Source organism: Kitasatospora sp. NPDC051164 (genome assembly GCF_044455625.1).
Classification (GTDB): Bacteria; Actinomycetota; Actinomycetes; order Streptomycetales; family Streptomycetaceae; genus Kitasatospora.
This window is the reverse complement of sequence record NZ_JBITFB010000038.1, coordinates 1-57,023: the sequence shown is the minus strand read 5'-3', so window position 1 is coordinate 57,023 and position 57,023 is coordinate 1. Positions and strand designations below refer to the sequence as shown.

The window sequence follows — 57,023 nt, the reverse complement described above, 5'->3', positions numbered from 1 at the left end:
CGGTAGGGCCGGATGGCCCTAGTTTCCCCGGGTCGGCGCGGTGCGGAGTGTGGGTCACCGTGCGGTGGCCGCCTGCAGGTCGCGTTGTCCGAGCAGGGAGGCGGTGTGGCGGCGTGGGGTGGGGTAACCGGCCGGGCCGTAGCCGATGCGCAGGAGCGTCTGGGGAGCGCAGCGGTCCGGGGAGGTGTCGGTCATCCGGGTGCGTAGGTCGGGCCATTCCAGGGCCTGGTGCAGGATCGAGGCGCGCAGGCCGTGGAGGGTGAGCAGGACCGAGAGGTGTAACGCCCGGGTGTCGGGGTCGGTGGCTCGCAGGGCGTATCGGGACGCGGCGTGCACGTGGATGGTGCGGGCGGGTGGGTCGAGGCGGAACCGCCAGGGCTGGGTGTTGTGGATGGAGGGCGCGGCGGCTGCTGCGGCGACGAGGGAATGGGCGGTGGCATCGTCGAGGGGCTGTTCCGGCATGGTGAGCTGGTGTCCTTCCGAAGGCGGACAACGTCCGGTCGCTGTGTCGGCTGACGGTGGTTCAGCCGCGCTGGGTGTCGTCGGTTCGGGGCTTGTGGGAGGTGCGGCCGGTCCAGACGGGCTCGGCTCGTTCCCAGGCGTGCTGCCAGGCCTGGTCGGCCTGGCGGCCAAGGGTGTTCAGCCGCCTGCCGAGGCCGGTGGCGATGACGAGGGACAGGCCGCCCAGGGTGAACAGGCCGACGCAGACCGCGTCGGCGGTGAGGTCCGCCGTGCTGGGCGGCGCGGACGCGAGTTGGCCGCCGTCGCCGACCCAGATCCTGTTGCTGGAGCCCGGGGTGCGAGCCCCTGAGACGTCGATGGTGCCGGTGTTGCGCTGACCGGGCGGGTAGGTCCAGGTCGCCTCGGCCTGGTAGCTGTTGGCCCCGACTGAGAGGGAGGTGACCGTCCTGCGGGCGGGGGTGAGCAGGACGGCTTCGATGTGGTGCAGGTGAGCGGCCGTCACTATCGCGTGCCGTTGGGTGGAGGCGAGGTCGGCGTATGACGCGCCGGCGCCCAACAGGCCGGCCAGGGCGATGCCGAGCACGGCGAGGAGCAGGGCCCGGCTGTGGGCTCGGTCCAGGGGCCGTGCCAGCTCGTTGATCTCCTCGCCGAGGGCTCGGCGCAGGTGGCGGCGCCACGGGCGCACGGCAAGGGCGGACCGCGCCGGGTGGGAAGTGCTGGACATGTCCGTGAACTCCTTCGGGGTGGCTTGCTGGTCGATGCGCAGGTGCGGGGCGGTCGGGATCAGGGGTGGGGAACAACCGCCACCGGGGCAGCGGCGTGGTGGAGCACGGCGTGGGCTACGGGCCCCAGACGCATGCCGGCGTCGTGACGCCGCACGCGGCGGCCGACGACGATAAGGCCGGCAGCATCGGAGGACTCCAGCAGGGTCTGGGCGCCGCTGCCGAGGTGGACCTCCTCGACCAGCTCGACCTCGGGGTACTTCTCCCGCCAGGGGGCGAGCGCCTGGACCAGTAGGGCCTTCTCGCTCGACTTCTGCGCGGCGATGTCCGTCTGCGGCGGCACCCAGCCTGCGAAGGACCAGGCGGGCAGCGGGTTCCAACCGTGCACGGCAAGCAGGCGCGCCCCGCGTAGCGCGGCCTCGGCGAAGGCGAACTCGATGACCGGGTCGGCGGGGTGGCGTGCGTCGAGGCCGAGCACGACCTCGCGGACGGCCGGGTGAGTTGCCACCTCGTGTGCGACGGAGGGCTGCTCGGAGCGGACCAGGACGACCGGGGTGTCGGCCCGTGCGGCCACGCCGAGGCTGACGGAGCCCACGAGCAGGGTGGCGAATCCGCCGAGCCCACGCGAGCCGAGTACGAGCAGCTCCCGTCCTGCGGCCGCGGCCACCAGTCCATCGGTCGGGGTGTCGCCGATCAGCGTGGTCTCGACGGTCAGGTCGGGCCGGGCGTCGCGAATCCGGCTCGCGGTGTCGGTCAGTGCCCGAAGGGCTTGAGTGCGAAGGTCCCCTGGACGGGAGAGATCCGCCTCGGTGGTGGCCAGCCACGGCCGGACGTGGAGCAGGCGCAGTGTCGCGCCCCGGAGTTGGGCTTCCTCGGCGGCCCAGGAGGCAGCGGCCTCGCTCTGGGGTGAGCCGTCGAGGCCGGCCAGGACGTAGCGCGTCATCGTGGGACTCTCTCTCGGGTGTCGGGGTGAAGGGGCGACGTGTGGTTGCCGACCGCCCCGCTACTCTCGCGGCGCCGGGCACCGGCCGGACAGGGACCGACGGGGCTGTGCGGGAGGCCACAGGTCCCTGATCGGCTCCTCGGCCGGCAGCCGTCCTCTGCGGACACACCGTTGGCGGGGCTGCGGCTTGGGTGAACCAGGATGTGACGGTCATTCAGATCGACGACCTGGCGCCTTGTGACCCTTCGCCGGCGCGTGCTGGACCCGGGACCCTCAGGCCGTCGCAGTCGGGACCGGTGGCGACGTGAGGGGGACCGACGGTCCCTGGGGCACACCGCCTCGCCGACCGGAAGATCTCTAGCGGCGGACAGCGAGCCTCGCAGGGCCCCGTCCGCTTCCCCGCTCACCGCACAAGGAGCCAGACTATGTCCGCGCCTCACAAAGGAAGTCCAGCAGCCGCGTCGCCCACGCAGCGGAACAAGATGTTCGGGCTGCCCGCGGCGACCGCTCTGGTCGTCGGCAGCATCATCGGTACCGGAGTGTTCGCGCTGCCCTCCGCGCTCGCTCCGTACGGGCCGATCGCGCTGGTGGCGTTCGTCCTGGTGACGATCGGGGCGTTGGCGCTCGCGATGGTGTTCGGGCGGCTGTCGGAGCGGGTGCCGGGCAGTGGCGGCCCGTACGTCTACGCCCGGGAGGCGTTCGGCGAGTTCGCCGGGTTCCTGACTGCCTGGTCGTACTGGATCACCGCCTGGGCCGGCAATGCGGCCATCGTGGTGGCCTGGGTCGGCTACGTCGAGGTGTTCGTCAACAAGGGCCACCACACTTGGGGTTCGATCGCCATCGCGCTGGCCGGGCTGTGGCTGCCGGCCGCCGTCAACCTGACCGGCGTGCGGAACATCGGCGCGTTCCAGGTGGTCACCACGGTGCTGAAGTTCCTGCCGCTGGCGTTCATGGGCACGGCCGGTCTGCTGTTCATCAAGTCCGGCAACTTCGGCGCCTTCAACGCCAGCGGCGGCTCGGCCCTCGGTGCGATCTCGGCAGCCGGGGCGATCGCCCTGTTCAGCTACATCGGCCTGGAAACCGCCTCCGTTGCTGCCGGACGGGTGCGCGAACCGAAGCGCAACGTGCCGCGGGCGACCGTGTACGGCACGCTGGCCTGCGCCGCGATCTACCTGCTCGGCACGCTCGCCGTGTTCGGCACCGTCCCACATGCCCAACTGGGCAGCTCGGCCGCGCCGTTCACCGACGCCATGAACAACATCGCGGGCGGCCACTGGGCCGGTAACCTGGTTGCCGCCGCGGCGATCGTCTCCGGGCTCGGCGCGCTCAACGGCTGGACCCTGATCTGTGCGGAGATGCCGATGGCGGCGGCCCGTGACGGGCTGTTCCCGCAGGCGTTCGCCAAGGTCCGCGGCCGCAGCGAGGTACCCGCCTTCGGTATCGTTTCCGCCACCGTCCTCGCCTCGGTGCTCACGGTGATCAGCTACACCCGGTTCACGAAGGTGTTCACGGAGATCGTGCTGCTGAGCGTGCTCACCGCCGTCATCCCCTACCTCGTGTCAGCCGCCGCCCAGTTGTACTGGCTGGTGGTGCGCGGCCGCGAGGAGTCGGAGCGCAGGCGCTTCGCCCGGGACGTCACCGTCACCGTCCTGGCACTGGCCTTCTCCTACTGGTCGATCCAGGGCAGCGGCTACCAGACCGTTTACTACGGCCTCTTCACCATCCTGCTCGGCATCCCGGTCTACATCTGGCTCAAGCGCCCGCACGCCGACCACGCCACCGCAGCCCTGACGGAACCCGGCACCACACCCGCCGCGATCGACCCGGCCACCGGCACCACCTCGCTGCCGACGGCAGCCCGCACCGCAGGCCCGGTCGGCCTGCCCGCAATCATCCGCCGCGCACTGACCCCGCGCCACCAGCACTGAAGCACAAGGAGCATTGATCGTGTCCACTCTCCGCGTCGACTCCGAGACCGGCCGCCTGCGCCAGGTGATCCTGCACCGCCCCGGCCTGGAGCTGTCCCGGCTCACCCCCCGCAACGTCGACGAGCTCCTCTTCGACGACATCCTGTGGGCCAAGCGCGCCCGCGAGGAGCACGACGCCTTCGCCCAGGTCCTGCGCGACCACGGCGTGCGCGTCCACCACTACGCCGACCTGCTTTCCGAGACCCTCGCGATACCGGCCGCGCGCGCCTGGCTACTGGGGCAGGTGGTCAACCCCGCCACCGTCGGCCCCGCCCTGGTCGACCCGGTGCGCGCCCTGTGCGAGGACCTGGACGGCGAGACGCTGGCCTCGTACCTGATCGGCGGCGTCCTCAGGGACGACCTGTCGCTGCGCAACCCGCACAGCCTGGTCTGGCACACCGTCGGCGAGCAGGACTTCGCCCTCGCGCCGCTGCCCAACCACCTCTTCCCGCGCGACAATTCCTGCTGGATCGGCGCCCGGTACAGCCTCAACCCGATGGCCAAGGCCGCGCGCCGCCGCGAGACTCTGCACACCGCCGCGATCTACCGCTTCCACCCGTTGTTCGCCGAGACCGCCCCGCCACTGCTGGATGGCACCACTACGGCGCCGGGGCTGAGCCTGGAGGGCGGGGACGTCCACGTCATCGCCCCGGGCGTGGTCATGGTCGGCAGGGGCGAGCGCACCACCGCCCAGGCGGTCGAAACCCTCGCCCAGCAGCTGTTCCTCACCGGCGCCGCACACCGGCTGATCGCCGTTCGCCTGCCCGAGACCCGGGCGTTCATGCACCTCGACACCGTCATGACGATGATCGACCGGGACACCTTCGCCGTCTACCCCGGCCTGGCCGACCGGCTGCGCTCGTGGACGCTGACCCCCGCACCCGAGCGGCCGGCCGGGTTCGACGTCACACCCGACACCGACCTCGCAGCCTCCCTCGCCGAGGCTCTCGACCTGGACAAGGTCCGCTTCCTGTCCGCCGAGCAGGATGCCCGGGCCGCCGAGCGCGAGCAGTGGGACGACGGCAGCAACTTCCTCGCCCTCGCCCCCGGCGTCGTCGTCGGCTACGAGCGCAACACCACTACCAACACCTACCTGCGCAAGCAGGGCATCGAGATCGTCACCATCGCCGGCTCCGAACTCGGCCGCGGCCGCGGCGGGCCGCGCTGCATGAGCTGCCCCATCCAGCGCGACCCCGCCAACTGACCATCCGACGAACCACCGAGGAGAACCTGACATGACCGTCAACCTGCACGGCCGCCACTACCTGCGCGAACTCGACTTCACCGCCGTCGAGATCCACCACCTGCTCGACCTCGCCGCCGAACTGAAGGCCGCCCGCCGCTCCGGCACGGAGCAGCCCGAACTCACCGGCCGCCGCCTCGCCCTGATCTTCGAGAAGAACTCCACCCGCACCCGCTGCGCCTTCGAGGTGGCCGCCGCCGACCAGGGCGCCACCACCACCTACCTCGGCCCGGACAGCTCGCACATCGGCCACAAGGAGTCCGTCGCCGACACCGCCCGGGTGCTGGGCCGGATGTACGACGGCATCGAGTACCGCGGGTTCGACCAGGACACCGTCACCGAACTCGCCCGCCATGCCGGCGTCCCGGTCTACAACGGCCTCACCGACGCCTGCCACCCCACCCAGAGCCTGTGCGACGTGTTCACCATGCGCGAGCACAGCCGCAAGCCGCTGGAGGAGATCTCCTTCTGCTACCTGGGCGACGCCCGCAACAACACCGCCAACTCGCTGATGGTGATGGGCAGCCTGCTCGGCATGGACGTACGGATCGCCGCGCCCCGCGCACTGTGGCCCGATCCGCTGCTGGTCTCCGAGTGCCTGCTGCTCGGCCAGGAGACCGGAGCCCGGTTCACCCTCACCGAGGAGGTCGAGGAGGCGGTCGCCGGCGCGGACTACCTCTACACCGACGTGTGGGTCTCCATGGGCGAGAGCCCGGAGAAGTGGCAGGAGCGCATCGACCTGCTGCTGCCCTACCAGGTCAACGCCAAGACCCTGGCGGCCACCGGCAACCCGGACGCGGCCCTCCTGCACTGCCTGCCCGCGTTGCACGACCGCCGGACCGACCTGGGCGCCGAACTCGCCGAGCAGTACGGCCCGGACGGGTTGGAGGTCACGAACGAGGTCTTCGAGTCGCCGGCCTCGCTGGTCTTCGACCAGGCCGAGAACCGCATGCACACCATCAAGGCGATCCTCGTCGCCACCCTCGGGAGGGACTGACCATGCGCATCGTCGCCGCCCTCGGCGGGAACGCCCTGCTCCAGCGAGGCGAACACCCCGACGCCGCCGTCCAGTTGCACCACGTCCACCAGGCCGCCGCCTCACTGGCCGAACTCGTCCTCGCCGGGCACGAGCTGGTGATCACCCACGGCAACGGCCCGCAGATCGGCCTGCTCGCCGCGGAGAGCGAGACCGACCCAGCCCTGACCGCGCCGTACCCGCTGGACGTACTCGGTGCCCAGACCCAAGGCATGATCGGTACCCTGCTCGCCCGCGAGCTGCTGAACCGCCTGCCCGGGCGGGTGGTGACCGCGCTGGTCACCCACACCGAAGTCGACCCGCACGATGCGGCGTTCAAGCTCCCGACCAAATTCATCGGCCAGCAGCTCACCGCCGAGCAGGCCCGGCGGATGGAGCGCGAACGCGGCTGGACCACCGCACAGGACGGCGCCCACCACCGCCGCGTCGTCCCCTCGCCCCGGCCGCGCGAGGTGCTCGAAGCGCCCGCCATTCGCGGCCTCCTGGCCGGTGGAGCGGTGGTGATCTGCGCGGGCGGCGGAGGCGTACCCGTCACCCGCAACCCCGACACCCGTCGGCTGACCGGTGTGGAGGCGGTCGTCGACAAGGACCTCACCGCCGCCCTTCTGGCCGAACAGTTGGACGCCGACGCCCTGTTGATCCTCACCGATGTCACCCATGTGTTCACCCGGTTCGGCGCCGCCCACCCCGGTCCACTGGTCGCCACGACTCCCGAGCACCTGCGTGCGCTGGACCTCCCGGAGGGCTCGATGCGGCCCAAGGCCGAGGCGGCCGCCTCGTTCACCGAACGCACCGGCCACCTCGCCGCCATCGGCCCGCTGGACGACGCGCTCGGCACGATCCTCGGCACCACAGGCACCACGGTCCGCGCGGCCGTGGAGCGCGGAAAGCCGTGCCCGCAGGGCCTGCCTGCGGGACCTTCGGCCCTCGGCGCGCTGCCCGGGCACGCGACAGTCTGAAACCCGACCGGAAGAAGGACCCGATGAACCCTCTGCAGACTCCTCCCGCAGTCCACATCCAGGTGGAGACCCGGGGTGAGGTGTCGCTGGCCGCGCCCGACTACGCGAAGGCGAAACTGGCGGCCGTGGTCGAGCGGCTGCACGAACCGGTGCCGGCCGCGCGGGTGAAGCTCACCCAGGAGGCCAACCATGCCGTCGTCAAGCCGTCCCTGGCCCAGGCCGTGGTGGACCTGAACGGCCGGCCCGTCCGGGCGCACGTCGCAGCGGCGACCATGCCGGAGGCCATCGACCTGCTCCAGGACCGGCTGACCGCCCGGCTCGCCCGGGTACGCCACCACCGGGACCTCCACCGCCGCCCGGCCACCCAGCCGACCGGGCCCGGCGCCTGGAACGACGTGGCGGGCCACGAGCACCGCCCGCACCGCCGCGGCCGGTCCCCGGAGGAACGGCGGATCGTGCGGCACAAGTCCTACAGCCTGACCCGCCAGACTGCTTGGGCAGCGGTGTTCGAGATGGAGGCAATGGACTACGACTTCCACCTGTTCACCGACGCCGCGACCGCCTGCGACAGCATTGTCTACCGCGATGCGCACACCGGCGCCCACCGGCTGGCCTCGACCGGCCCGGCCGCCGAGCCCGTGCCGGGGCTGAGCGTGAGCACCGCCCCGGCCCCGGAACTGGCGGTTGCCGAGGCGGTGTCGCGCCTCGACCTCACCGGATGGCCGTTCGTCTTCTTCACCGACGCGGCCACCGGACGCGGCAGCGTCCTCTACCACCGCTACGACGGCGACTACGGCCTCATCACTCCCGCGCAGTAGGGCGCGGGTACGCCCCGGCGGCTGTGGGGCCCGGCCGGGCCAGGGCAGGGGCGATGGCCGGGAGCGGGTGGGGCCGCTCCAGACCATCCCTGATGCGGACCCAGACGAATCCATGAACGGCCCGCCACCGCAACCGCGGTGGCGGGCCAGGCGTTTGGCGCTGGTGATGGCTCGACAGGGCCACGCGGAAATCGAGCTGCTGCTCCCGGTTTCAACGCCAGCGGGTGACGGACCCAAGGCCGGATGCCGCGTCCAGCTGTAGGACGCGGCATCCGGCCTTGGGTCCGCGCCAGCGCGGGGACGTGCGCCCGGTGCCGGGATGGCACCGGTGCCGTTTCAGTCGTGCGGGACGACGGCGACCGGGGCCTGCGCGTGGTGGATCACCGCGTAGGCGACCGGGCCGAGACGCAGGCCGAGGTGGTGGCGGCGCCGGCGGCGGCCGACCACCACGAGCGCGGCGTTGCGCGATGCGTCCACCACCGCGCCGGCGCCGCTGCCGATCCGGCTGTCCTCGACCACCTCGACCTCGGGGTACTTGTCCCGCCATGCGCTCAGCGTCTGGCTGAGCAACTCGGTCTCGATGGTGCGGAACTGCTCGGTCTCGATCTGCGGTGCCACCCAGCCGGCGTAACCCCAGGCCGCCGGCGGAGTCCAGCCGTGCACGGCATGCAGCACGGCGCCGCGTGCCGCGGCCTCCTGGAAGGCGAAGTCGACGACGTCGTCCGCCAGGACGCGGGTGTCGACACCGACGACCACTTCGGCGGCGTCGCGGGCGTCGGCCTGCTGCGTCTGCGCGGCCCGGACCAGGACGACAGGCACGTCGCATCGCGCCGCGGCGTCCAGACCGACCGATCCCACCAGCAGACCCTCGAAGCCGCCAAGGCCCAGCGAACCGACGGCGAGCAGCTCGGATTCGGCCGCGGCGGTGAGCAGGGCCGCGGCCGGCTCGTGGCCGGCCAGGAGGCCCGTGTGTATCTCCAACCCTGGGTGGGTCGAGCGCACCTGCTGCGCGGCGTCGGTGAGCATGCGCTCGGTCAGGGCGCGCACGTCCGCCGGCTGGCCGGGATCGGCGTGGAGGTCGTCCTGCCAGGTCCAGGCGTGGACGAGTCGCAGGGCGAGGCCGCGGCGCACCGCTTCGTCGGCGGCCCACTGCGCTGCGGCGGTACTCTCGGGCGAACCGTCTATACCGGCCAGCACGAACCTGCTCATGGGAGTGACCTTTCCACTGCACGGGGATTGTCTCGGGCACAGCCGCCCGAGGTCGGGGACCAGCCTCGCCGAGGGCGACCCCGCGTCCCCAGGGCCTGCCGGTCCGCGGGTGGGGCCCAAGGTCCCGAATGGGCGAGGCGCGCACCCCGACGACCTGTGGGGTGCGCGCCTTCGGCTTGGTTGCGCTTGCCGTGTTGGGCTCAGCCGAACGCGGTCTTCAGGGCCTGGAAGGCGGTCTTCGGGTCCGAGAGGGCGTGATAGACGGGCGGGATCGGCCTGTCGAGACCGAGCAGCCGGTAGACGGCGTGCATGGCGCCGCGGACCGAGTATTCGACGGTAAAGACCACATCCTCCGGGATCTCCACGAACTGGCCGAGGAGGGCGAAGTTCCTGGCGCCGTGCGGGATCACCAGCGGCCGGTCGTGGACGCCGCGGCGGGCGAACTGGCTGGTGATGTAGGGCATCATCACGGTGGTGACCGTGGTGGTGGCGCGGACCTCCTCGGCGATGTCGTCGAAGCCGAGCTGGCCGAGGAGTTCGTCCAGGATCTCCCGCCCGGTGGACTCGGCCATCACCTTGCCGGTGTGCTCGCCGGGGGTGTCGATGAACAGGCCGTAGCCCCAGAGCGTGAAGACGTCCTCGGGCTGGCCGTCGAAGTGCGGCGGGCGCGGCACGACGATGGACATCAGCCAGGGCGAGTCCTTGAACGTCATCAGCGCGCCGGTGCCGGCGGCGCTGCCGCTGTACTCCTCGATCCGCTTGAGCAGGACCGGGCTGCGCATGGTCAACGTGAAGGACTGCCAGGCGGCATCGGCGATGTTGCCGTTGAAGACGGCGGGACGGCCGAAGTCGGGGGCCTTGCGCGAGAGCGTCTCCCACAGCGTCCAGCCGCCGTCGCGCTTGTCGCGGACCAGCTCGGCAACCGTATCGTCCGTGCCGTAGGCGGCGTCGGCGGTCATCGAGCCCAGGGTGATGAACGCCAGGTCCAGATCGGCGAGTTCGACGGTCTCCGGGTGGCCGTCCCGGTCGAGGTGGAGGCGCTTGGCGCGGCGGATGCCCGCCTCCTCGGTGAAGTCGACGTCCGTCACCGTGACGCCGTGCTCGAACCGCACCCCGTGCCCGGTCAGCCACCGGATGAGTGGCCGCACGATCGAGTCGTACTGGTTCAGCGGGGTGCGGCGGACCCCGGAGAGGGTGTGGAGGCGCGGGAACTCCTGTACGAAGCGCAGGAAGTACCGCTTGAGCTCGATCGCGCTGTGCCAGTTCTGGAAGGCGAAGGTGGTGCGCCACATCGCCCAGAAGTTGGTGGCGAAGAAGTGCTCGGAGAAGAACTCGTCGATCCGCCGGGAGCCGATCACCGACTCGGGCAGGGCCAGCAGGCGGGCGAGTTCGATCCGGTCACGGGTGTCCAGGCCGAGCTGCGAGGCGTCCAGGATCCGGTGGTCCCGGTCGATCAGGCGGGCCTTCGCCTCGGTGGGCCACTGCTGGTTGAAGGCCAGGATCTCCTGGCGGACTGTCACGTTCTCGTCGTCGAGGGTAGGGATCGTCTCCAGGAGGTTCCACAGGCAGGTGTACGCCTCCTCTTCCAGCATCCGCCCGCCGCGCGTGACGTAGCCCTGCTCGGCGGCTCCCCGGCCGTCCAGTGAGCCGCCGGCCAGGGGGAGTTCCTCCAGGATGTGGATGTTCTCGCCCGGGAACTCGCCGTCCCGGATCAGGAAGGCTGCCGCGGCGAGGGAGGCGATGCCGCCGCCGACCAGATGGGCCTTCGTTTCCCGCGAACTGTTGATCATGATCTCTTCCGGCTGTGCGGGCTGACGCCTGTGGCGCCCCTGCGCTGGTCGGCAGGCTGTTTCCAGCCTTCGGTCACCGGGCTGGTGCTCGCGAGGGCCGGGCGGCCCGTGGCACTGGACCGGTGGTCCCGGACAGGTGTGCCGTATGGGCCTCCGCTGCCGGGGCCCGAGAGGAGATGGCGATCATGTACCTTCCCGTCACCGTCGGAGTCGACGGTTCTCCCGAGAGTCTGGCGGCGGCCGACCTGGCCGCCGAGGAGGCGGCGCTGCGGCAGCGTCCGCTGCGGGTCCTGCACGCCCTTCCGCTCATGCCGCACCTGCTGCCGCGGCTGGCGCGCGCCCGCGGTTCTCCGGACGTGGCGTGCTCGCAGAGGCGCAGCACGTGCTGGCGGTTCGGCACCCGGAGCTGTGCGTGCACGCGGACGAGGTGTACGACGTCGCAACGGCGGCACTGGTGGCGGCGGCCGAGGATGCCGAGCTACTGGTTCTCGCCGCCCGGGGGGACGACGGTTTCCCGGGGCTCCGCGTCGGGGCGACAGCTCTCCACGTGGCGGGCCGGGCGGGATGTCCCGTCGTCGTGGTCCCCGCCGAAGCGGCGGACCCGGTGCCACGCGAACAGGTCGTGGTCGGGGTGGACACCCGACGGCCGGCCGAGGCCGCGCTCGACTTCGCCTTCGACGCCGCGCGGCGCTACGGGCTGCCGGTGCGGGCCCTGCACGCGTGGGCGCCGGTGGATCCGTCGGCGCGTGCGAAGTTCCAGCTCGCCGAGCACGACCTGCTCGACCTCGCGATCGCGCCGTGGCGGGCCGGCCACCCGGATGTGCAGGTGGTCGCGGACGCCGAGCCGGGCGGCGCCGGACAGGTGCTCGTCGATGCCTCGGCCAAGGCGCGGCTCGTGGTCCTGGGACGGGGCCACGCTGCCTCGCTCGGCCGCCTCGGGCCGGTCGCACATGCCGTACTGCACCACGCCGCCTGCCCCGTGGTGCTGGTACCGGAGTCGTGAACCCAACCGGCCAGGCCATGCCCCAGCCCGAGGGACCTTCGGTACCGGCCAGGGGCTGACCGGCCCATGTCCCAGGGGCTGGGATCGGGACGACTCTGCTGGACAACGAGCCGGGCACACGGGTGCCCAGGCCGGCCAGATCCCGTGGAGGTTGTAACCATGTCTGTTTCCGTCGTGGTTGGTGTCGACGGATCGGTGGAAAGCACCGCGGCGGCGCAGTGGGCGGCGTACGACGCCTACCGGCGCCGCGCCGCCCTTCGCCTGGTTTGGGTGGCACCGCCGCAGGACGGTGACCTCCCGTACGGCGGGGCGGCCGGGTGCGGGCTGCCGGACTTCGCGACGGCGCTCCAGGCGCGGATCGCGCAGGCGCTGCCGCAACTGGACATCTCCTGCGAGCTGATTCCCGGGACCCCGTGGTCCGCCCTGGCCGCCGCCGGCGAGCGGGACGGCCTGGTGGTCCTCGGCTCGCGTGGACCGGGCGGGGTCACCGGGCGGCTCCTCGGGTCCGTCGCGTTGCGCGTGGCGACCGAGGCACGGTGCCCCGTCGTCCTGGTACCGGCGGGCGCCGACGGCCCGGCCAAGGGCCCGGGCCAGGTCGTGGTCGGCGTAGAGGGCAGCCGGCCGTCGGACGCCGTCCTCGGGTTCGCCTTCGAGGAAACCGCCCGGCGCGGGGCCGTGCTGCGGGCACTGGAAGGCCGGGTCGAACCGCACGGCCCCTACCGGACAGAGGCCCCGGTCGGACAGGACGACATCAGGCGGTCGCTGGTGGAGTCGGAGACGCTGCGTCTCCAGGACGCGCTGGCCCGCTGGCGGGAGAAGTTCCCCGAGGTGCGCACCGTGGCGGAGGTGTCCGGCTGGGGTGCGGCCAGGACGCTGGTGGAGGCCTCGCGCAGCGCGGCCGTGGTGGTCCTGGGCCGGCGCGCGGCCGCGCACCCGACGGCCGCGCCGAGGTTGGGGCCGGTGGCGCACGCGGTCATCCACCGCGCGCACGGCCCGGTGGCCATCGTGCCGCACGACTGAACCACGGCGCGCGGTGGCCGGGGCCGATGAGGTCCCGGCCACTCGCGCGTCCGGAACTGTGGCCGGACAGGGGGGCGGAACCTCGTGAAGAGGGGACCTTCGGCCCGCAGGCATGCCCCATCGGCATGGCCGGTTCACCGCTTCCAGCGCAACCGGGGACACGGGCGCCGGGTGATCCTGCGGACGGGTCCAGCCGAAACGAGATGACGTCCTGTCATCCGAGCCGAGTGGGCGGGGCCGTCCTCGGCATGACCGCTGGCGGCACCCGCCGCTTCCCGCACGCTGGCTACGTGTCCTGGGACGCGGTGGCGACCGCCCTGGCGAGGACGACCGCGCCGAGGCACGGTGATCTGGCAACGGCTCAGCACGTCCTGCGCTTCTGGTCGGCGATCTGCTGGAGAAAGGGCCATCCGGCCCTATGAGGAGGTCGGCACATTCGCCAGACTCCCAGAGGCTTCATCCCCCCGCTGTGGCAGCGGTCCCACGAGTTCGGAGATCTTCATGGCGGACAGTGCAACACCGCAGGGGAGCGCCCCGGTCAAGGTGTTCCTCCTCGACGACCACGAGGGCGTCCGCCGCGGCGTGCACGACCTGCTGGACGCCGAGCCCGACCTGAGGGTTGTCGGCGAGGCCGGCACCGTCGAGCAGGCACTGGCCCGGGTCCCCGCGCTGCGCCCGGACGTCGCAGTGCCGGACATGCGCCTGCCCGACGGCGAGGGCGTGACGGTCTGCAGGGAGCTGCGGTCGCGGATGCCCGAGCCGGCCTGTCTGATGCTCACCTCCTTCGACGACGAGGAGGCGTTGGTGGACTCCATCATGGCCGGCGCCGCCGGCTACGTCTTGAAGCAGATCAGCGGCACCGATCTGGTCTCCGCGGTGCGCATGGTGGCCTCCGGGCAATCCATGCTCGACCCCGGCGCGACCACCCGGCTGATGGCCCGGCTGCGCGGCGACGCCACTACGCAGGCTCCGGCACTCCCGCAGCTCACCGCGCGGGAACAGGAGATCCTCGCGCTGATCGGCGAAGGCCTGACCAACCGCCAGATCGGCCAGCGACTCCATCTCGCCGAGAAGACCGTCAAGAACCGCATCTCCCGGCTGATCGCCAAACTTGGCGTCGAGCGACGGGTCCAGGCCGCCGTCATCGCCACCCAGACCCTCGCCGCCCACGAGTTCGCCGCGAGCCGCCACACCCGCTAGCCCCGCGCTTTCGGGCGACCGGTCGCTCGTCCGGCGACGGGACCGAGACTGCTGCCGAGGGGCCACTCGGCCCGGGCGCGAGGACCATGAGCCCCTCCCGCTGGGACGGGCCGGGGATGAGGATCGATGCCATGACACCTGACCACACCCCGCTGGACGAGCGGCAGTGCCGGCGGCTGCTGGCCGCGCGGTCGGTGGGCCGCGTCGTTTACACCGTCGGTGCTCTGCCGGCCGTCCTGCCGGTCCCCTACCGCCTCGCCGGCGACGGCAGCGTGCTGCTTCGCGTCACCGCGGGCTCCGAGTTGGTGCGCGCGCTCTGCGGGGCGCTGGTCGCCTTCGAGGTGAGCGAGGTCGATGAGACGGACGGCAGCGGCTGGACCGTGACCGTCCTGGGCCGGGCCGACGTGGTCGAGGACCACGCCCGCCCCAGCCCCGCTGAACCTACGGACCTGGTGTCCGTCCGCATCCGGAACGAACTGGTGGCCGGCCGAACGCTGCCCGCCGCCGACGCCCGCGTGGAGTGACACCGCCCTCTCGGTCAACGACCAAGCGGTACGGACCACACCAGCCTGGTGCCGCCATCCGCCGGTCCCGTCAACTCCATCGCACCGCCCAGGCCTTCGGCCCGCTCGGCGATGTTGCGCAACCCGCTGCGCCGTCCCTGCTCCGGCACTCCGACGCCGTCGTCCCGCACCGTCAGCACGACCTCCTTGCCGGTCGCCTGCAGCACCACCTCGACCCGTGCGGCCTGAGCGTGCCGGGCCGAGTTGCTCAGCGCCTCGCTCAGGACTGCGAGCACGTGGTCGGCGACCTCGCCCGGTACGTCGGTGTCCAGCAGCCCCTCCATGCTCAGCCTGGGCGCGAAGCCGAGGGCTGTCTGTGCCGCCTCCACCACCCGCACCACGCGCGCCCGCAGCCCCTGCGAGGCGCCCTCGTCCCGGGCTCGCAGGCCGAAGATCGTTGAGCGGATGATCTTGATGGTCTCGTCGAGGTCGCCCACTGCGCGCAGTACCCGGTCCGAGGCGCCGGAGTGGTCGATGAACCGGGCCGCGCTCTGCAGCGTCATCCCGGTGGCGAAGAGCCGCTGGATCGCCAGGTCGTGCAGGTCGCGCGCGATCCGGTCGCGGTCCTCCAGCATTGCCAGCTGCTCAGCGTCATGTCGGCGTGCCGCCAGTTCCAGCCCCAGGGCGGCCTGGTCGGCGAACCCGAGCAGCGGACTGATCTCCCGCGCGGTGAACTCCGCCGCTCCTGCCGGCCGGGCCAGGAGCAGTACTGCGTCGATGTGTCCCGCTGCCCGCCCGAGCGGGACCGCCACGGCGGGGCCAAGGCCCTCGGAGCGCCGAGGGTCGGTCGGCAGCCGGGGATCGTCGGCCAGGTCGGGGGTGGTCACCGGGGTGCCCTGCGCGTACGCGGCCCCCGACAGGGTGCCCTGCGTCGGCACGACCATGTTCTGCCGGGCGTGAGCTTTGCCGCCGAGTGCCAGTTCCAGGCGCAGCCTCTCGCCGCCGTCCTCTGGCACCACGACATCGGCCAGCTCCGCGCCGGTGATCTCCCGAGCCCGCTGCGCGATCAGCTCCACCACCTGCTCGCGCGAGCTGCCCGAGAGGAGGCTGCGGGTGATCTCCGCGCTCGCACTCAGCCACCGCTGCTGACGCTGCGCCTCCTCGTACAGGCGGGCGTTGTCGATCGCGACGCCGGCGGCGACCGCGAGGGTGGCGATCACCGACTCGTCGTCGGCGTCGAAGTCCTCGCCGCCGCGCTTGTCGGTCAGGTAGAGGTTGCCGAACACCTCCTCGCGTACCCGCACGGGCACCCCGAGGAAGGTCCGCATCGGCGGGTGGTTGGCGGGGAACCCGTAGGAGGCGGTGTGCGAGGAGAGGTCGCCGAGCCGCAGCGGCTCCGGATGGTGGATCAGCTCGCCCAGCAGGCCCTTGCCGGTCGGGTAGGGCCCGATCGCGGTGACTTCCTGCTCGGACATGCCCACGGTAAGGAACTGCGAGAGGGTCTCCCCATCCTGGCCGATCACTCCGAGCGCCGCGTAGCGGGCGTCCACCAGCACGGCGGCCGCCTCGACGATCCGACGCAGCGCCTGGGTCAGGTCCAGTTCCCGCCCGACCGACAGCACCGCCTCCAGCAGGCTGTGCACCCGGTCCCGCGTCCCACGGGCAGCGTCGATCCGGGCCTGCAGTTCCTCCAGCAGCTCGTCCAGTCTGAGCTGCGGAACCCGTGACCGTGTCACGTGCCCACCCATGCGTGTCCTCCTCGTTCCGACACCCGGCCGGTCGATTCTCGCAGACGGCACAAGCAACCGACCGGTCCCGGTACAGGCACGGACTTGTTTCGGCCTGGGCAGGCCGTGCAATCCCACGGGGGAGGTCCGCGACGCCGCAGCGGGCGGTCCACACCGGTCCAGACCTGCTCGGCGGTTCGAAGCGAGCTGAGGAGTCCCACAAGCGGGGCCCTATCCGGTCCGGCTGCCGACGATGATAATCAGCGCCGATTGCCGTCGCCGACTTCCAGGACCGAAGCCGCAGGCCTGCGGGGTGTGGCGGGACCGGCGAGACCGTAGCCCATCCGGATCAGCATCGCCGATCACTTCGGTCTCGACCGCCAGCCCGGGATGTGCGCGGCGGATTCGGTCCGCGATGTCGGCCAGTGCGTGTAGCGCGGCCGTCCGCAGGTCGCCCGGGTGGGAGGTCGCCGGGTCGGCGGCGTTCGTGCCGGTGAGCCACGGCCAGGCGTGCAGCAGGCGCAGCGGTGCACCGCTGCGCTGCGCCTCGGCGGCCGCCCAGTCGGCCGCGGCCTGGCTCTGCGGTGATCCGTCGATTCCGACAAGAACCTGTCGCGTCATCGTGAATGCCTTTCCGGGAAGCGGGTGGATGTGACCGGGGCTCGGGCCCCGACCACTCTGGGGGTGGCCCGCCTGGCGCGCCCAGGGACCGACAGGACCCCGATGGCCCGCCCGGCCCGGCGTCGGGAGACCCTGCACACCGCGGCGATCTACCGCTTCCACCCGCTGTTCGCCGAGACCGCACCGCCGCTGCTCGACGGCACCACGGCGGCTCCCGGCATGACGATGGAGGGCGGGGACGTCCATGTGGTGGGACCCGGCGTGGTCATGGTCGGCATGGGGGAGCGGACCACTGCGCAAGCCGTCGAGCAGCTCGCCCAGCAGCTCTTTCTCACCGGCACGGCCCACCGGCTGATCGCCGTGCGGCTGCCGCGCAGCCGGGCGTTCATGCACCTGGACACCGTGCTCACCATGATCGACCGCGACACCTTCGCCCTCTACCCGGGCCTGGCCGACCAGTTGCGCTCCTGGACGCTCACCCCCGCCCCCGAGCGGCCGGCCGGCTTCGAGGTCACCCCCGACACCGACCTCGCGACCTCGCTCGCCGAGGCGCTCGGCCTGGACACGGTCCGCTTCCTCTCCGCCCCGCAGGACGCCCGCGCCGCCGAGCGCGAACAGTGGGACGACGGCAGCAACTTCCTCGCCCTCGAACCCGGTGTGGTCGTCGGGTACGAGCGCAACACCACCACCAACACCTACCTACGCAAGCAGGGCATCGAGATTGTCACCATCGCCGGCTCCGAGCTCGGCCGCGGCCGCGGCGGACCGCGGTGCATGAGCTGCCCGATCCAGCGCGACGCCGCCAACTAGACATCCGGGAGCAGAAGATGACCACCAGCCATGTCACGGCCGGTACCCCCGCGACCCGGATCGAGGCCGCCCGCCTGCGCGGCCGCGACTACCTGAGCGAGCTCGACTTCACCGCCGCCGAGATCCACCACCTCCTCGACCTGGCAGCCGAGTTGAAGCAGGCCCGGCGAGCAGGCACCGAGACGCCCCGGCTCACCGGCCGCCGCCTCGCGCGAGCTGATGAGCCGGTTGCCGGGGCGGTCGGTTGCCGCGCTGGTCACTCACACCGAGGTCGACCCGCACGACCCTGCCTTCCGGCAGCCCGACAAGTTCATCGGCCGGCAGCTCACCGCCGAGCAGGCCCGGCGTCTGGAGCTGGACCGGGGCTGGACCTGCGCCCAGGACGGCCCGCACTACCGTCGTGTCGTCCCCTCGCCCCGGCCGCGGGCCGTGGTCGAAGTGCCTGTCATCCGGGAGCTTCTGAACCACGGAACTGTCGTGATCTGTGCGGGCGGTGGGGGCGTGCCCGTCACTCGCAATCCGTACAGCAGTGAGTTGCGCGGCGTGGAGGCCGTGGTCGACAAGGACTTCGCCGCCGCCCTGCTGGCCGAACAGCTCGACGCCGATGCCCTGTTGATCCTCACTGACGTCACCCACGTGTTCACCCACTTCGGTGCCGCCCACCCCGGCCCGCTGGTGCGGGTCACCCCCGGGCAGCTGCGCGCCCTTGACCTGCCGGAGGGCTCGATGCGGCCCATCGACCTCACCGGCCTGCCGTTCGTCTTCTTCACCGACACCGCGACCAGCCGGGGCAATGTCCTGTACCACCGCTACGACGGCCACTACGGCCTCATCACTCCCGCGCAGTAGGAGGCGCGGGTCGCGAGCCTGGTCCGCTGTGGGGGTGGGCCGGAGCTGCACCGGAGCCGGGAGTGGCGTGGGGCCGCTCCCGGCTCCGCCTGTCCGCACCGCCAGGGGACGGGCCGGCGAGGGGCTCTGCCCAGGCCGCGACGGCACCAGCTGAGCTCGACCGCTTCGCCCTCGGCGACCTGGACCCGCTGACCTACAACGCAGACGGCTCCATCGACATCCCCGTCGCGCACAGAAAACCCGGCCCGGACCGACGGGCGAACTGGCTGCCGGCACTGCTGGGATCGTTGGGGATCACGATGCGCCTGGACGCACCGAAGCCCGAGGTGCTCGACGGCCGCTGGAACCGCCGCCGGTCCGTAAGGCCTGAGAGAAGTCGCGGCGCGGGGGTCGGAGAACGGCCGATGCCGCTGCCCGTCCGGAGTGCTCCTCCGGGCGGGCAGCGGCATCCTGTGGGGTGGTTGGTGTCGCGTCCGGGACCGGTGCCGACCCGACCGGGAGCCTCAGTCGTGTGGGACGACGGCGACCGGTGCGTGCGCGTGGTGGACCACGGCGTGGGCAACCGGTCCGAGGCGCGCGCCGAGGGGGAGCGGGCGCCGGCGGCGTCCCACGACGACGAGTGCGGCGTCGGCGGAGGCGTCCACCACGGCCCCCGAACCGGTGTCGACGCGGCTGTCCTCGATCACCTCGACCTCGGGGAACTTCTCCCGCCAGCTGGCGACGGCTGCATGCAGGAGCTCGGCTTCCAGGGCCTGGAACCGGGTACTCTCGGTCGGGCCGAGCAGCCCGTACACGGCGTGCATGGCGCCGCGCAACGAGTCCAGGTAGGCCTTGGTCTCGCGCTGACTGTCGATCATGGTTCGTCCAGCTGTCGGAGCGGGCGCCGGATAGCGCGCCTGCGCTGGTCGCAGGCGCTTCCAGCCTGCGCCGGGCCGCCGAGCGGGAGCAGGGCCACGCGGTCCCGGTGCCTTCGCCGTAGGTCCCGGGCGAGTGGTGGGGGGCGTGACCCGATCGGCCCTGTGCGTCGGGCGACCGCGGTGTGACGCTGGGTGGCAAGCGCAAGTCCCACGCCCCTGAGGAGCCCGCTGCCATGCCCGCCACCGCGCGTCAGACCCCCGCCGTCCTGTCCGAGCCCGAGCTGCGGGCCCTGGACGCCCACTGGCGGGCCGCCAACTACCTGGCGGTCGGCCAGGTCTACCTGCTGGACAACCCGCTGCTACGTGATCCGCTTCGCCCCGAGAACATCAAGCCGCGCCTGCTCGGCCACTGGGGCACCTCGCCGGGCCTGAACCTGGTGCACACCCACCTGAACCGGGTGATCGGGCAGCGCGACCTGGACGCGATCTGCGTCTGGGGCCCGGGCCACGGCGGCCCGGCGGTTCTGGCCAACTCCTGGCTGGAGGGCAGCTACACCGAGACCTATCCGGACGTCACCCGCGACGGCGAGGGCATGGCCCGACTGTTCCGGCAGTTCTCCTTCCCCGGCGGCGTTCCCAGCCACGTCGCACCCGAGACCCCCGGCTCAATCCACGAGGGCGGCGAGCTGGGCTACGGCCTCTCCCACGCGTACGGCGCGGCGCTGGACAACCCGGGCCTGCTGGTCGCCTGCGTGATCGGCGACGGCGAGGCCGAGACCGGCCCGCTGGCCGCCTCGTGGCACGGCAACAAGTTCCTCGACCCGGTGCACGACGGCGCCGTGCTGCCGATCCTGCACCTCAACGGCTACAAGATCGCCAACCCGGCGGTGCTCGCCCGCCTCCCCGAGGAGGAGCTCGACGCCCTCCTGCGCGGCTACGGCCACGACCCGCTGTACGTCACCGGGGACGACCCACTGACGGTTCATCGGGCAATGGCCGCGGCGATGGATACCGCGCTCGACCGGATCGCCGCCGTCCAGCACGCCGCCCGCACCCAGGGCGACACCGCACGCCCCGCCTGGCCCGTGATTGTGCTGCGCACCCCCAAGGGCTGGACCGGGCCCGCCGAGGTGGACGGCGTGCCGGTGGAGGGCACCTGGCGCGCCCACCAGGTCCCGCTGAACCAGGTCCGCGACAACCCCGAACACCTCGCGCAACTGGAGGCCTGGCTGCGCTCCTACCGCCCCGAGGAGCTCTTCGACGACCACGGCCGGCCGACCGCCCAGGTGCTGGCGGCCGTTCCGTCGGGCAAGCGCAGGCTGGGCGCCAACCCGCATGCCAACGGCGGCCTGCTGCTGCGCGAACTCCCGATGCCCGCGCTGGAGCGCTACGCCGTCCCGGTCGACAAGCCCGGCAGCACCTTGCACGAACCCACCCGCGTGCTCGGCGAGCTGCTGGAGCAGGTGATGATCGATACCGCGCAGCGCCGTGACTTCCGCCTGGTCGGGCCCGACGAGACCGCCTCCAACCGCCTCCAGGCCGTCTACGGCGCCACTGGCAAGGCATGGGAGGCCGAGGTGCTCGACACCGACGAGCACCTGGAACGCGGCGGTCGGGTGATGGAGATCCTCTCCGAACACACCTGCCAGGGCTGGCTGGAGGGCTACCTGCTGACCGGCCGGCACGGACTGTTCTCCTGCTACGAGGCCTTCGTGCACATCGTCGACTCGATGGTCAACCAGCACATCAAGTGGCTGCGCACCACCCGGCAGATCCCCTGGCGCGCCCCGATCGCCTCGCTGAACTACCTGCTCACCTCACACGTCTGGCGCCAGGACCACAACGGCTTCTCGCACCAGGACCCCGGTTTCGTCGACCACGTCATGAACAAGAGCCCCGAGGCGGTGCGGGTCTACTTCCCGCCGGACGCCAACACCCTGCTTGCCGTCGCCGACCATGTGCTGCGCAGCCGCGACTACGTGAATGTGGTGGTCGCGGGAAAGCAGCCCTGCTTCGACTGGCTGACCCTGGAGCAGGCCCGCGAGCACTGCGCCCGCGGTGCCGGGATCTGGCCCTGGGCGGGCACCGGGGACGGCAGTCGCGAGCCGGACGTCGTGCTGGCCTGCGCGGGCGACGTGCCCACCCAGGAAGTGCTGGCCGCCGCCGGTCTGCTCCGACGCCACCTGCCCGACCTCGCCGTCCGGGTGGTCAACGTGGTCGACCTGGCCCGGCTGATGCCCGCCGAGGAGCACCCGCACGGCATGCCCGACGCCGAGTTCGACGCCCTCTTCACGCGCGACCGGCCGGTGGTCTTCGCCTATCACGGCTATCCCTGGCTGATCCACCGCCTGGCCTACCGCAGGGCGGTCCACCCGCAGCTGCACGTGCGTGGCTACAAGGAGTCGGGCACCACCACCACACCCTTCGACATGGTCGTCCGCAACGACCTCGACCGCTACCGGCTGGTCATGGACGTCATCGACAGGGTGCCTGGCCTCGCCGCCCGCGCCGCCAGTGTGCGGCAGGAGATGGTCGACGCCCGCTTCCGCCACCAGGCCTGGATCCGCGAGCACGGCACCGACCTGCCGGAGGTCACCGACTGGACCTGGCAGGGATGAACCGACAACCACTCTCGTCCCGTGGTGGTGGGCGTCGACGGCCCCGCGCGAAGCGAGGCGGCGACCGACTGGGCGGCCTACGAGGCCGACCGACTCGGCTGCGGGCTGGGTGCGGCCGGCGCTGGCGCAGGCTTCCCGCACCGCCGCGCTGGTCGTCGTCGGCCGGCGGGCACCCGCGCATCCGCTGGCGGCACCGAAGCTGGGACAGGTGGCGCACAGCGTCCTGCACTCCGCGCAGTGCCCGGTCGCGGTCGTGCCCCACGACTGAGCCGGCCTGCCGGCGGACGGCCGTGGCCAGGACCGAGAGCGGCCCGGTCACGGCCGTCGGCGGCGGCGGCCTCGGGCCTGCGGCGGGACCAACCGCCCGACGGCACCCGGGACCTTGGGCCCGCGACGGTGCCCCAACAGCCGCTCCCCTGGGATCAGCTGACGGGGAATGCTTCGAGACGTGCCGGACCGCGCGACAGCCGCAGGCGGCCGACCCACGACGACAACCCGAAAGGTGATCCCCGATGCCCCGCCGCCAGCAGTCCCACGACCAGACCCCAGCCCCGCAGGCAGCGCAGACCGACCAGCCGGACAGCACCGTGAGCGCCGTCGACGTCCTGGTGGCCGGTGCCCTGAGGGCCCTCGCGGATTACGCCTCCTTCACCCAGGAGCAGGTCGACCACATCGTCAGGAAGGCCTCGCTGGCCGCACTCGCCCAGCACACCGGCCTCGCGGCACTGGCGGTCGAGGAGACCGGCCGCGGGGTCTTCGAGGACAAGGCCGTCAAGAACGTCTTCGCCTGCGAGAATGTCACCCACGTGATGGGCCGGACGAAGACGGTCGGGGTGGTCCACCGTGACGAGATCGACGGCATCGTGGAGATCGCCGAGCCGGTCGGCGTGGTCGCCGGCATCACGCCGGTGACCAACCCCACCTCCACCACCATCTTCAAGTGCCTGCTGGCCCTGAAGACCCGCAACCCGATCGTCCTCGCCTTCCACCCCGCCGCCCAGCGCTGCTCGGCCGAGGCGGCCAGGATCGTGCGGGACGCGGCGGTCGCGGCCGGGGCCCCGGTCCACTGCATCCAGTGGATCGACCAGCCATCCATGGCGGCCACCGGCACGCTGATGAACCACCCGGACGTGGCGACCATCCTGGCCACCGGCGGCAACGCGATGGTCAAGGCCGCATACTCCTGCGGCAAGCCCGCGCTCGGCGTCGGCGCGGGCAACGTGCCCGCCTACGTCGAGCGGAGCGCGGACCTGCGCCGCGCCGTCAACGACATCGTGCTGTCCAAGTCCTTCGACAACGGCATGATCTGCGCCTCCGAGCAGGCCGTCATCCTCGACGCGGAGATCCACGAGGCGGCGATCGCCGAGTTCCGCCGGCTGAAGGCGCACTTGGCCACGGCGCAGGAGAAGGCGCTGCTGGCGCGTCACCTGTTCGGCACGGGTGACGCCGACTCGTGCGCCGGTGACCGGCTGAACGCGGCGGTGGTCGGCCAGTCCGCCGCGCAGATTGCCGAGGCGGCCGGCTTCACTGTGCCCGCCGACACCTCGATCATCCTGGTGGAGGCCGAGCGGGTCGGCCCGGCCGAGCCGCTGACCCGGGAGAAGCTCTGCCCGGTGTTGGCCGTGCTCCGCGCCGCCGACCGCGCGCAGGGAATCCAACTCGCACAGCAGATGGTCGAGTTCAACGGGCTCGGCCACTCGGCCGCGGTACACACCGAGGACGCGGCGTTCGTCGAGGCGTTCGGCCACGCGGTCAAGGCCTGCCGGATCATCTGGAACGCGCCCAGCTCGCAGGGCGGCATCGGCGACGTCTACAACGCCTTCACTCCCTCGCTCACCCTCGGCTGCGGCAGTTACGGCCACAACTCGGTCGCCGGGAACGTCTCGGCGCTCAACCTGCTCAACATCAAGCGGATCGGGCGGCGCAACACCAACATGCAGTGGTTCAAGGTCCCGCCGAAGATCTACTTCGAGCGCAACTCCGTCAAGTACCTGGCCAGCATGCCGAACGCGCACCGGATCGTCATCGTCACGGACAAGACCATGGTGGAGATCGGCCACCTGGAACGGATTCGCAATATCCTGGACCGCCGCCGCGAGCCCGTCGAGGTGCGGGTGGTCGACTTCGTCGAGCCCAACCCGAGCATCGACACCGTCCGCAGGGGCGCCGAGCTGATGCGCGGCTTCCAGCCCGACACCATCATCGCGCTCGGCGGCGGCTCACCGATGGACGCGGCCAAGGTGATGTGGCTGATGTACGAGCACCCGGAGGTCGACTTCGCCGACCTGAAGGAGAAGTTCTTCGACATCCGCAAGCGCGCCTTCACCTTCCCCGACCTCGGCGAGAAGGCGAAGCTCGTGTGCATCCCCACCACCTCGGGCACCGGCAGCGAGGTCACCCCCTTCGCGGTGATCACCGACACCGCCACCGGTCAGAAGTACCCGCTGGCCGACTACGCGCTCACCCCGAGCGTCGCCATCTGCGACCCCGCACTCACCACCCACTTGCCGAGGGCCGTCACCGCCGACACCGGCTTCGACGCGCTCACCCACTGCATCGAGACATACACCTCGGTCTACGCCAACGACTTCACCGACGGCCTCGCCCTCCAGGGTGTCAGGCTGATCTTCGAGTACCTGGAGCGGGCCGTCACCGCCGGCGCCGACGACCCGCTCGCACGGGAGAAGATGCACAACGCCGGCACCATCGCCGGCATGGCCTTCGGCTCCGCCTTCCTCGGTGTGGTGCACGCGATGGCACACACCCTGGGCGCCACCTTCCACGTCTCCCACGGCCGCACCAACGCGCTGCTGCTGCCGCACGCGATCCGCTACAACGGATCGGTCCCGGCGAAGGTCACCGGCTGGCCCAAGTACGGCAGTTACGTGGCGCCGCAGCGCTACCAGGAGATCGCGAAGATGCTCGGCCTGGCGGCCGACACCCCCGAGCAGGGCGTCGAGTCGCTGGCCCGCGCGGTCGAGGAACTGCGCGACCGGGTCGGCATCCCGCGCTCCTTCAAGGACGCGGGAGTCGACGAGTCCGCCTTCCTGGCGGCCCTGCCGCAGCAGGCGATGAACGCCTACGAGGACCAGTGCGCCCCTGCCAACCCGCGCATGCCGATGCTCGACGACATGCAGCAGCTGATGCGCCAGGCCTACTCCGGCGACCAGGCCTGACTCCACCCCCAGCACGACGGGAGCACACGACATGACCACGCAACAGCATGAACGGATCCTGAATGCCTCGGACGGATTCCACGGCGGCCGGTGGCGCGACACCATCGACGTGCGGGACTTCATCCAGCACAACTACACCCCGTACGAGGGCGACGGCTCCTTCCTCGCCGGCCCGACCGTGCGCACCACCGCAGTGTGGCGGCAGATCACCGACCTCTTCCCCGAGGAGCGCCGCAAGGGCGTGTACGACGTCGCCCACGACATCCCCTCGTCGATCACCGCGCACGCGCCCGGGTACATCGACCGGGACCGGGAACTGATCGTCGGCCTGCAGACCGATGCCCCGCTGAAGCGCGCGATCATGCCCAACGGGGGCTGGCGGATGGTCGAGGGCGCGCTGAAGACCTACGGGTACCCGGTCGACCCCGAGCTGGCCAAGGTCTTCACCGAGTACCGCAAGACCCACAACGCCGCCGTCTTCGACGCCTACACGCCCGAGATTCTCGCCGCCCGCAAGGCCGGCATCGTCACCGGTCTCCCGGACGCCTACGGCCGGGGCCGCATCATCGGCGACTACCGGCGGGTCGCCCTCTACGGCGTGGACCGGCTGATCGAGGCCAAGCGGGCGCAGAAGGCCGAGCTGAACCGACTGCCCAGGGATCCCGAGCGCCTGGAGGAGGTGATCCGCGAGCGCGAGGAACTCGCCGAGCAGATCCGGGCGCTGGGCGAGCTGAAGGAGATGGCCGCGAGCTACGGCCAGGACATCTCCGCTCCGGCGGGGAACGCGCGGGAGGCGATCCAGTGGCTGTACTTCGCCTACCTGGCGGCGGTGAAGGAGCAGAACGGTGCGGCGATGTCGCTCGGCCGCACCTCCACCTTCCTCGACGTCTACCTCCAGCGCGATCTGCTCGCAGGAAAGTTGACGGAAAGTCAGGCGCAGGAACTGGTCGACGACTTCGTGATCAAGCTGCGGATCGTGCGGTTCCTGCGCACGCCGGAGTACGACGAGTTGTTCTCCGGGGATCCGACCTGGGTCACCGAGTCGATCGGCGGCATCGGGCAGGACGGGCGGCCGCTGGTCACCCGCAGCTCGTTCCGCTTCCTGCAGACGCTCTACAACCTGGGGCCCGCGCCGGAGCCGAACCTGACCGTCTTCTGGTCTCCGCAACTGCCACAGAGATTCAAGGAGTTCTGCGCCAAGGTGTCGATGGACACCTCCAGCATCCAGTACGAGTCGGACGAGCTGATGCGGCCGCGCTTCGGTGACGACACCGCGATCGCCTGCTGCGTGTCGGCGATGACGGTCGGCAAGCAGATGCAGTTCTTCGGCGCCCGGGTCAACCTCGCCAAAACCCTGCTCTACGCGGTCAACGGCGGGCGGGACGAGAAGTCCGGCGCCCAGGTCGGCCCCGAAACCGGTCCGATCACCGGTGACGTCCTCGACTACGACGAGCTGCTCGCCAAGCTCGACCAGCAGATGGACTGGCTGGCCGAGACCTACGTGCACGCCCTCGACGTCATCCACTACATGCACGACAAGTACGCCTACGAGCGCATCGAGATGGCCCTGCACGACCGCGAAATCCGGCGCACCATGGCCTGCGGCATCGCGGGTCTCGCGGTGGCCGCCGACTCGCTGTCGGCCGTCAAGTACGCGACGGTCAAGCCGATCCGGGACGAGACCGGGCTGGTGACCGACTACGAGATCGACGGCGAGTACCCGGTCTACGGCAACAACGACGACCGGGCCGACGCGATCGCGGTGCGGCTGGTCGAGGAGTTCATGGCGAAGGTGCGCAAGTACCCGACCTACCGCGGTGCCGAGCACACCCAGTCGGTGCTGACCATCACCTCCAACGTGGTCTACGGCAAGAGGACCGGCAACACCCCGGACGGCCGCCGGGCGGGCGAGCCGTTCTCCCCGGGCGCCAACCCGATGAACGGCCGGGACCGCCACGGCTACGTCGCGAGCGCCCTGTCGGTCGCCAAACTCCCGTACCAGGAGGCCGAGGACGGCATCTCGCTGACCAACACCCTCACCCCGGACGCGCTCGGTCGCAGCCCCGAGGAGCGGGTGAAGAACCTGGCCGGCGTGCTGGACGGCTACACGGCGGTAGGCGGCTTCCACATGAACGTCAACGTGCTCGACCGCGAGACGCTGCTCGACGCCATGGAACACCCCGAGAAGTACCCGCAGCTGACCATCCGGGTCAGCGGCTACGCGGTCAACTTCGTCCGCCTCACCCGTGAGCAGCAGCTCGACGTGGTGAACCGGACCTTCCACGAAGCTCTGTAATCCTCCCACCGCCCCGACCAGGTGCCGGCGCCGTCCTCGACCAGAGGCGCCGGCACCTCACTCTTTTGGAGCCCGAAATGAGCACACCCGCCCCGTCCGAGGTTCCGTCGCTTCGCTCGCTTGCAGCCACCCCGGCGGGGGCCGCCACCGGTCGGCCGGTCACCGGGATGCTGCACTCTTGGGATCTGTCCACCGGCGTCGACGGCCCCGGCACCCGCTTCGTCACCTTCCTGTCCGGCTGCCCGCTGCGCTGCCTCTACTGCCACAACCCGGACACCTGGCGCCTGCGCGACGGCCGCCGCGCCAGCGCCGACGAGATCGTCCGGGAAGCCGCCAAATACGGGCAGTTCATCCACACCAGTGGTGGCGGCGCCACCATCAGCGGCGGCGAGCCGCTGCTCCAACCCGTGTTCAGCGGCGAACTGTTCCACCGCTTCAAGCACGAACTGGGCCTGCACACCGCCCTGGACACCTCCGGCTACCTCGGCGCCCGAGCCACCGACGCGCTGCTCGCCGACGTCGACCTCGTACTGCTTGACATCAAGTCCTGGGACCCGTGGCTGTACCGGCAGGTGACCGGCCGGGACTTGGCCCCCACCCTCGACTTCGCGCGCCGACTGGCCGACCTCGGCAAAGAGGTCTGGGTCCGGTTCGTCCTGGTGCCCGGACTGACCGACCCAGCTGAGAACGTCGAGGGCATCGCCGCCTTCGCCGCCTCGCTCGGCAACGTCACCAGAGTCGATGTGCTGCCCTTCCACAAGCTCGGCGCTGCCAAGTGGCAGGCGTTGGGCCTGGAGTTCACCCTCGCCGACACACCCGGGCCGACCGCCGAACAGGCCGCCACTGCCCGTGCCACCTTCACCGCGCACGGCCTGCTCGTGTTCTGAGCGGCCCTGGCAGGGGCCGACGGTACGTGTCCGAATTCTCGCGGTCCTTGCCCGGTTCAAATCCGCGCCGTCCGGCAGGCATGGTCCGCAGCCAGCCTTGCCGCCGCCGCGTGATCAACCAGACCTGTCAGAACGTCGAAAGTCGAGCTCCTCACGCGACGTGAGAAAAGCGCGCGGGACTGCTTTGTCGCGTTCCCATATGCCCCGAACCGCACCGAGCGGCGCCGACCGCGAACTGGCGGAGAAGGAATTTCAGACCCGGAATTCGGCGCAACATCACCTGCCTTGATCGCCTTGACAGGTTCCGCGGGCTGCTGGCGGTCTGATTCAGCGCTCGGCGCCGAACCACTGCGCCAACTCCCGCTTGAGCACCTTGCCGCTGGGGCCGAGCGGGAACGCGTCGACGAACTCCACCAGGCGCGGGTACTTGTACGCGGCCATCCGCTCCCGGCTCCAGGCGACGATCTCCGCGCCGAGCGCCTCGTCCGGCGTCCGGTCCGCGCGTAGGATCACCACCGCGCACACCTCTTCGCCGTGCCGCTCGTGCGGGACGCCGATGACCGCGACCTGCGCGATCGCCGGGTGGTGCACCAGCATCTCCTCGAGCTCGCGCGGGTACACGTTGTACCCGCCGCGAAGCACCAGGTCCTTCTTGCGGTCGATGATCGACAGATAGCCGTCCGCGTCCTTCACCCCGAGGTCGCCCGAGCGGAACCAGCCGTCCACCAGCACCTCGGAGGTCGCCTCGGGCCGGCCCAGGTAGCCGGCCATCACATTGTGGCCCCGGATGACGATCTCGCCGACCTCGCCCGTCCGCAGCAGCTCGATCCGGCCCTCCAGGTTGGCCCTGGCGATCTCCACCTCGACGCCCCAGATCGGGCGGCCCACGGTGCCCGGCTTGCACGGCCAGGCCCGCTGGTTGTACGCGACCACCGGTGAGGTCTCGGTCAGCCCGTACCCCTCGTAGATCGTGCAGCCGAAGGTGGCCTGGAACTCCTCCAGCACCTTGACCGGCAGCGCCGAGCCGCCGGAGAACGCGCGGTCCAGGGGCGGGCGGAGCGGGGTGGCGGCGGCCGCTTCGAGCAGCGCCAGGTACATCGTCGGGACGCCCATGAACACCGTGCACCTGTGCGCGACCATGAGGTCGAGCGCGCCCGCGGCGTCGAAGCGGTCCGTCAGCACCATGGTGGCGCCCGCCCGGAAGCAGGTCAGCATGCCGCAGATCTGCCCGAAGGTGTGGAACAGCGGCAGGCAACCGAACAGCACGTCCTCGGCCCGGAAGTCGAACGGGGAGAGCACCCCGACGGTGACGTTCATGGTGATGCTCAGCTGGGTCAGCATCGCGCCCTTGGGCCGACCCGTGGTGCCGGAGGTGTAGAGGATCACCGCGAGGTCGTCGGGCGCGCACGGCCGGTAGGCGGCGATCGGTTCGGCGTGCTCGGCGAGCACGTCCAGCCGCGGCGCTTCGCACTCCGCGTCGGCCCGCACCGCGAGCAGCGGCACCTCGGCGATCTCCGCGCCCTTGCGCCCCTCGGTGAGCAACGACCCGGCGCAGATCAGCACGTGGGCCCCGCTGTCGCGCAGCACGTACTCGATCTCGGTCGCCTTGAGCAGCGCGTGCATCGGCACCACGACCGCGCCGAGCGCCAGCACGGCGAAGTAGGCCGCCGGGAACTCCAGGCCGTTCGGCAACAGCAGCGCCACCCGGTCGCCGGGGCGAGTACCCCGTTCGTCCAACACCGTGGCGTACTGCCGGGCACGGAACCATAGTTCACGGTACGTCAGGCGAGCTCCGGCGAACTCGATCGCCGGGTGGTCCGGACGTCGTACCGCCGACTCGGCGAGAACGGCTGCTACCGAGAGAGTCACCAAACCTCCGCTGATCGATTGCGGTCGAAAGCAGCGACGACGGCGGCCGGGCGCGCCAGGCCCCCCGACCGCCGTCCCCGCCTCACGCCTGTGTGCGCGGGATGTCGAGCTCCTGCCAGATGGCGTCCAGCGCCTCCGCGAACTTCTCGACATCGGCCGTGGTGTGCGTCGCGGACGGCGCGACGCGCAGAATCTCCTCGCCCTCCCGCACGCTGGGGGCGTTGATGGATTGCACATAGATGCCGTACCGGTCCAGCAGCAGCGCCGACGCCTGACGGCAGGTGGCGTCCTCGCCGACGAACGCCGAGACGATGTGCGACATCGGCGAGACGAACGGGATGCGCTGCTCGTCGAGCAGCCGGTGCAGCAGCTGCGCGTTGTTCCGCAGCCGCTCGCGCTCCTCGTCGGAGGCGACGAGGTGGCGGACCGCCGCGAGCGCGCCGGCGGCGATGGCCGGCGGCAGCGAGGTGGTGAAGATGAAGCCGCGGGCGAAGCTGCGCACCGCGTCCACCATCGCGGCGGGCCCGGCGATGTAGCCGCCGGCGGTGCCGAAGCCCTTCGCCAGGGTGCCCATCACGACGGTGAATTCGTCGGCGATGCCGTCCCGGGCGGCGATCCCGGCACCGCGCGGGCCGTACATGCCGACCGCGTGCACCTCGTCGATGTACGTGGTGGCGCCGTACTTCTCGGCGACGGCGGCTATCTCGGCGAGCGGCGCGATGTCACCGGACATCGAGTACACCGACTCCAGGACGATCAGCTTCGGGCGGTCGCCGTCGGCGCGGATCAGCTCCTCGAGGTGCGCGACATCGTTGTGCCGGAAGATCCGCTTCTCGCAACCGCTGTGCCGCAGCCCGTCGATGATCGATGCGTGGTTCAGCTGGTCTGAGTAGACCACGGTGCCGGGCATCCGGCCCGCCAGCACTGACAGCGCGGCGTCGTTGGCGGTGTAGCCCGAACTGAACAGCAGCGCCGCCTCCTTGCCGTGCAGCGCGGCGAGCTCCTGCTCCAGCAGGACGTGGTAGTAGTTGGTGCCACCGATGTTGCGGGAGCCACCGGAGCCGGCGCCGAACGCGTCGACGGCCTCCTTCATGGCGGTCAGCACGGCCGGGTTCTGCCCCATGCCGAGGTAGTCGTTGCTGCACCAGACGCTGATCTCCAGCTCGGCGCCTGCCTGCCCCTCCCGGGCAGTGGCACTCGGGAACCGTCCGGCACGCCGACCGACCTCCAGGAACTGACGGCTGTGGTCGGCGAATTCCTTCATCTCATGAGTGAAGAAATCCAGGTGTGCGGTCATTATGCCACTCGCTCTCTAAAGAAGCCGCTGTCATATCGATCATGAGGCTGTCGATCGAACGGAATTTGGGAAGGTGGATCCGGCGTGGGACTCGATCCCCAGTAGCACCGGTGCGTTTGGGGCTGGTTGGCCGCCAACAGAGCGCCTGTAACGAGAGTCAGCCAGTCATCGGTCTCAGGCCGGTCAGGCCAGGATTTTCGACAGCATCCCCGCCAGGAGGACTGCCGAGATTGACAGAAACCTGGCCCCGGTCCAAGCGGGAACCTGTCTCGCCGGATGGACCAACCCTGTCGCGCGGTCGCCGAGCCTAAGCCTGACCTACGGAAACCTACCGATCACATCCGATAAGACAACGGCTTATCAGCGAGAGCGCTAGCCAGTGCGACCAGCGTCTGCTTGTCCGGCTTGCCGGCACCGGTGAGGGGCAGTGCGTCGTAGAACGTCACCACGGCCGGTACGTGATTCGGGGACAGCTCGGCAGCGACGTGACCGATCAGCGTCCCGGAGTCGGCGGTGCTGCCCGGCCGCACCACGATGGCGGCGTGGATGTGCTCCACGCGGTCGTCGTCGACCACGCAGTACACCGCGGCCTGGGCGACCTCCTGATGGGTTAGCAGCGCATTCTCCACATCTGTGGGACGGACCTTGATGCCGTTGGTCTTCATCACCTCGCCCATCCGGCCGTGCAGGCGCAGAAAGCCGTTCTCGTCGAGGGAACCGAGGTCGCCGGTGTGCACCCAGCCGTCGCGGATGGTCACGGCGGTCAGCTCCGGTTCGCCCCAGTAGCCGAGCATGGTGGACGGGCTCCGCACGCACACCTCGCCGATCTCGCCGGGTGGGACGTCACGGTCGTCGTCCAGGCCGCGGATGCGTACCTCCGCGGTCGGACGCCCGACGGTCCGGCAGAGTGCCGGGTCGGAGTGGTCCGGCGGGGTCAGGATGCTGATGGGGCTGGTCTCCGTGGTCCCGTAGATCTGGGTCAGCACCGGGCCGAACACCTCGACCGCCTCGGCCAGGCGGGCGGGAGCTGCGGGGGAGCCGACGTAGGTGATGTTCCTGATGCTCGACCGGTCGGTGGTGGCGATGTCGGGGTGGTCGACCAGCATGTACAGCTGCGGCGGGGTGATCGCCAGCGTGGAGATGCGATGCTGTTCCACGGCCCGCAGCACTTCGCCCGCCTCAAACCCGTCGTGCAGGACGACCGTTCCGCCGGAGGCGAGCGCGAGGTCGACGACGGTACCGCTGGAGTTGCTCACCGGAAGGGTCGACAGGTACACGATGGGTTCCGGGGACTGGAAGCCCACCCGGGGGCCCACCTGCAGGTAGAGGCTGCGGACGCGGTACGGCATTGTGACAGCCTTGGGGCTGCCGCTGGTACCGCTGGTGCAGATCACCACGGCCGGTTGTTCGGGGTCGACGTCGACGGCGTCGAGGTCGAAGGCGTACGAGTCGCCCGACGAGAGGTCTAGGACATCGGGACCGAGGGGGCCGAGAGCGGCGAGACGCGGTGGCTCAGGCAGCCGGTCGCACAGCTCGCGGGCCGCGTCGACGTTCTCCTTGTCGATGGCGAGGAAGGTCGCCCCGGTCCTGCTGAGCATCTCCTGCCGGGCGGCGGCGGCCAGCTGATCGGTGGGATCCACCGCGTTCGTGGAGTGCAGGTGGACCAGGGTGGCCCCGGCGAGGTTGGCCGCGTAGCGGAAGATGATGGTCGCCGGGGTGTTGGTGACGGTTAACACCGCCACAACCGGATCCTTGCCTTCCGCAATCGGAGCTCGGTGTTCCGTGAAGTGCCGACGCAAGATTTCCGCCGCGGTGAGAACGGCCTTGGAGAACTGGCCTGCGGTGAACTCTTCGCCTTCCCGCCACAGGGCAATCCGGTCAGGATCGGACGCCAGCGCCTCAAGCACCCGGCGGGCGTAATTCTCCTTGGAAGGCATCGGAACTCCATTCCGCCGACCCGTTTATTGATCGGTGTAGGATTACATGATCGCGAGAGCGTGGGCACTCGAAAATGTTGCTGGTTTCACGCGGCGAACTAGGCGGGAGAGTTGCTGTGACTTGAGCCCTGGGCCGCGGCGTTCACCCCTGCCGCCGGTGCCACGACGCCGGTTGCTCCCGGGTTGAACATCTCGGCTACCAGGAAGGCCAGGTCAAGCGCCTGGCCTCCGTTGAGGCGCGGGTCGCACGCCGACTCGTACCTGCGGTGCAGGTCGTCGAAACCCAGATCGGCGCCGCCGCCGACGCACTCGGTCACGTCCTCGCCGGTCAGCTCCACGTGCAGTCCGCCGGCGTGGGTGCCGAGCGCCTGGTGCACCTCGAAGAAGCCGGCGACCTCGGCGAGGATGTCGTCGAACCGCCTGGTCTTGTGCCCGCTGGGCGCCTTGAAGGTGTTGCCGTGCATCGGATCGCACACCCACACCACCGGCGCGCCGGAAGCCGTGACCTTCTCCACGAGTTCCGGCAGCAGGTGCCGCACGCGGTGTGCGCCCATGCGCACGATGAACGTCAGCCGGCCCGGCCGCCGGTCGGGGTCGAGGCGGTCGATCAGGGCCAGCGCCTGCTCGGGCGTGGTGGCAGGGCCCAGCTTCACCGCGATCGGGTTGTCGATGGTCGCGAAGTAGGCGACGTGGGCGCCGTCGAGCTGTCTGGTGCGGTCGCCGATCCACAGCATGTGGCCGCTGCCCGCGTACCTTCGGCCGGAACGCGGCTCGTAACGGGTCAGCGCGGCCTCGTAGTCGAGCAGCAGTCCCTCGTGGCTGGCGAACAACTCCGTGGTGCGCGACGGATCGCCGCCGCGCGTGCCCTTGGAGGACAGTGCCCGGCCGATTCGACCGGCGAGTTCGCCGTAGCGTTCACCGGCAGCCGAGCGTGAGACGAAGTCCTGGTTCTCCTCGTGCAGTTGGCGTAGATCGGTGCCGACACGGGCGAATGCGTGCATGGCGTCCAGGGTGTAGCGCGAAGCGTCGTACATCCGAAGCAGCCGGGACGGGTCCGGCCGTCGTTCGGCCTGGCTGAAGCCGACGCCGTTCACCGCGTCGCCCCGGTAGACCGGCAGCGTGCGCCCGTCGACGGTCTCGGTCGGCCGGGATCGGGGCTTCGCGTACTGCCCGGCCATCCGGCCCACCGTGACCACCGGCACCGCCGACGCGTACGCCAGGATCACGGCCATCTGCTGCAGGAGGCGTAGTTTGCTGTGAATCGCCTGCGTCGAGAGGCGGCCGAAGCGTTCGGCGCAGTCGCCACCCTGCAGCAGGAACGCTTTGCCCTCTGCCGCCTGGGCGAGTCGTGCGGTGAGCGTGTCGCACTCCTGCGGCGTGACCAACGGGAGCACGGCTGCCAGCTGATCCATCACGTCGCCGAGCTCAGCCAGGCTAGGCCACTCCGGCCGCTGATGGGCGACAAGTGTGCGCCAGTGCGCGGCGGCTTCGCCGGTGGGGGTCAACATGATCTCCGTCCGCTTCTCACGGCTCAACGGTGCGGGGCGGTCATGGGTGGACCATCTCGACGAGATCGTGGCTGATGCCCAGGTCGTCGAGCAGCAGCTGCAACGGTCCGGTGTCCCGCGCGGGCACGGGACGGGAGGCGGCCCACTCGCTCAGCTGATCGGTGTCGATCTCGAAGCCGCCCTGGGCCGCCACGGTCACCCAGGGGTCCAGGTCCGCGGAGCGGAACGCGGTCAGCCCGGCGACGAGCGCTTCGCGGAACGTCCGCTGCAGTGCGCCGTCCAGGTTCCGGTAGAGCGAGCCGCACAACTCACGGAACACCACCGCGTGTCCGCTCTCGTCCCGCCGGTGCAGATCGGTGGTGATCCGGTTCATCGGCTGGATCTCCTGGGCGGTGGCGAGTGTGGAGAGGAACCCGTTGATCGTCGTCTCGGCGGCCAGGGAGAACGCGATGTCGACGATGTCGCGGTCGAACCCGGACAGCCCGGCGCGGGTGGCTTCCAGCTCCCGGACGACCGACCAGACGCCCGGCGCGAACCGCAGGTCCGTCAGGTCGCGCCGCCTGCGGGTCACGCCGACGGCGTTGTGGCACATCAGGATGTGGTAGTGCTCATCGACGATCGTCTGGTGCAGCGCGTCGACGGCGACGTCGTCGTGGCGGACGGGGATCCGTTCCTGGAGCATCAACCGGCAGGCCGGCAAGATGATCTCGTCCTCGATGGCCGCGGTCTTGGCGTTGTAGGAGATCCACGCCGCGGACAGGATGCGCTCGCGAGCGTCCTGGTCGAGCCGGTCGGCACCCGGCAGTCCCAGCACCGGGACGAGGCGTTCGGGGAAGTCCGGCATCGCCGTGTCGAAGTGACCGTCGAGGTCGAGCTCGTCCTTCTTGACGGCCACTCGCTTCCCCCAGCGGCGCGTCAGCTGCACCAGCAAGTCGCGCTCGTACGTGGGCTCTTCACGTGCCGAGGTCATCGGGAAACCTCCTTCATGGGTTCACCACAGGAATCAGCGAGGCGCCGGCCGCAACGGCGAGCGCGGCCAGGCGCGACTGCCACCGCTCGGCCGCTGCGGCGTCCGTGTCCTGGAACCGGCCCAGCCCCTCGGTGACCGGCCGGATGCCGTGCAGGGCGTTCAGCGTCCAGACGGGGACGCCGGCGAGATCCGACGCGGTGGCCTGCTCGGTGACGACCTGACGCCCTGCCGTGGCGGCGAGCTCGCCGAGCAGGGCGCGGGTGATCCCGGGGAGCAGGCCGGGGCCGGGGGGCGGCCCGCACAGCGTGTCGCCCCGCCACCAGACGATGCTCGTGGACGCCCCTTCGACCACATGCCCTTCCGTCGAGACCAGCAGCGGCTCGTCAGCTCCCGCCGCAGCCGCGGCAGCGCGCAGGGAGGCCAGGTGATCCAGGTCGGCGCCCTTGACGGCCGGCAGTCGACGGCGGTCGGGTCCCGCCGCGGTCCACAACCGGACGGTCGCGGTGCGCGGTGGCGCGGGGCGCAGCCACATCCGCAGCCGCGTTCCCGACCCGGTCTCCACGAGTTCGACGCGAGGAAACCATCGGCCTTGCGCGGGCAGCGACTCGGCGACCGCCCGCAGGAACCGGTTCGTCCGTTCGGCTCCCGGTCCGCCGAACCGGTCGCAGGCCGAACCGAAGCGTTCGGCGTGCCGGTCGAGTCCCCGCACCCGCCCCTCGTCCACGAGCCAGGAGTCGATGACCAGCACCGTCCCGGCGGCGTCGGCCGTCGACCATCCGCCATCGGGGTCCCACCACCGGCGGACGCCCTGGTCGGTGGCCGTGCTCTTTGCCGTGTTCATCGTCGGGAGCCGCCCACGTCCGACACCGCCGGCACACGCCAGGCGCGGAGCGACGCCGCCGCCTTGAGCAGCATCTCCTCGTACTCTTCGTGCGGGTCGGAGTCGAGCACTATCGCCCCGCCGGCTCCGATGGTCAACCGGTCACCGACACGGACCGCGGTGCGGATCACGATGTTCAGTTCTGTGCCGCCGGAGAGGCCGAAGTAGCCGAGGGCGCCGGAGTAGACACCCCGGGCCTCCGTCTCCAAGCGGTCGATGATCTCCATGGTGCGCAGCTTCGGCGCTCCGGTCATCGACCCGCCCGGGAAGCACTGCCGGGCGCAGTCCATCGCGCTGACCCCGTCACTGAGCCGTCCGCGAACGGTGGAGACCAGTTGGTGCACGGTCTCGTAGCTCTCGACGGCCAGGTACGGGTCGACCTCGATGCTGCCCACCTCGCACACCCGGCCCAGGTCGTTGCGCAACAGGTCGACGATCATCAGATTCTCGGCCTGAGTCTTGGCGCTGGAGGCGAGGACGGCGGCCAGTTCGGCGTCGCGCACCGGGTCGGCGTCGCGCGGGGCCGTGCCCTTGATCGGCTTGCTGGTGACCGTGCGGTCCCTCTCGATGCGCAGGAACCGCTCCGGCGAGGAGCTGAAGACCGTGACGTCGCCCAGGCGTAGGAGCGCGGCGTACGGTGCCGGGTTCGCCCGGCGCAGCCGCAGGTAGAAGGACGTGTCGTCGTCATGGAACGGCATGTGCAACTTGTTGGTCAGGCAGATCTCGTAGCTCTCGCCCCGGTTCAGCTGCCGCTGGCACTCCGTGATGTCCGCCAGGTACTGGCTCCGGCCGTGGCCGAGGTACTCCTCGGCATTCGGGGGCGGGCCGGCGGCGGGTTCGCGCGGCGGCTCGACATCGGCCGGGTTCAGACCCGTCAGGAGCGCGGACGTCCGTTCCACCCACTCCTGCGCGTCACGCCGGGTCTTCTCGTCGTGGACGGCCACCAGGTAGGTCAGTCCCTCCTGGTGGTCGACCGCGATGACGCGATCGGCGAACATCCAGATGGCGTCCGGCGTTTCGGCGGTGTGGCTGGCCGTGGCCCCGCATTCGGCCTTGAGTTCGTAGCCGAAGTAGCCGACGTAGCCGCCGGTCAGGTCGAACGGCAGGTCCGAGTCGGGGATGCGCCGGTCGCGCAGCCGCTGTTCGAGGACGTCGAACACGCTGCCGGTGACGATGCCGACGCCGTTCGCGTCGCGCACTTCCACTGTCCCGCTGCCGGTGCGGTAGGTCAGGACCTCGCTGAGCGGACCTGACGTGTCGCCGAGGAACGAGAACCGGGACAGGCCCTCCTCCACCCGGCTGCTGTCCAGCCAGAAGCAGTACGGGGTGTTGTCGAAGAGCTTCAGAAAGATGGCCTCGGCATCGGCAGCGGTCGGCACGGCCGTGCTGATGATTCCCAGTTCCTCGACCGCGCCGGGCGTCTCGCCGGCCAGTGCGGTGCCGGTGCCGGTGTCCGTGTCCGTTCCGGTGTCGGTGACGGAGGGCCGTTGTTTGTGCTGCGTCCGGCGGGTCAGATCGGCGAAGTTCCGCAGGATCTCACGCCCGTACTGGGAAGCTATCGACTCGGGGTGGAACTGCACGCCCCACTGCGGCAGATCGCGGTGACGCAGCGCCATGAGTACACCGTCGTCTGCCCACGCGGTGGCGATGAGCTCCTCGGGCAGGGGCTCCTGCACGCACAGTGAGTGGTAGCGAACCGCGACGAATTCCCGCGGAATGCCGGCGAACAGCGGATCTCCCTCGTGGGAGACCTTGGCGAGGTGCCCGTGTCTCGGTTCGGGCGCGGCGACCACCGACGCTCCGGCCAGGTGCGCGATCGTCTGATGGCCGAGGCAGACGCCCAGCACGGGCAGCGTGGTGCGACGCAGCAGGTCGCCGAGGAGGCCGACGTCGCGCGGGTTCTGCGGCCGTCCAGGGCCGGGCGAGACGACGATGTTGTCGAAGTCCTCCAGCCGCAGGCTGGACAACATCGGATCGTCGTTGACCATGACGACGGGCTCCTGGCCGTTGATCTCGGCGATCAACTGGTACAGGTTGAAGGTGTACGAGTCGTAGTTGTCCAGCAGCAAGGTACGCATCACGGGCCGTCCAAGATCTTCCGGAGCGTTCGGACGTCGCCCGGTTCCAAGGTGATCCCGAAGATCTCCTCGGGAGCGGAAAGCGTCTCGTCCTTGTCGAGTTCCCGGAAGGTCGCCGGCTCTGCGGGACGTATCTCCGTGAGAGTGCTGCCGACGAGGAGGTGCCTCACGTCGGGCTGAGTGCGCTGGAGGACCATGCGGTGGTTGAACGGCGAGCGCGGGTGAGTCAGGCAGAAATGGTTGAGGAGCTCGAAGTCCGACGGATAGCGCGCGTCGGTGGTGAAACCGTAGAGCTCTGCGGGACCCTCAGGTCGAAGGAACCGCAGCACGTGTTCACCACTCGGTTCCCGCACCACGTCGAAGGGCCAATCGCCGTCCAGCCGCGAGTTCTCGGCGAGGCGGATGGGGACGTGCGGCCCGTATGCACCGAAACCCACGTCGAAGATCCAGCGTTCGTCGTCGAGCTGCACGCACAGGGCTACGTGGAGTGCCGGACCGTACTTGTTCCCGGTGCGGATCCGTGTCCTGCCCGCGAACGCCGAGAACGTGAAGCCGATCCGGTCCAGCACCGCCGCCATCAGGACGACCTGTTCCAGGCACCAGCCGCCGCGGCCCTGTCGCACGATCTTCTCCTGGACGCTGTCCAGGTCCAACGGCACCGTCGGCCGCCCGAGCACCGCGTCGAGGTTGTCGAAGGCGATCGCGTCGACGTGGGCGGCGTGCAGACCCCGCAGCGTGGAGAGGTCCGCAGCCACGTCGCCCTGGTAGCCCACGCGGGTCAGGTAGGCGTCCAGGTCGACGCCACTGCCCTGCCACATCGAATCCGTCATACGTAGCTCATCCTTCATGTGAACTGCCCGGCGACCGCGGCCGCGAGAACGATCCAGCCGAAGTACGTGTTGGCGACGAAGGTGTCCCAGCACGATTGCGGATCATCCAGGTCCACACGTACGACCAGATAGGACAAGAAGATTCCCGCGAGCACGACGACCAGGTAGAACGCCCACCCCATCGGCGTCTGGGAACCGGCCCACAGCACCCCGCCGACGCTGAGCACGACGAACATCGCCAGCCACGCCTTGGTGGCCTTGCCGAACAGCAGGGCGGAAGACCTGACACCGATGTTCCGGTCGTACTCCTTGTCCTGATGGGAGTAGATCGTGTCGTGAATCAGGGTCCAGAAGGCCCCGCCGGCGTACAGGCCGTACACCGCGAGCGGGTAGTCGGCGCTCCCGGTCACCGCCGTCCAGCCGATCAGCACGTAGACGCTCATCACCAGCGCCAGGAACGCCGAGGGCCAGAAGAAGATGCGCTTCATGAAGGGGTACGCGACGATCAACGGGTACGAGGCCCCGACGACCAGGGCTGTCCCCACGTTCGCCACCGCCAGGACCAGCAGTGCGACCACGGCCTGTGCGGCGGCGAACAGGAGTGCGTTCCCGACGCTGATCGTCCCCGACGCGACAGGACGCGACACGGTGCGGGCGACCCGGGCGTCGACGTCCCTGTCGACCACGTCGTTGACCGCGCAGGCCGCGCCGCGCACCAGCACCGCCGCGACAGCGACGACCACCACCGCCAGCAGGTCCGGTCGTCGCCCGGAGGCGAGGACGACGGCCCACAGCCCTGGAAGCAGGTACAGCACGTACCCCGTAGGCCGGTCCAGTCGCATCAACAGGAGATATGCGCGGACTGAATCCGGGCTCTTCGTGACGACGCCGGTAGATATCTTGTGCAGCATCAGGATCCAATCACCAGGTCACCGGAAGCTGGACCAACCCGCCGATCAGCGTGTTGTGGCGCAGCCCCAGCTCCTCTCCACCGACAGCCAGACGCATGGTGGGGAATCGCGCGACGAGCTGGGTGAGCAACACCTGCAGCTGCATCCGGGCCAGCATCGCGCCGACGCAGGAGTAGGCGCCGCGCCCGAACACGAGGCTGTCCGCGGTGTTGCGAGCGATATCGATCCGGCCGGGGTCGGCGAAGGCCGTCTCGTCGTGGTTGGCCGCGATGATGTTCAGCAGCACGAAGTCGCCGGCCCGGATGGTGACTCCGTCGATCTCGAAGTCCGTCAGCGCATAACGGGGCATGCCGCCGTTGTGCGGGTTCGGCATCGACATCCGCAGGGTTTCCTCGACCGCGCCGGGGACGAGGCCCGGGTCGTCCAGCAACGCCTGCCACTGCTCGGGGTTGGCCAGCAGCAGCGACACGCAGGTGCCGATCCGGGCCACCGTGGTCTCATAGCCACCGAACAGCAACAACGCCGTCAGCCCGAGGACCTCGTTGTCGCTGATCCCCTCGGTCGCGCAGATCCGGGAGATCACGTCATCGCCGGGATTCTGCCGTTTGTCCGCGACGAGTTGCCTGCAGTAGCCGAACAACTCGCCCAGTCCCTGCTTGGACCTGACCGGGTCCCCGACGTTGGCGGCGTCCTGGATCCAGCTGCCGAACCGGTCCTTGTCCTCCCGGGGTACGCCCAACCACTGGCACATCACCTGAAGCGGCAGCGGCAGCGCCACCATCTGGCGCAGGTCCACCGGTGACTTCTGCCCGGCCAGTTCGTCCAGGAGCCGCCCGGTCAGTTCTTCGACGTGGGGCCGCAGCGCCAGCATCCGCTCGGGTGAGAAGTGCGGCTCCAGTAGCGCACGCAACCGAGCGTGGTCGGTGGCGAAGTCGCCCAGCAGGCCGGCGAGGAACGCCGACCCGCTGTCCTTCGCCGCGGCCTCCGGATCGGGATTGGAGCGGCTGAGCCGGTCATCGTCGAGCAGCTGCGCCACCTGGGCATGACCGGTGACCAGCCACGCCTCGACGCCCTCGGCAGTACGAACCCGATGGACCGCGCCCTGGGATTGGAGCGTGCGCAGCCCTGGCGCGAGTTGCAGCACATTCGTCTGCTCGAAAGGCAATTGAGCTGGGGTACTCACTGACGGCCTCCGCCGGAATCGAGGTTCAGACCACCTTGTCGAGGATGATCACGATGTACGTCATGGCGTGCGATTGACGATGCGGTCGAACAAGGCGGTCAGTTCGGCGGACGCGGCCGGGGACAACTCGGCTCGTCCGAGGTGCTCCAGAGCCGAGTCCAGATGGCTGCGGGACAGCCGCTCGGCCGTGTGCCGGCTGCCGGATTCCTCGACGAGGTCGGCCATCTCCTGGAGGTCCGCTGCCGTGCTGCCGTCGGCGTGCCACAGCTGGCGCAGTCGTTCGCCGGCCGGGCTGTCGGTGGACAAGGCCGCCAGCACCGGAAGAGAAGGGTTGCGCCGCAGGATGTCGCTCCGGACGGGCTTGCCGGTCACTGCGGGGTCGCCCCAGATGTCCTCGACGTCGTTGAAGATCTGAAAAGCCAGGCCCAGATGCCGGCCTGCGCTGCGCAGGGCAGTCAGGACGTGCTCCGGTCTGCCCGCCCGCAATGCGGGCGTCACCAGCGCGCACTCCAGCAGCGCGGACGTCTTCTCCTCCACGATCCGGTCGTACTCCGCGATGCCGGTGCCCGGACCCAGCCGGACGGTGAGCTCGCGAGCCTGGCCCGCGAGAACCAGACCGAGGGCTTCGGCGAACAGGCTGGAGATTTCCGCACGGCCGGGGCCGGGGTCGGCGACGACCATCTGCAGCCCAAGAGCCTGCAACGCGTCCCCGGCCAGGATGGCCAGACTGGTGCCGAACACCTTCCACGCGGCCGGGCGGCCGCGACGCAGCTCGTCCGCGTCGATGATGTCGTCGTGGATCAGGGTCGAGTTGTGCAGCAACTCCAGTGCTGCCGCCGGGCACCGCACGTCCTCCGGCCGTAGGCCGACGCCGTCAGCCGCCGCCATCATGAGGGCGGCGCGGGTCAGCTTGCCGCCCTCCGCACCGCTGGGGTCACCGTGTTCGTCGATGAAGCCGAGGTGGTAGGAGCAGATCCGGGCCAGGATCGGCTGCAGTGCGGAAGTCTGCTGCCGCATAACGGGCAGTACCGTGGATTGCACCATCTTCGGCGACAGGAAGGCTTGGAGCCCGGTCGACGAGGTGTCGAGTGCGCTGATCGGGATTCTCCTTCGGTCGCGCGCCTTCCCAATTCGTGGTCAGAGCCTACGCGCATGGCGTTCGCGAATTGCACCACTGGAAATCACTGCGCTGGATGGACGAATGATTGCGCAAAGCTCATGATCACCCGATCTCACTACAGGTCAATGCGTAGGCAGCTCCCGCAGCTACGCGCAATCCGGACCCGGAGTGATGCACCGGAATTTGCGTGATCGTTCCGCCTGTCATCCTGAACGACCTCTCCCGTCGTGTCAACGACGCGGCGTGGGCAGCTTCGACTTTAGGAAAAACCCCAAACGGAGACGGTGTGGGGACTGGATTGGAGTACTGTGCAGATTGGTAGCTGCTGGGCGGCACCCGAGGCCGTACTTCGAGTCCGGCTATTAAGCCGGCACCAAACGGCAGACAAGACTTCCTGAGAAGGGCTCGGTTTCTGTGCCGGTGTACGCCTGGCGATAGCCGTCATCGACCTCGCGCTGGAACAGCACGGCGCGCGCTGGACGTGCTCGACCTGCCCCCCTGGTGGCCGAGGTGCACCAGGAGGCCCGCCGGTTCGCCCGCGACGGGCGGACGTTGCGACCCTGGGTCGCCCGGGCGGGCCGAGCAGTATCACACGACGTCACTGATCATTGCCGGGAATGGTTCACTGAAAGCTTGAGAGGCTGAATGGCTATGCCAGTTGATTCTGAGCAATTGCATGAAGTCAGGTCGTTCGACCCGTACGGCGCGCATCGCGACGACCCGTATTCATTTCTGGCCGACATCGGAGAGACGGAACCGGTGTTCTACGCCCCTTTGCTCGGCGCGTGGTGCGTCACCCGGCGCGAGGACATGGTTGCCGTGCTGCGGGACGACCAAAGCTTCTCGGCGCGTGACCACAACCCTCGTCCCGCGGCCGCACTGCCCGAGGACGTGAGTCGGATGTTCCGCACCTGGCGCGGCGCTGATGCGGTGGCCGTCGGCTCACTCGACCCGCCCGAGCACGCCAGGGTCAGGGAAGTGCTCAACGCCGGGTTCACGCCGGCCAGGGTCAGAGCGTTCGAACCCACGATCCGTGCGATCGCCACCGACCTCGTCGAGCGTGCCGCGGTCTTGACGGAGTTCGACTTCATCTCGGCGTTCGCCGTTCCGTACGCCCTCGAGGTGATCTGCCGGCGCCTCGGGGTCCCGGAGGATTACTACGACCGCTGCCGCACGTGGTCCGAGCAGCGCATCGAGCTCATGATGTCGCAGAGCAACGCCGATCCTGAGCGGCTGCGTGAATTCGCCCGCGGGCTGATGGACTTCGGAGCGTTCGCCCGTTCACTCGTGCAGGAGCGGCTGGCCGCACCGCAGGACGACCTGATCAGTGAGCTGCTCCACGACGGCAAGGCGGGCCGCACGCTCACCGCTGACGAGGTTTCCGTCCAGGTCCCCACCCTGATCTTCGCGGGACACATGACCTGTGCCGAGGCGCTCGGCACGATCCTCTACCAGCAGCTTCAGTCACCCGGCGGCTGGGCCGAGGTCGTCGACGGGACGATCGCCGTACGGGACCTCGTCGAGGAGGGGCTGCGGTTCGACAGCCCGCTGGCGGGCATGTACCGGACCGCGGTCCGTGACGTAGTGGTCGGTGGCGTCCACCTGGCCGCGGGGAGTCGGCTGCTTCTGCTGTACGGAGCGGCCGGCCGGGACAGCCGCTCTCGCGCATGTCCGGCCGCGTTCAGTCCGGACAGCCGGTCTGCCACGCATCTCGCGTTCGGGCACGGCATCCATTTCTGCCTCGGAGCCGGATTCGCCCGCGCGGAACTGGAGATCGCGGTAGAGGCCATCGCCACCAGGATGCCGGGTCTGACCCTGGCGCCAGGGCAGCCGCCACATCACCGGCCGGTGTTTCCGCTTCGGGCGTTGACCGAGTTGCGGGTACGGCAGTGAGGACGGACATCCGGGCGGTCGTCGGGGATCTGGACGACACGCTGACCCCTGCGGTGAGGACCCTGGGTTCCACAGATCCGGATGCCGGCTAGCCCCAAGCACGGCGTGACGGCCCGTCAGATGAACTGGCGGGCCGTTTCGGCTTGTCGGACTGCTGATGGGCCGTGCGGCAGGTCCGGTGATGCAGGATGGACAAACAACGAGGCCCTCCGGACGTCGAGTTGAGACGTCAGACATCTCGCTCAACCGCCGGAGGGCTCTGTTCAGGAAGCGTCAGGAAGTACCTCGACCCCAGCCTTGCGCCATGAGACGCCGAGCTGAGAACCGGGGACGGCGCCCGCGGTCAGGCGCGGACCGCGGTCAGGAAGAGGTAGCCGCTCTCCGGGATGGCCCCGAACCTGCGCACGTTGTGGATGAGCGACTCGGCGTGCTCCTCGCCGACCAGGTCGGCCAGCTTGTCGCGGACAGTATCAAAGGCGTCGGCCATGAGCCCGAGGGTACGGATGACGTTGTCGGTGATGTCACGGATCTCCACGTCGACGAAACCGTTGGCGGCCAACGCCACCCGGTATTCGTCCACAGTGCCCAGGGAGTGCACCGCGTAGTTCTCGGAGATGTGGTCCAGGACCACGCGTCCCTCAGGGCTGATCGGGTCGCGCTGGATGACGTCGGCGATGGCGAGGCGGCCGCCGGGGCGCAGCACGCGGGCGGCCTCGGAGAGCACCTGGGCCCGGTCGGGCATGTGCCACATCGACTCGAACGCCCAGGCCGCGTCGAACGAGCCGTCGGGGAAGGGCATGTCCATCGCGTCCGCGAACTGGAACGTGGCCCGGTCGGCGAGCCCGGCCTCGGCGGCGAGTTCCGTGGCCTCCTCAACCTGGATGTGGCTGACGGTGATGCCCACCACGTTCACGTCACAAGTGCGGACGAGCCGCTGCGCGGGGTAGCCGATGCCGCAGCCGATGTCCAGGACCCGCTGGCCGGCCTGTGCGGCGAGACCAGAGATCATCAGGTCGGTCAGGCGGTCCGTGGCCACCTCGACGGAGCTGTCGTCGGCCTCGTTCTCCCAGTAGCCGTAGTGGATATTGGGGCCCCAGACGGAACCGTAGATCCGACCGAACCCGTCGTACACGTTGCGGACGTCGCTGTGAGCGGGAGACTGTCCGAGCGTCATGAGGAACTCCGTATCGTCGTGAAGGTGGCGGGAAGTCGGCGGCGGTTCAGCCGTACCGGCGGTGAGCCCGCGAATGATCGTGTTGGTACGCCACCGCAGATCCTGCGGGTCGACCGCGAGCCACAAGCCGGGGAACGCGTCGAGGAGATGGTTGGCGACACCTAGGCGGCAGTCACATCGAAAGGCGGGCGGAAACCCGCTGCGCTGGGCTGGGCAACCCCAGCCCAGCGCCTGCGTGATCTACTGACAACCACTGGTAACCAGTGCTGCCAGGTCAACAAACTGGCTGTCTGCTACTCTTCGCGCTCACTTACGCTCGAAGCGCAAGAAGCCCAGCTGCATGCCTCCTGCTTGCCATTCAGCGCAGAGCGCCTGGTTCGCCAGCAGAGATATCCTCAGGTTCCTGCGGTCAACTGCAGAGAGGCCGCTGTCGGTGTCCAGTACCGCCTTCGTCCAGGCGACGCTCTCCTCCCAGAACGGCAGGGTCTCTGACGTGGCGTCGACCTCATCGACCAGTTCGAAGCCCGCAGCCTGCGCGGCTTCTGCGTAGTCGAGCACCGTGGCCGGCTTCGTGTAGAAGTATTCGGCCCACACATCGGCCCCGTGAGGGCGTGTAATGAACACTTCCTCGATGCACACACTCGCGCCCGGACGAAGCACCTGCGCCAGACGCTCGAACCACTGCGGACGGTTGAAGTATCCGCTGCTCTCGATCGCTACTGCTGCGTCATAGGGGCCGTCCAGGGGGAGATGCATCGCATCACAGACCAGGGTTCGGACCCGCTCGTCCACGCCGCATTCCCGTGCGAACTTGTTGACGATCGGCGCGTGTTCCGGCGCATTGGTGACCGCCGTGACGTCGGCGCCGTACTCCTGCGCCCAGAAGAGCGAGCCCCCGCCGAGACCGCAGCCGACGTCCAGGATTCGCCCCGACAGCCGGTGTTCAGCGCCCCAGATCTTGGCCGCGTACCGCAGCAGACCCTCTTGGTGGTCCCGGATGCTGCGGCGAATGGCATCCGGCGTCACATCGTCGGGATGCAGCGGCGTTTCAGCCGAAGGGTAGTGACCCACGTGGTAGTGAATCCTGGGGCCGGGCCCGTATTTGCGGACAAGCCTGGCTGTTTTGTCGTCGTAGTACTGGCCAACGATTCTTACCTCGTCCTGAGGCTCCAGCGCTGCCTGAGGCGAACTCGAAAATTCATCCAGCAGATTTGACACGGTCACTCCTCCAGAGCTCTGATGCCGACGACGTTGGCGAATGGCCTGCTTCGGTCGTTGCGCTGCGCGCGTCATGAATTTTGGCGAGGATACGTGGTTTAACGAGGATCGCCGGACCGGATTCCGTGGCTTGCGGCACGAGCAGCGCCTCGTTCGAAATGCAGGGCCGCTCTCACGATCCGGAATCCTGAGTCGCCCAAAATTGAGCGGCGGCTATTGGATGCCATCCTGGAGGACAGTCCTGGTCGTGTCAACGACGCGGCGTGAGCAGCTTCGACTTTAGGAAAAACCCCAAACGGAGACGGTGTGAGGACCGGATTGGAGTACTGTGCAGATTGGTAGCTGCTGGGCGGCACCCAAGGCCGTACTTCGAGTTCGGCTATTAGGCCGGCACCGAACGGCAGACAAGACTTCCCCAGAAGGGCCCGGTTTCTACCGACCGGCGTGGATGCCCTGTTCGGCAACGCAGGCCAGGCGTTTCAACGCAAACGTCATGGCACGGAACGGAGTGGGATGAGTGACGGTAAGCGGGTCCTGCTGGCCGAGCCACGGAGTTTGTGTGCCGGTGTACGCCGGGCGATAGCCATCATCGACCTCGCGCTGGAACAGCACGGCGCGCCGATCTACGTCCGCAAGGAGATCGTGCATAACCACTACGTGGTGCGCGAGTTCCAGCGCCGGGGAGTCCGGTTCGTCGATTCCGAGCAGGAGGTACCGGAGGGCGCGGTGTGTGTCTTCTCCGCGCACGGCGTCTCCCCGCAGGTGCGGCAGAACGCGGAGGCACGCGGGCTGGACGTGCTCGACGCGACCTGCCCCCTGGTGGCCAAGGTGCACCAGGAGGCCCGCCGGTTCGCCCGCGACGGACGGACGTTGCTGCTGGTCGGGCATGCGGACCACGAGGAGGTCGAGGGCACTTACGGGCACGCTCCCGACCAGACGATCATCGTCGAGACGGTTGCCGACGCGGAGGCACTGGACCTTCCCTCCGACGCAGCAGTCGCCTACCTCACCCAGACCACGCTCTCGGTGGACGAGACCAGGGACATCATCGCCGTGCTCCAGCGCAGGTTCATCGACCTGCGCGGGCCCGCCACCGACGACATCTGTTACGCCAGCCAGAACCGCCAGGACGGCATCCGGGCCATCGTGGACCGCTGCGACCTGGTGCTGGTGGTCGGTTCGACCAACTCCAGCAACTCGATCCGGATGGTCGAGGTGGCGCGCAGGCTCGGCGGCAGGGCTGAACTGGTGCCGGACGTGACGCACTTCGACCCCACGTGGCTGGCCGGCGTGAGCACGGTCGGCGTGAGCGCCGGGGCGAGCGCGCCGGAGATCCTCGTCGACCAGCTGCTCGACCGGCTCGCCGAACTGGGTTACGCGGACACGTCCGTGGAACGGGTGGCGACCGAGGACATCGTGTTCTTCCCGCCCACGCGGCTGACCGGAGTGGCGGACGCGCCGTGACCGGTCGGGACCGATCGTCGGCCGAACCGGCATCGCGCCGGGCAGTCGGCCCGAACTGACCGAGTGGGCGGCCGCGGCCGCCCACCACGCCCGGTGAGGAGCACTGTTCGACATGGCGCTGCTGGAAACCGTGCGCGACCCGGCGCGGCTGCGTGAGTTGACCGCCGGGGAGCTGCGCGACCTCGCCGGGGAGATCCGCGCGTTCCTGATCGAGCGGGTCTCCGCGACCGGGGGACACCTCGGGCCCAACCTGGGTGTGGTCGAGCTGACCATCGCGTTGCACACGGTGTTCGAGTCCCCGCGGGACCGGCTGCTGTGGGACACCGGGCACCAGTCCTACGTGCACAAGATCCTCACGGGCCGCCAGGCCGGGTTCGACCGGCTGCGTAAGTCGGGCGGGCTCTCCGGCTACCCGAGCCGGGAGGAGTCCGAGCACGACCTGGTGGAGAACTCGCACGCGTCCACCGCGCTGTCCTACGCGGACGGGCTGGCCAGGGCGGACGCCCACCTCGGCCGACGCGACCGGGCGACCGTCGCGATCATCGGCGACGGCGCGATGACCGGCGGCATGGCCTGGGAGGCGCTCAACAACATCGCGGGCGGGCCGGAGCGGCCGCTCGTCATCGTGCTCAACGACAACCAACGCTCCTACGCGCCGACCGTCGGCGGGCTGGCCGAGCACCTGGCCGACCTGCGCGCCGGGCGCGGGCCGGGCGTGTTCGAACAACTCGGGCTCGGTTACCTCGGCCCCGTCGACGGTCACGACCTCCCCGCCGTCCAGGACTCCCTGCGCCGCGCGGTCGCACTGGGCCGGCCGGTGGTGGTGCACGTGATCACCGCCAAGGGCAAGGGATACCGGCACACCGAGACCAATGACCTCGATCTCGGCCACGCCGTCAAACCGATGGACCCGTACACCGGGCAGGCACTGAAGGTATCGCCCCCGTCGTTCACGTCGGTGTTCGGCGAGAAGCTGGTCGAACTGGCCGAGCAGCGCGACGACCTCGTGGCGATCACGGCCGCGATGACCGAGCCGACCGGGCTCCTGCCGCTGCAGCGCAGGTTTCCGCACCGGGTGATCGACGTCGGCATCGCCGAGCAGCACGCGGTCACGATGGCCGCCGGGTTGTCCATGGGCGGTGTGCACCCGCTGGTGGCCATCTACTCCACGTTCGTCAACCGCGCGCTCGACCAACTGCTCATGGACGTCGCGCTGCACCGCCGCCCGGTGACGTTCGTCCTCGACCGGTCCGGGGTGACCGGCGACGACGGGCCGAGCCACAACGGCATGTGGGACCTGTCGGTGCTGCAGGTGGTGCCGGGGCTGCGGATCGCGGCGCCGCGGGACGGCACCAGGCTGGCCGAACTGCTGGCTGAGGCGGTGGCGTGGCACGAAGGTCCGACACTGCTGCGGTTCCCCAAAGGCCCCGCCGGTGAGGACCTGCCCGCCACCGCCACGTTCAACGGGATTGACGTGCTGCGCCGTTCCGGCCGGCTGGACGTGCTGATCATCGCGGTAGGTGCGCTGGCCGGGCTCGCGCTCACCGTCGCCGACGGTGGGCGGGCACAGGGCATCGGGGTGACGGTGGTGGACCCGAGATGGGTCACCCCGGTGAACCCCGCGCTGGCCGACCTGGCCCGCCGCCACCGGCTCGCGATCACGGTCGAGGACAACAGCCGCGCAGGTGGTGTCGGTTCCGCGATCGCGCAGGCGCTGCGGGACGCCGACGTGCACACCCCGCTGCGCGAGTTCGGCATCCCGAGGCGGTTCCTCAGCCACGGCACCAGGGCCGAGGTGCTCGCCGCCTGCGGGCTGACCGCGCAGAACATCACCAGGGTCGTGGTGGGGCTGCTGACCGGCCTCGACGCCGCACCGGCGTCAGCAGACATCGACGACCCCGGCACCTGGCCGGTTCATTCAGGGGAGGAACATTGACGACCATCGATTTGGGAATGCCCTTGCCACGCAAGGACGAGGTCCCCCTCTCGGTGGCCACGCGGCGGACCTCCCGCCAGATCATGGTGGGCACGAGGTGCCGGTTGGCGGCGTCGCGCCGGTGCCGGTGCAGTCGTGACCACCACGTCCACGGCCGACATCGACGCCACGCTGCAGCAGATCGCCGAGCCAGGTCACGGCTTGGCCCGCGCACGTCTGACCTCCGACCTGACCAGAAGGAGCGAGATAAAGTAAACGTCCGGGAAACATGACGTAAAATGAAGTTCTTGCAGAACGTGCGGATTACGATCTCGCGAACCGCCGGGCATTAATCCACAGCTTCATACGCAATGCGCGGGGGCCATGAATCTGTTCGCAGAATCTGGAGGACGAACGCCCTCGAAACCAACGCGACACGATTCGGCGCCTGCAGCTTGTCGGACATGACGCGGACGTGATAGTCGATGGTCTTCGAACTGAGGTATAACTCTCTCGAAAGTCGCCCGCTGGAGAAGCCGGCCGCAATGCCCTCCAGGATCCTGACCTGGACCGAGCTGAGAACGCAGTCGCCGACCGGCTGGGACACTTCGCAGCCGTTCTGGTCATTACCCATGGCACTCGTCCGTTCCGTACGGCCCGGCTGGGACGGGACCGTAAGCGGAGCCCACAGTCGTGACAGGCGGCAGCTCGACGTCCGACTCGATCGAGAACCGCCTCATTTCCTGGGTCATGCCGGGTCCGTAAAACAAAAGGACGTCATCGCTCGAACGGACCTCGTGGGGTTCGCGTATCAGCTGGGCTTCCGGCCAGGAAGGGCAAATCGATCCGACGCCGTGAGGACCGGTCAAAGCTATTGACAATAACGTCGGCGAAAATTCTCCCGCCGGAGTAGTGTGGGTTTTCGGCACGACACTCTCCGTTCATGTCTAACGAGGGTGCATCGGAGCCTGTGGCGAGTTACTCCGACCTGAAAATCCTAACACTGCAAGATCATCCAGGCCGAGTGGCCCGTAGTGCTTCAAAATGGCTTCACCGGCTGTGAGCCGGGGGTTTGTCGGATGGTCAGCTTGTTCGGTGGTACTCGTTGATGAGGCCGGTGACGGCTTGTCGGCGTTCGATGCGGGCCGTCGGGATGGGGATGACGTTCGAGTCGTCGAACGGTGCGAGCTGGTTCCGGCCCTGGTGCGGAGACCTGGCCCGGGCGTCGTCGCCGTGGTCCAGCAGGTGTTCCAGCAGCTGTCCGACCGCCGGCCGCCGCGGGTCCCAGACGTGCAGGCCGCGGGCCGCGGCGAGCACGGCGGCGGTGTCCGTGACCGGCCCCCCCGAGCAGCAGCAGGGCCGCTGGGCAGTTCCGCTCCAGCTGGGTCATGCGCACCACTTTCCGTACGTCTCATCTCTGTTGACCACTACCAGAAAGAACGTAGAGCCCGGGTCTGGCGGTTCATCCTGGCGGGCAGCCGGCGCCCCGGGTGATCGCCGGAACACCGGCCTGGCACCGCAGGGCGAGCCGGGGTAGCGGTGGGTCGCGGTCCAGCACGTCGTGCACCACATCGACCTCGCAGCCGTCACGGTACTGCCGGACGGCCGCCGGCCGCGGATGCGCCATGACGCCGTGCGCGCCCAGGTCCGTAGCCAGTTACTGACCTCAGCTGCCTCGCGCTGGACGACCGGCTGAAGCGGATCGACAGGCAGATCCGAGACACATTCCACGCCCATCCGCAGGCCGAGATCATCGAGTCCATGCCCGGCATCGGGCCGGTACTCGGCGCGGAGCTCGTCGTGGCCGCTGGTGACCTGACGGCCTACGCGGACGCCGGCCACCTCGCCTCGGCGGCCGGGCTGGTGCCCGTCCCGCGCGACTCCGGCCGCCGCACCGGCAACCTGCACCGGCCCAAACGGTACAGCCGCCGCCTGCGACGGGTCTTCTACCGGAAGAAGCGCGGCGAGGGCTGCAAGCACGTCCAAGCGGTCATTGCCCTGGCCCGCCGACGGGTCAGCGTCCTATGGCTCCTCCTGCGCGACAACCGGGTCTCCTCTCCCCCGATCCGGTCGCTCAGACGGCTTGACTCAGTCATTGAGACTCCTTCCACACGGTGACGGCCTGCTCGTCCCGCTCGGCCACCCGCCGCGCGGGGACCTGCGGGCTGAAGCCGAGGCGGTGCATCAGCCTCGTGGCGCCCGAGACGCTGTAGGAGACGTGGAACTTCCGGCCGATCAGTGTGGCCACCCTCGCCGCGGTCCACACCCGGTCCTCCACCCAGCCGTGCGCGGCCGGGCCCTGCTCCAGATACGCAGCGGGTTTCTCCAGGCAGCGCGACGACAGACGGCACCGCGATCCGCTCGGGCCGCGAGAGGCCGGAGCCTGCACACCGCCGTCCCGCCACAACTGCTGCCACTGATAGGCCGACTTCGGGCTCACCCGCAGCCGCCGTGCCACCTCCAGCGGCTTGACTCCCTGCTCGAACAGCTCGGCCGCCTGGGTCCGTACCACTTCCCGGCGCTCACGTCCCGCGGCGGTCAGCCCGCCCCCATCCGCATATCTCACACACCACCGGATACAGCCAACGCTCCAGACCCATCAGAGACTTCGCAAAGGTTCATCCTGACGAGCCGAGGTCAGTATGTGACAGGGAGGGCCCGGGGCGGGCGTGTTGCACCGGCCTGGGCCGGTCCGCCGGCCTTGGCTGGTCTTTCGCCGGCCATTGGCAAGGAGGACAATCGGCCCATGAGCTTTCTGCAGGAGAAGGTGGAGCGGAACGATCTGATCAGGGCAGTGATCACTGGTTCGCCTGCCCCGCAGCAGTTCACCGCGATCGTCGAAGAGGTGTACTTGGCACGGGTCTTCGCGGGCAAGGTGGGATCGGAGATCCGCTTCGTTGGCAAACCGACTCACTGGGGCCAGCGGTCACTCGCCGTGGGCCAACGCGCGCTCCTCTTCATCAGCCGTGTCTCCGGCAGGTGGTACGAGGACGCCTGGGAGGGCGACCTTCCCATCGAGGAGATCGACGGCTCCGAGTACGCGCTCTACCGGGTCGCTCATGAAAGAGTCCTCACCTTCGACGGCCTGTCCGACTCCCTCAGGGCCAGCTGCAGACGGCACCCCACCCTGCCGATCACCACGTGTTTCAACCTCGCCGCGTTGGAGTGCCATCTGAACGGCCTCATCACGCAGGCTCTTCCGTAGCCGAGTGGCCTGCACGCGGCTCGGCAAGTGATCGAGCTTTCGGCCGCTGCCTCCCCGCTGCGCCTTGGGTTCCTGTGAGATCTGTGGTTCAGTTTCGCTCCGTTGTGGTGGTGGGGCGGGTGAGCTGACGAGAGTGCCCTGTCTGCCTGCAGGGAGGGACGAGAGTGGATCTTGCCTTTGTGCAGTCCGGGCTGCTGGAGCAGTTCCTGGAGGCTGACGTCATCTCAGCCGCGGAGGTCGCTGCACTACTGAAGCGGCGCGGCTTGCTTGACGGGACGCCGATGTTCCTCGACGAGGAGACGCAGATGCCGGTGCCACCGCTGTGTGAGTACGGCAAGTACCTGTCGACGGCGCTGCTCGACGAGACCACGCCAACTCGAGCTCATCAACACCCCCTCCACACCCGCCTGCCGCCGCGACCTCGCCGAACGCGAACTCGACATGACCTGCAACGTCGTCAAGATGGCCGGTGATCCCCGGTGACCCGACCCACCGACGCTCCAGAGGACACGGTCAGCCCCAAGACCGCCGCGGCCCTGCGAGCCGCGATGACTCGCCTCTTCGAGGGACGGCCGCAGCGGACCGATGGTCGCCTCACCAAGGAGAATCTCTACGAAGAAGACCAGGTCAGCCGTGCGACCATGAACCGGGCTCGGGCCGTTCTAGCCGAGTGGGACGCCCACATTGCGGCCGGGAGCAGGGCGGTCATGGTTGTCAGGCGGTCCAGGGAGGCGCGCTTGTAGCGTGCGACGACCTCGACGGAGACGTTGTGTTCCAGGACGCTGCTCTGTGCACCGAAGAGGTCGCACAACACCACTCGGCCGGAGAGCGAGCGGCTGAGAATCTCGGCCACGGCTGCCGCTCGCTCGGCCATGGGCAGATTCTCGTCGATGCCGGCGGCCAACTCGCCTGCCAGTTCCGTCAGCCACTCCTGCAGGAAGCGGTCCAGCAGTTCCAGCAGCACCGCCTCGCGAGACTCGAAGTAGCGCAGCACGTTCGGCTTCGCCAGCCCTACCCGGCGGCTGAGCTCGTTCAGGGTGACCGCGGGCCCGGACGGGAGCGACTGCGCTCGCCGCCGGTGCGGGTGGCTGCGCGGCCGGCAGCGGCGGTGAGGGAAGATCGGCGCGCCATTCGTCGGCGCGCCCTCCCCTTTCATGATCTCCTTGACGGTCCCGGTCAGCTTGTCCTGCGGGCCGGTGCCGAAGCCAGGAGATCGGTCGGACGTCTGGAAGTCGGCTGGGGCCACCTTGTTCGTCGTGTACGGGTCGATGACCACGCCGGGTCGCGGGATGTAGAAGGTGTGGGGGCTTGCGGTACTTTCCAATGGTCAGGCCGATCACCTGGGCGGCTCCGGCTTTCGTGAGGAGAATCCGCGCCCACTCCAGCGACATGCCTGCGGTGGTGAAGTGGTCCGCGCAGGATGCGGCGGCGGTGAAGGGGTCGGTGGTCAGCAAGACCCACGCCACCCCCCTCGTGTGCAGCCCCCGCAAGACCGGCAAGACCACCATCAAGACTCTCTACGCGGTGACAAGCCTGTCCGCCGAGACGGCCATCGCGGCCCAGCGAGCGCTCGAATTGGGCCCCGGAAAGGCGATCATCGGAAAATCGGACATATCGAGCGGATGTTAAAAGCCTTCATGGGGCGGGTACTTGGCGCAGTGTGAATTTTTCCGGTCCGGTCTTGGGCCGGTTGCCTGCCTGCTGCCGGCCCATGCGGTGGAGCAGACATTTCCGTGTGCGGGACACGATCGCCCGCACCTACCTCAGGGAGTGTCATGTTCACCCTTCCATCGCGTTCGCCGCTGCTGCCTGCCCAGGTGCGTCGCTCCGGGTTGAATGCCGCGTTCGCGGCAGGGACCGCCATTCCCGTGGGTGACACACCGGAGGGAGTCGCCCTCACCCCCGATGCGGCCCGTGCGTATGTGGCCAACCGGGGCTCGAACACGGTGAGCGTGATCGACACCGCCACCGACACGGTCACCGCCACCATCGCCACGGGGGCCGGTCCCACCTTCGTGGCGATCAGTCCGGACGGCACCCGGGCGTATGTGACCGTCTACGACGACGGTCTCGTCAGCGTGATCGATACCGTTTCCAACGCCATCGTCACGGACATCGCCGTAGGGGCGGGAGCGACGGTCGTAGCGCTCACCCCCGACGGCGCCCGCGCCTACGTGACACGGCAGACCACGAACACGGTGAGCGTGATCGACACCGCCACCAACACCGTCACCGCCACCATCACCGTCGGGGACGGCTCGACCGGCCTGGTCATTACCCAGGACGGGACACGCGCCTAAGTCGCGTGTCTCGCCTCGAATACCGTCAGCGTGATCGACACCGCCACCAACACCGTCACCGCCACGATCACCGTCGGTCCCGTCCCCATCCTGCTGGGGCTTACCCCCGACGGGGCTCATCTCTACGTCACCAACGTCGGCAACTCCACGGTGAGCGTGATCGACACCGCAACGAACACGGTCACTGCCGTCGTCGGTGTCAGCGCCCAGCCGCGCTTCGTGGCAGTGAGCCCGGACGGCTCCCACGCGTACGTGGCGAACTCCGGCCCGGGCACGGTGAGTGTGATCGACACCGCCACCAACACCGTCGTCGAGAACATCGGCGTGGGAGGCGGCCCCACCGCTATCGCGGTCTTCCCCGACGGTACGCACGCCTACGTGACCAACGCGCCTGCAAATAACGTCAGCGATATGGCGACGACCGTGATCCCCGGCCACGGGTCCACGGCCGGGCAGACCACCGTGACTCTCACCGGCCACAACCTGGCCAACGCCACCGCCGTGCACTTCGGTACCGCCCAGGCAGTTATCACCGCCAACACAACGACGTCGATG

Annotated in this window: 48 protein-coding genes and 6 pseudogenes; 29 read left to right on the top strand and 25 right to left on the bottom strand. The window is 69.7% G+C overall.

Annotated features, from left to right (window positions below; all coding sequences use genetic code 11):
• Positions 1-54: 54 nt before the first annotated feature.
• The 3 genes from ACIBEC_RS39600 to ACIBEC_RS39590 form a co-directional block, all read right to left on the bottom strand.
• Positions 55-462 carry a hypothetical protein gene (locus ACIBEC_RS39600; RefSeq protein ID WP_360501560.1) on the bottom strand — a complete coding sequence of 136 codons (408 nt, stop codon included), beginning with the start codon at positions 460-462 and terminating at the stop codon, positions 55-57.
• Positions 463-523: 61 nt separating this feature from the next.
• Positions 524-1,186, bottom strand: a complete 663-nt coding sequence (locus tag ACIBEC_RS39595) for a hypothetical protein (RefSeq protein ID WP_360501557.1) — start codon at positions 1,184-1,186, stop codon at positions 524-526.
• Between the two features lie 59 nt (positions 1,187-1,245).
• Positions 1,246-2,127: a universal stress protein gene (locus tag ACIBEC_RS39590; protein ID WP_360501555.1), complete on the bottom strand. Its 882-nt coding sequence runs from the start codon at positions 2,125-2,127 to the stop codon at positions 1,246-1,248.
• Positions 2,128-2,609: 482 nt separating this feature from the next.
• Between ACIBEC_RS39590 and ACIBEC_RS39585 the strand changes: the two genes are divergently transcribed.
• The 5 genes from ACIBEC_RS39585 to ACIBEC_RS39565 are packed head-to-tail and all read left to right on the top strand — an operon-like array spanning position 2,610 to position 8,150.
• Positions 2,610-4,055 (top strand): amino acid permease, encoded by a 1,446-nt coding sequence (locus ACIBEC_RS39585; RefSeq protein ID WP_396290129.1) that lies wholly within the window; start codon positions 2,610-2,612, stop codon positions 4,053-4,055.
• A 19-nt stretch (positions 4,056-4,074) separates the two neighbouring features.
• On the top strand, positions 4,075-5,298 hold the full coding sequence (locus ACIBEC_RS39580; protein WP_360501550.1) for an arginine deiminase: 1,224 nt from the start codon (positions 4,075-4,077) through the stop codon (positions 5,296-5,298).
• 31 nt (positions 5,299-5,329) lie between these two features.
• Positions 5,330-6,334 (top strand): ornithine carbamoyltransferase, encoded by a 1,005-nt coding sequence (gene argF / locus ACIBEC_RS39575; protein ID WP_360501547.1) that lies wholly within the window; start codon positions 5,330-5,332, stop codon positions 6,332-6,334.
• 2 nt (positions 6,335-6,336) lie between these two features.
• Positions 6,337-7,332, top strand: a complete 996-nt coding sequence (locus ACIBEC_RS39570; RefSeq protein ID WP_360501544.1) for a carbamate kinase — start codon at positions 6,337-6,339, stop codon at positions 7,330-7,332.
• 23 nt (positions 7,333-7,355) lie between these two features.
• A complete protein-coding gene (locus ACIBEC_RS39565; protein ID WP_360501542.1) occupies positions 7,356-8,150 on the top strand; it encodes an HPF/RaiA family ribosome-associated protein in 795 nt (264 codons plus the stop codon).
• Positions 8,151-8,486: 336 nt separating this feature from the next.
• Here the strand turns inward: ACIBEC_RS39565 and ACIBEC_RS39560 are convergent, their stop codons facing one another.
• Complete coding sequence (locus ACIBEC_RS39560; protein WP_360501539.1) at positions 8,487-9,359, bottom strand: universal stress protein; 873 nt, start codon at positions 9,357-9,359, stop codon at positions 8,487-8,489.
• 200 nt (positions 9,360-9,559) lie between these two features.
• Positions 9,560-11,149 carry an oleate hydratase gene (locus tag ACIBEC_RS39555; protein ID WP_360501536.1) on the bottom strand — a complete coding sequence of 530 codons (1,590 nt, stop codon included), beginning with the start codon at positions 11,147-11,149 and terminating at the stop codon, positions 9,560-9,562.
• A 176-nt stretch (positions 11,150-11,325) separates the two neighbouring features.
• Here ACIBEC_RS39555 and ACIBEC_RS39550 point away from each other — a divergent pair.
• The 6 genes and pseudogenes from ACIBEC_RS39550 to ACIBEC_RS39525 form a co-directional block, all read left to right on the top strand.
• Positions 11,326-11,478: pseudogene (locus ACIBEC_RS39550) on the top strand (universal stress protein); the annotation flags it as partial.
• A gap of 26 nt (positions 11,479-11,504) precedes the next feature.
• Positions 11,505-11,723, top strand: a pseudogene (locus ACIBEC_RS39545) (universal stress protein); the annotation flags it as partial.
• Entirely contained in the window at positions 11,697-12,152 is a 456-nt protein-coding gene (locus tag ACIBEC_RS39540) for a universal stress protein (protein ID WP_396290127.1), read from the top strand. The pseudogene ACIBEC_RS39545 and the gene ACIBEC_RS39540, both read left to right, overlap by 27 nt.
• A gap of 159 nt (positions 12,153-12,311) precedes the next feature.
• On the top strand, positions 12,312-13,172 hold the full coding sequence (locus ACIBEC_RS39535; RefSeq protein ID WP_360501531.1) for a universal stress protein: 861 nt from the start codon (positions 12,312-12,314) through the stop codon (positions 13,170-13,172).
• Between the two features lie 501 nt (positions 13,173-13,673).
• A complete protein-coding gene (locus tag ACIBEC_RS39530) occupies positions 13,674-14,372 on the top strand; it encodes a response regulator transcription factor (protein WP_360501528.1) in 699 nt (232 codons plus the stop codon).
• 131 nt (positions 14,373-14,503) lie between these two features.
• Positions 14,504-14,896, top strand: coding sequence for a pyridoxamine 5'-phosphate oxidase family protein (locus tag ACIBEC_RS39525; RefSeq protein ID WP_360501525.1), 393 nt, complete (start codon positions 14,504-14,506; stop codon positions 14,894-14,896).
• A gap of 14 nt (positions 14,897-14,910) precedes the next feature.
• Here the strand turns inward: ACIBEC_RS39525 and ACIBEC_RS39520 are convergent, their stop codons facing one another.
• Together ACIBEC_RS39520 and ACIBEC_RS39515 are read right to left on the bottom strand one after the other, a co-directional pair.
• Positions 14,911-16,623, bottom strand: a complete 1,713-nt coding sequence (locus ACIBEC_RS39520; protein ID WP_360501522.1) for a GAF domain-containing sensor histidine kinase — start codon at positions 16,621-16,623, stop codon at positions 14,911-14,913.
• Positions 16,624-16,833: 210 nt separating this feature from the next.
• Positions 16,834-17,223 carry a universal stress protein gene (locus ACIBEC_RS39515; protein WP_360501520.1) on the bottom strand — a complete coding sequence of 130 codons (390 nt, stop codon included), beginning with the start codon at positions 17,221-17,223 and terminating at the stop codon, positions 16,834-16,836.
• A gap of 99 nt (positions 17,224-17,322) precedes the next feature.
• On the opposite strand from ACIBEC_RS39515, the pseudogene ACIBEC_RS39510 reads away from it, so the two are divergent.
• The 3 genes and pseudogenes from ACIBEC_RS39510 to ACIBEC_RS39500 form a co-directional block, all read left to right on the top strand.
• Positions 17,323-18,033: pseudogene (locus ACIBEC_RS39510) on the top strand (arginine deiminase family protein); the annotation flags it as partial.
• A 219-nt stretch (positions 18,034-18,252) separates the two neighbouring features.
• Complete coding sequence (locus tag ACIBEC_RS39505; RefSeq protein WP_360501517.1) at positions 18,253-18,882, top strand: sigma 54 modulation/S30EA ribosomal C-terminal domain-containing protein; 630 nt, start codon at positions 18,253-18,255, stop codon at positions 18,880-18,882.
• A 62-nt stretch (positions 18,883-18,944) separates the two neighbouring features.
• A pseudogene (locus ACIBEC_RS39500) lies at positions 18,945-19,190 on the top strand (DUF1214 domain-containing protein); the annotation flags it as partial.
• A 195-nt stretch (positions 19,191-19,385) separates the two neighbouring features.
• Here ACIBEC_RS39500 and ACIBEC_RS39495 read toward each other — a convergent pair.
• A complete protein-coding gene (locus tag ACIBEC_RS39495) occupies positions 19,386-19,739 on the bottom strand; it encodes a universal stress protein (protein WP_360501515.1) in 354 nt (117 codons plus the stop codon).
• Positions 19,740-19,972: 233 nt separating this feature from the next.
• On the opposite strand from ACIBEC_RS39495, the gene ACIBEC_RS39490 reads away from it, so the two are divergent.
• The 5 genes from ACIBEC_RS39490 to pflA all read left to right on the top strand — a co-directional run bounded on the left by ACIBEC_RS39490 (position 19,973) and on the right by pflA (position 28,716).
• Positions 19,973-22,357 (top strand): phosphoketolase family protein, encoded by a 2,385-nt coding sequence (locus ACIBEC_RS39490; protein WP_360501513.1) that lies wholly within the window; start codon positions 19,973-19,975, stop codon positions 22,355-22,357.
• Positions 22,254-22,625, top strand: a complete 372-nt coding sequence (locus ACIBEC_RS39485) for a universal stress protein (protein ID WP_360501510.1) — start codon at positions 22,254-22,256, stop codon at positions 22,623-22,625. The genes ACIBEC_RS39490 and ACIBEC_RS39485 overlap by 104 nt, the downstream gene beginning before the upstream one ends.
• A 244-nt stretch (positions 22,626-22,869) precedes the next feature.
• Positions 22,870-25,533: a bifunctional acetaldehyde-CoA/alcohol dehydrogenase gene (adhE, locus tag ACIBEC_RS39480; RefSeq protein WP_360501507.1), complete on the top strand. Its 2,664-nt coding sequence runs from the start codon at positions 22,870-22,872 to the stop codon at positions 25,531-25,533.
• Positions 25,534-25,564: 31 nt separating this feature from the next.
• Complete coding sequence (gene pflB / locus ACIBEC_RS39475; protein ID WP_360501504.1) at positions 25,565-27,829, top strand: formate C-acetyltransferase; 2,265 nt, start codon at positions 25,565-25,567, stop codon at positions 27,827-27,829.
• A 77-nt stretch (positions 27,830-27,906) separates the two neighbouring features.
• Positions 27,907-28,716 (top strand): pyruvate formate-lyase-activating protein, encoded by an 810-nt coding sequence (pflA, locus tag ACIBEC_RS39470; RefSeq protein WP_396290105.1) that lies wholly within the window; start codon positions 27,907-27,909, stop codon positions 28,714-28,716.
• Positions 28,717-29,043: 327 nt separating this feature from the next.
• On the opposite strand, the gene ACIBEC_RS39465 is transcribed toward pflA, so the two are convergent.
• From ACIBEC_RS39465 to ACIBEC_RS39415, 11 genes are all read right to left on the bottom strand, one after another.
• A complete protein-coding gene (locus ACIBEC_RS39465) occupies positions 29,044-30,585 on the bottom strand; it encodes a long-chain fatty acid--CoA ligase (protein WP_360501502.1) in 1,542 nt (513 codons plus the stop codon).
• A gap of 82 nt (positions 30,586-30,667) precedes the next feature.
• A complete protein-coding gene (gene hemA / locus ACIBEC_RS39460) occupies positions 30,668-31,882 on the bottom strand; it encodes a 5-aminolevulinate synthase (protein WP_360501499.1) in 1,215 nt (404 codons plus the stop codon).
• A 335-nt stretch (positions 31,883-32,217) separates the two neighbouring features.
• Positions 32,218-33,819: a fatty acid--CoA ligase family protein gene (locus tag ACIBEC_RS39455; protein WP_360501497.1), complete on the bottom strand. Its 1,602-nt coding sequence runs from the start codon at positions 33,817-33,819 to the stop codon at positions 32,218-32,220.
• Positions 33,820-33,917: 98 nt separating this feature from the next.
• Positions 33,918-35,327 carry a class II 3-deoxy-7-phosphoheptulonate synthase gene (locus ACIBEC_RS39450; RefSeq protein WP_360501494.1) on the bottom strand — a complete coding sequence of 470 codons (1,410 nt, stop codon included), beginning with the start codon at positions 35,325-35,327 and terminating at the stop codon, positions 33,918-33,920.
• Positions 35,328-35,367: 40 nt separating this feature from the next.
• Positions 35,368-36,297: a diiron oxygenase gene (locus ACIBEC_RS39445; protein ID WP_360501491.1), complete on the bottom strand. Its 930-nt coding sequence runs from the start codon at positions 36,295-36,297 to the stop codon at positions 35,368-35,370.
• A gap of 13 nt (positions 36,298-36,310) precedes the next feature.
• Positions 36,311-37,138, bottom strand: a complete 828-nt coding sequence (locus ACIBEC_RS39440) for an aminotransferase class IV (RefSeq protein WP_360501489.1) — start codon at positions 37,136-37,138, stop codon at positions 36,311-36,313.
• Positions 37,135-39,255: an aminodeoxychorismate synthase component I gene (gene pabB, locus ACIBEC_RS39435; protein WP_360501486.1), complete on the bottom strand. Its 2,121-nt coding sequence runs from the start codon at positions 39,253-39,255 to the stop codon at positions 37,135-37,137. Before pabB ends, ACIBEC_RS39440 begins: the two co-directional genes overlap by 4 nt.
• Complete coding sequence (locus ACIBEC_RS39430; RefSeq protein WP_396290100.1) at positions 39,255-40,085, bottom strand: arylamine N-acetyltransferase; 831 nt, start codon at positions 40,083-40,085, stop codon at positions 39,255-39,257. The genes pabB and ACIBEC_RS39430 overlap by 1 nt, the downstream gene beginning before the upstream one ends.
• Positions 40,086-40,099: 14 nt before the next feature.
• Positions 40,100-40,927, bottom strand: coding sequence for a UbiA family prenyltransferase (locus ACIBEC_RS39425; RefSeq protein WP_360501480.1), 828 nt, complete (start codon positions 40,925-40,927; stop codon positions 40,100-40,102).
• Between the two features lie 79 nt (positions 40,928-41,006).
• Complete coding sequence (locus ACIBEC_RS39420; protein WP_360501478.1) at positions 41,007-42,161, bottom strand: cytochrome P450; 1,155 nt, start codon at positions 42,159-42,161, stop codon at positions 41,007-41,009.
• A gap of 78 nt (positions 42,162-42,239) precedes the next feature.
• Entirely contained in the window at positions 42,240-43,196 is a 957-nt protein-coding gene (locus tag ACIBEC_RS39415) for a polyprenyl synthetase family protein (protein WP_360501475.1), read from the bottom strand.
• A 748-nt stretch (positions 43,197-43,944) separates the two neighbouring features.
• Between ACIBEC_RS39415 and ACIBEC_RS39410 the strand changes: the two genes are divergently transcribed.
• Positions 43,945-45,192 carry a cytochrome P450 gene (locus ACIBEC_RS39410; protein WP_350514320.1) on the top strand — a complete coding sequence of 416 codons (1,248 nt, stop codon included), beginning with the start codon at positions 43,945-43,947 and terminating at the stop codon, positions 45,190-45,192.
• 343 nt (positions 45,193-45,535) lie between these two features.
• On the opposite strand, the gene ACIBEC_RS39405 is transcribed toward ACIBEC_RS39410, so the two are convergent.
• Positions 45,536-46,366: a methyltransferase domain-containing protein gene (locus ACIBEC_RS39405; RefSeq protein WP_360501472.1), complete on the bottom strand. Its 831-nt coding sequence runs from the start codon at positions 46,364-46,366 to the stop codon at positions 45,536-45,538.
• Between the two features lie 306 nt (positions 46,367-46,672).
• Entirely contained in the window at positions 46,673-47,584 is a 912-nt protein-coding gene (locus ACIBEC_RS39400; protein WP_360501469.1) for a methyltransferase domain-containing protein, read from the bottom strand.
• A 513-nt stretch (positions 47,585-48,097) separates the two neighbouring features.
• On the opposite strand from ACIBEC_RS39400, the gene ispH reads away from it, so the two are divergent.
• Together ispH and ACIBEC_RS39390 are read left to right on the top strand one after the other, a co-directional pair.
• A complete protein-coding gene (gene ispH, locus ACIBEC_RS39395) occupies positions 48,098-49,048 on the top strand; it encodes a 4-hydroxy-3-methylbut-2-enyl diphosphate reductase (RefSeq protein ID WP_360263009.1) in 951 nt (316 codons plus the stop codon).
• A 112-nt stretch (positions 49,049-49,160) separates the two neighbouring features.
• Positions 49,161-50,984: a 1-deoxy-D-xylulose-5-phosphate synthase gene (locus tag ACIBEC_RS39390; RefSeq protein ID WP_360501466.1), complete on the top strand. Its 1,824-nt coding sequence runs from the start codon at positions 49,161-49,163 to the stop codon at positions 50,982-50,984.
• Positions 50,985-51,312: 328 nt separating this feature from the next.
• On the opposite strand, the gene ACIBEC_RS39385 is transcribed toward ACIBEC_RS39390, so the two are convergent.
• Together ACIBEC_RS39385 and ACIBEC_RS39380 are read right to left on the bottom strand one after the other, a co-directional pair.
• Complete coding sequence (locus ACIBEC_RS39385; RefSeq protein ID WP_360501464.1) at positions 51,313-51,597, bottom strand: LuxR C-terminal-related transcriptional regulator; 285 nt, start codon at positions 51,595-51,597, stop codon at positions 51,313-51,315.
• Positions 51,598-52,046: 449 nt separating this feature from the next.
• A complete protein-coding gene (locus ACIBEC_RS39380; protein WP_360501461.1) occupies positions 52,047-52,280 on the bottom strand; it encodes a hypothetical protein in 234 nt (77 codons plus the stop codon).
• Between the two features lie 357 nt (positions 52,281-52,637).
• On the opposite strand from ACIBEC_RS39380, the pseudogene ACIBEC_RS39375 reads away from it, so the two are divergent.
• Positions 52,638-53,081, top strand: a pseudogene (locus ACIBEC_RS39375) (transposase); the annotation flags it as partial.
• On the opposite strand, the gene ACIBEC_RS39370 reads toward ACIBEC_RS39375, so the two are convergent.
• The gene (locus ACIBEC_RS39370) at positions 53,056-53,505 is read right to left on the bottom strand and encodes a winged helix-turn-helix domain-containing protein (protein ID WP_396290125.1); all 450 of its coding nucleotides are present in this window, start codon (positions 53,503-53,505) and stop codon (positions 53,056-53,058) included. The pseudogene ACIBEC_RS39375 and the gene ACIBEC_RS39370 sit on opposite strands and share 26 nt — an antisense overlap.
• Positions 53,506-53,709: 204 nt before the next feature.
• Between ACIBEC_RS39370 and ACIBEC_RS39365 the strand changes: the two genes are divergently transcribed.
• Positions 53,710-54,168, top strand: coding sequence for a hypothetical protein (locus ACIBEC_RS39365; protein WP_360510276.1), 459 nt, complete (start codon positions 53,710-53,712; stop codon positions 54,166-54,168).
• A gap of 164 nt (positions 54,169-54,332) precedes the next feature.
• The gene (locus ACIBEC_RS39360; RefSeq protein ID WP_360510274.1) at positions 54,333-54,641 is read left to right on the top strand and encodes a hypothetical protein; all 309 of its coding nucleotides are present in this window, start codon (positions 54,333-54,335) and stop codon (positions 54,639-54,641) included.
• 137 nt (positions 54,642-54,778) lie between these two features.
• Here the strand turns inward: ACIBEC_RS39360 and ACIBEC_RS39355 are convergent, their stop codons facing one another.
• Positions 54,779-55,492: a hypothetical protein gene (locus ACIBEC_RS39355; RefSeq protein ID WP_396290093.1), complete on the bottom strand. Its 714-nt coding sequence runs from the start codon at positions 55,490-55,492 to the stop codon at positions 54,779-54,781.
• 65 nt (positions 55,493-55,557) lie between these two features.
• Between ACIBEC_RS39355 and ACIBEC_RS39350 the strand changes: the two genes are divergently transcribed.
• The 4 genes and pseudogenes from ACIBEC_RS39350 to ACIBEC_RS39335 all read left to right on the top strand — a co-directional run.
• Entirely contained in the window at positions 55,558-55,797 is a 240-nt protein-coding gene (locus ACIBEC_RS39350) for a hypothetical protein (protein WP_360510270.1), read from the top strand.
• 239 nt (positions 55,798-56,036) lie between these two features.
• Positions 56,037-56,468, top strand: coding sequence for a YncE family protein (locus tag ACIBEC_RS39345; RefSeq protein WP_396290091.1), 432 nt, complete (start codon positions 56,037-56,039; stop codon positions 56,466-56,468).
• 21 nt (positions 56,469-56,489) lie between these two features.
• A pseudogene (locus ACIBEC_RS39340) lies at positions 56,490-56,810 on the top strand (YncE family protein); the annotation flags it as partial.
• Positions 56,811-56,879: 69 nt separating this feature from the next.
• Positions 56,880-57,023: IPT/TIG domain-containing protein (locus ACIBEC_RS39335; RefSeq protein ID WP_360510278.1), on the top strand; the 144-nt coding region annotated here is incomplete at its 3' end.

What these genes read in the sequence shown, in the direction of transcription:
- ACIBEC_RS39600 (WP_360501560.1), bottom strand. Translation starts at nt 462, where the DNA reads ATGCCGGAACAGCCCCTCGACGATGCCACCGCCCATTCCCTCGTCGCC.
- ACIBEC_RS39595 (WP_360501557.1), bottom strand. Translation starts at nt 1,186, where the DNA reads ATGTCCAGCACTTCCCACCCGGCGCGGTCCGCCCTTGCCGTGCGCCCG.
- ACIBEC_RS39590 (WP_360501555.1), bottom strand. Translation starts at nt 2,127, where the DNA reads ATGACGCGCTACGTCCTGGCCGGCCTCGACGGCTCACCCCAGAGCGAG.
- ACIBEC_RS39585 (WP_396290129.1), top strand. Translation starts at nt 2,610, where the DNA reads ATGTTCGGGCTGCCCGCGGCGACCGCTCTGGTCGTCGGCAGCATCATC.
- argF (WP_360501547.1), top strand. Translation starts at nt 5,330, where the DNA reads ATGACCGTCAACCTGCACGGCCGCCACTACCTGCGCGAACTCGACTTC.
- ACIBEC_RS39570 (WP_360501544.1), top strand. Translation starts at nt 6,337, where the DNA reads ATGCGCATCGTCGCCGCCCTCGGCGGGAACGCCCTGCTCCAGCGAGGC.
- ACIBEC_RS39565 (WP_360501542.1), top strand. Translation starts at nt 7,356, where the DNA reads ATGAACCCTCTGCAGACTCCTCCCGCAGTCCACATCCAGGTGGAGACC.
- ACIBEC_RS39560 (WP_360501539.1), bottom strand. Translation starts at nt 9,359, where the DNA reads ATGAGCAGGTTCGTGCTGGCCGGTATAGACGGTTCGCCCGAGAGTACC.
- ACIBEC_RS39555 (WP_360501536.1), bottom strand. Translation starts at nt 11,149, where the DNA reads ATGATCAACAGTTCGCGGGAAACGAAGGCCCATCTGGTCGGCGGCGGC.
- ACIBEC_RS39535 (WP_360501531.1), top strand. Translation starts at nt 12,312, where the DNA reads ATGTCTGTTTCCGTCGTGGTTGGTGTCGACGGATCGGTGGAAAGCACC.
- ACIBEC_RS39530 (WP_360501528.1), top strand. Translation starts at nt 13,674, where the DNA reads ATGGCGGACAGTGCAACACCGCAGGGGAGCGCCCCGGTCAAGGTGTTC.
- ACIBEC_RS39525 (WP_360501525.1), top strand. Translation starts at nt 14,504, where the DNA reads ATGACACCTGACCACACCCCGCTGGACGAGCGGCAGTGCCGGCGGCTG.
- ACIBEC_RS39520 (WP_360501522.1), bottom strand. Translation starts at nt 16,623, where the DNA reads ATGGGTGGGCACGTGACACGGTCACGGGTTCCGCAGCTCAGACTGGAC.
- ACIBEC_RS39515 (WP_360501520.1), bottom strand. Translation starts at nt 17,223, where the DNA reads ATGACGCGACAGGTTCTTGTCGGAATCGACGGATCACCGCAGAGCCAG.
- ACIBEC_RS39505 (WP_360501517.1), top strand. Translation starts at nt 18,253, where the DNA reads ATGAGCCGGTTGCCGGGGCGGTCGGTTGCCGCGCTGGTCACTCACACC.
- ACIBEC_RS39495 (WP_360501515.1), bottom strand. Translation starts at nt 19,739, where the DNA reads ATGATCGACAGTCAGCGCGAGACCAAGGCCTACCTGGACTCGTTGCGC.
- ACIBEC_RS39490 (WP_360501513.1), top strand. Translation starts at nt 19,973, where the DNA reads ATGCCCGCCACCGCGCGTCAGACCCCCGCCGTCCTGTCCGAGCCCGAG.
- adhE (WP_360501507.1), top strand. Translation starts at nt 22,870, where the DNA reads ATGCCCCGCCGCCAGCAGTCCCACGACCAGACCCCAGCCCCGCAGGCA.
- pflB (WP_360501504.1), top strand. Translation starts at nt 25,565, where the DNA reads ATGACCACGCAACAGCATGAACGGATCCTGAATGCCTCGGACGGATTC.
- pflA (WP_396290105.1), top strand. Translation starts at nt 27,907, where the DNA reads ATGAGCACACCCGCCCCGTCCGAGGTTCCGTCGCTTCGCTCGCTTGCA.
- hemA (WP_360501499.1), bottom strand. Translation starts at nt 31,882, where the DNA reads ATGACCGCACACCTGGATTTCTTCACTCATGAGATGAAGGAATTCGCC.
- ACIBEC_RS39455 (WP_360501497.1), bottom strand. Translation starts at nt 33,819, where the DNA reads ATGCCTTCCAAGGAGAATTACGCCCGCCGGGTGCTTGAGGCGCTGGCG.
- ACIBEC_RS39450 (WP_360501494.1), bottom strand. Translation starts at nt 35,327, where the DNA reads ATGTTGACCCCCACCGGCGAAGCCGCCGCGCACTGGCGCACACTTGTC.
- ACIBEC_RS39445 (WP_360501491.1), bottom strand. Translation starts at nt 36,297, where the DNA reads ATGACCTCGGCACGTGAAGAGCCCACGTACGAGCGCGACTTGCTGGTG.
- ACIBEC_RS39440 (WP_360501489.1), bottom strand. Translation starts at nt 37,138, where the DNA reads ATGAACACGGCAAAGAGCACGGCCACCGACCAGGGCGTCCGCCGGTGG.
- pabB (WP_360501486.1), bottom strand. Translation starts at nt 39,255, where the DNA reads ATGCGTACCTTGCTGCTGGACAACTACGACTCGTACACCTTCAACCTG.
- ACIBEC_RS39430 (WP_396290100.1), bottom strand. Translation starts at nt 40,085, where the DNA reads ATGACGGATTCGATGTGGCAGGGCAGTGGCGTCGACCTGGACGCCTAC.
- ACIBEC_RS39425 (WP_360501480.1), bottom strand. Translation starts at nt 40,927, where the DNA reads ATGCGACTGGACCGGCCTACGGGGTACGTGCTGTACCTGCTTCCAGGG.
- ACIBEC_RS39415 (WP_360501475.1), bottom strand. Translation starts at nt 43,196, where the DNA reads ATGCGGCAGCAGACTTCCGCACTGCAGCCGATCCTGGCCCGGATCTGC.
- ACIBEC_RS39410 (WP_350514320.1), top strand. Translation starts at nt 43,945, where the DNA reads ATGGCTATGCCAGTTGATTCTGAGCAATTGCATGAAGTCAGGTCGTTC.
- ACIBEC_RS39405 (WP_360501472.1), bottom strand. Translation starts at nt 46,366, where the DNA reads ATGACGCTCGGACAGTCTCCCGCTCACAGCGACGTCCGCAACGTGTAC.
- ispH (WP_360263009.1), top strand. Translation starts at nt 48,098, where the DNA reads ATGAGTGACGGTAAGCGGGTCCTGCTGGCCGAGCCACGGAGTTTGTGT.
- ACIBEC_RS39390 (WP_360501466.1), top strand. Translation starts at nt 49,161, where the DNA reads ATGGCGCTGCTGGAAACCGTGCGCGACCCGGCGCGGCTGCGTGAGTTG.
- ACIBEC_RS39385 (WP_360501464.1), bottom strand. Translation starts at nt 51,597, where the DNA reads ATGGGTAATGACCAGAACGGCTGCGAAGTGTCCCAGCCGGTCGGCGAC.
- ACIBEC_RS39365 (WP_360510276.1), top strand. Translation starts at nt 53,710, where the DNA reads ATGAGCTTTCTGCAGGAGAAGGTGGAGCGGAACGATCTGATCAGGGCA.
- ACIBEC_RS39350 (WP_360510270.1), top strand. Translation starts at nt 55,558, where the DNA reads ATGCCTGCGGTGGTGAAGTGGTCCGCGCAGGATGCGGCGGCGGTGAAG.